This window comes from Variovorax paradoxus EPS (assembly GCF_000184745.1).
Taxonomy (GTDB): Bacteria; Pseudomonadota; Gammaproteobacteria; order Burkholderiales; family Burkholderiaceae_C; genus Variovorax; species Variovorax paradoxus_C.
In genome coordinates, this window is sequence record NC_014931.1 from 3,492,336 (window position 1) to 3,548,603 (window position 56,268).

General features: G+C 65.3%; 57 protein-coding genes (2 of these 57 running past the window's edge). 30 read left to right on the top strand and 27 right to left on the bottom strand.

Translation table 11 applies throughout. The features are described from left to right. Positions 1-44, bottom strand: partial view of an NrsF family protein gene (locus VARPA_RS16155; RefSeq protein WP_013541655.1) — the 5' portion only. 598 nt of this gene lie to the left of the window's left edge; 44 of the gene's 642 nt are visible here — the first part of the coding sequence; it begins with the start codon at positions 42-44; the stop codon falls past the left edge of the window. Further along, a complete protein-coding gene (locus VARPA_RS16160; RefSeq protein ID WP_013541656.1) occupies positions 41-598 on the bottom strand; it encodes a sigma-70 family RNA polymerase sigma factor in 558 nt (185 codons plus the stop codon). Before VARPA_RS16160 ends, VARPA_RS16155 begins: the two co-directional genes overlap by 4 nt. 145 nt (positions 599-743) lie before the next feature. Between VARPA_RS16160 and VARPA_RS16165 the strand changes: the two genes are divergently transcribed. The 12 genes from VARPA_RS16165 (at position 744) to VARPA_RS16220 (ending at position 12,081) form a co-directional block, all read left to right on the top strand. After that, positions 744-1,163, top strand: a complete 420-nt coding sequence (locus VARPA_RS16165; RefSeq protein ID WP_013541657.1) for a hypothetical protein — start codon at positions 744-746, stop codon at positions 1,161-1,163. Positions 1,164-1,199: 36 nt separating this feature from the next. After that, positions 1,200-1,667 (top strand): DUF6152 family protein, encoded by a 468-nt coding sequence (locus VARPA_RS16170; protein WP_013541658.1) that lies wholly within the window; start codon positions 1,200-1,202, stop codon positions 1,665-1,667. 80 nt (positions 1,668-1,747) lie between these two features. Then, positions 1,748-3,097: a GTP cyclohydrolase II gene (locus VARPA_RS16175; RefSeq protein WP_013541659.1), complete on the top strand. Its 1,350-nt coding sequence runs from the start codon at positions 1,748-1,750 to the stop codon at positions 3,095-3,097. Positions 3,098-3,129: 32 nt separating this feature from the next. Next, complete coding sequence (locus VARPA_RS16180; RefSeq protein ID WP_234974756.1) at positions 3,130-4,509, top strand: URC4/urg3 family protein; 1,380 nt, start codon at positions 3,130-3,132, stop codon at positions 4,507-4,509. Between the two features lie 41 nt (positions 4,510-4,550). Beyond that, positions 4,551-5,180: a uracil phosphoribosyltransferase gene (gene upp, locus VARPA_RS16185; protein WP_013541661.1), complete on the top strand. Its 630-nt coding sequence runs from the start codon at positions 4,551-4,553 to the stop codon at positions 5,178-5,180. A 190-nt stretch (positions 5,181-5,370) separates the two neighbouring features. Next, positions 5,371-6,372: a BMP family protein gene (locus VARPA_RS16190; RefSeq protein WP_013541662.1), complete on the top strand. Its 1,002-nt coding sequence runs from the start codon at positions 5,371-5,373 to the stop codon at positions 6,370-6,372. Positions 6,373-6,380: 8 nt separating this feature from the next. Next, positions 6,381-7,331 (top strand): 5'-methylthioadenosine/S-adenosylhomocysteine nucleosidase, encoded by a 951-nt coding sequence (locus VARPA_RS16195; protein WP_013541663.1) that lies wholly within the window; start codon positions 6,381-6,383, stop codon positions 7,329-7,331. 2 nt (positions 7,332-7,333) lie between these two features. Beyond that, the gene (locus VARPA_RS16200) at positions 7,334-8,053 is read left to right on the top strand and encodes an alpha/beta fold hydrolase (RefSeq protein ID WP_234974757.1); all 720 of its coding nucleotides are present in this window, start codon (positions 7,334-7,336) and stop codon (positions 8,051-8,053) included. Then, the gene (locus VARPA_RS16205; protein WP_013541665.1) at positions 8,050-9,633 is read left to right on the top strand and encodes an ABC transporter ATP-binding protein; all 1,584 of its coding nucleotides are present in this window, start codon (positions 8,050-8,052) and stop codon (positions 9,631-9,633) included. The genes VARPA_RS16200 and VARPA_RS16205 overlap by 4 nt, the downstream gene beginning before the upstream one ends. Beyond that, on the top strand, positions 9,633-10,697 hold the full coding sequence (locus VARPA_RS16210) for an ABC transporter permease (protein WP_200861483.1): 1,065 nt from the start codon (positions 9,633-9,635) through the stop codon (positions 10,695-10,697). The genes VARPA_RS16205 and VARPA_RS16210 overlap by 1 nt, the downstream gene beginning before the upstream one ends. Continuing rightward, positions 10,698-11,621 (top strand): ABC transporter permease, encoded by a 924-nt coding sequence (locus VARPA_RS16215; RefSeq protein ID WP_013541667.1) that lies wholly within the window; start codon positions 10,698-10,700, stop codon positions 11,619-11,621. A 1-nt stretch (position 11,622) separates the two neighbouring features. Beyond that, complete coding sequence (locus VARPA_RS16220) at positions 11,623-12,081, top strand: hypothetical protein (protein ID WP_013541668.1); 459 nt, start codon at positions 11,623-11,625, stop codon at positions 12,079-12,081. 31 nt (positions 12,082-12,112) lie between these two features. Here the strand turns inward: VARPA_RS16220 and VARPA_RS16225 are convergent, their stop codons facing one another. Continuing rightward, a complete protein-coding gene (locus VARPA_RS16225; RefSeq protein WP_013541669.1) occupies positions 12,113-13,003 on the bottom strand; it encodes a hypothetical protein in 891 nt (296 codons plus the stop codon). After that, positions 13,000-13,581, bottom strand: a complete 582-nt coding sequence (cysC, locus tag VARPA_RS16230) for an adenylyl-sulfate kinase (protein ID WP_013541670.1) — start codon at positions 13,579-13,581, stop codon at positions 13,000-13,002. The genes VARPA_RS16225 and cysC overlap by 4 nt, the downstream gene beginning before the upstream one ends. Before the next feature lie 138 nt (positions 13,582-13,719). Between cysC and VARPA_RS16235 the strand changes: the two genes are divergently transcribed. After that, positions 13,720-15,000, top strand: a complete 1,281-nt coding sequence (locus VARPA_RS16235) for an amidohydrolase family protein (protein WP_013541671.1) — start codon at positions 13,720-13,722, stop codon at positions 14,998-15,000. A 56-nt stretch (positions 15,001-15,056) separates the two neighbouring features. Continuing rightward, entirely contained in the window at positions 15,057-15,461 is a 405-nt protein-coding gene (locus VARPA_RS16240) for a GFA family protein (protein ID WP_013541672.1), read from the top strand. A 3-nt stretch (positions 15,462-15,464) separates the two neighbouring features. Here the strand turns inward: VARPA_RS16240 and VARPA_RS16245 are convergent, their stop codons facing one another. The 20 genes from VARPA_RS16245 to icd form a co-directional block, all read right to left on the bottom strand. Beyond that, positions 15,465-16,004, bottom strand: a complete 540-nt coding sequence (locus VARPA_RS16245; RefSeq protein WP_013541673.1) for a GNAT family N-acetyltransferase — start codon at positions 16,002-16,004, stop codon at positions 15,465-15,467. A 10-nt stretch (positions 16,005-16,014) separates the two neighbouring features. Beyond that, positions 16,015-16,455 (bottom strand): DUF3574 domain-containing protein, encoded by a 441-nt coding sequence (locus VARPA_RS16250; RefSeq protein WP_013541674.1) that lies wholly within the window; start codon positions 16,453-16,455, stop codon positions 16,015-16,017. A gap of 4 nt (positions 16,456-16,459) precedes the next feature. Further along, the gene (gene sbcB / locus VARPA_RS16255) at positions 16,460-17,899 is read right to left on the bottom strand and encodes an exodeoxyribonuclease I (protein WP_013541675.1); all 1,440 of its coding nucleotides are present in this window, start codon (positions 17,897-17,899) and stop codon (positions 16,460-16,462) included. Continuing rightward, on the bottom strand, positions 17,900-19,345 hold the full coding sequence (gene cls / locus VARPA_RS16260; protein ID WP_013541676.1) for a cardiolipin synthase: 1,446 nt from the start codon (positions 19,343-19,345) through the stop codon (positions 17,900-17,902). Between the two features lie 115 nt (positions 19,346-19,460). Beyond that, the gene (gene clpA / locus VARPA_RS16265) at positions 19,461-21,782 is read right to left on the bottom strand and encodes an ATP-dependent Clp protease ATP-binding subunit ClpA (RefSeq protein WP_013541677.1); all 2,322 of its coding nucleotides are present in this window, start codon (positions 21,780-21,782) and stop codon (positions 19,461-19,463) included. 67 nt (positions 21,783-21,849) lie between these two features. Next, positions 21,850-22,209, bottom strand: a complete 360-nt coding sequence (gene clpS, locus VARPA_RS16270) for an ATP-dependent Clp protease adapter ClpS (RefSeq protein ID WP_013541678.1) — start codon at positions 22,207-22,209, stop codon at positions 21,850-21,852. Between the two features lie 134 nt (positions 22,210-22,343). Continuing rightward, complete coding sequence (locus VARPA_RS16275; protein ID WP_041942930.1) at positions 22,344-22,946, bottom strand: hypothetical protein; 603 nt, start codon at positions 22,944-22,946, stop codon at positions 22,344-22,346. Between the two features lie 11 nt (positions 22,947-22,957). After that, the gene (locus VARPA_RS16280) at positions 22,958-23,944 is read right to left on the bottom strand and encodes an ImpA family type VI secretion system protein (RefSeq protein ID WP_013541679.1); all 987 of its coding nucleotides are present in this window, start codon (positions 23,942-23,944) and stop codon (positions 22,958-22,960) included. A 19-nt stretch (positions 23,945-23,963) separates the two neighbouring features. Next, positions 23,964-25,085 carry a type VI secretion system baseplate subunit TssG gene (gene tssG / locus VARPA_RS16285; protein ID WP_144299001.1) on the bottom strand — a complete coding sequence of 374 codons (1,122 nt, stop codon included), beginning with the start codon at positions 25,083-25,085 and terminating at the stop codon, positions 23,964-23,966. Between the two features lie 32 nt (positions 25,086-25,117). Then, positions 25,118-26,092 carry a TagK domain-containing protein gene (locus VARPA_RS16290; RefSeq protein ID WP_167330543.1) on the bottom strand — a complete coding sequence of 325 codons (975 nt, stop codon included), beginning with the start codon at positions 26,090-26,092 and terminating at the stop codon, positions 25,118-25,120. A 119-nt stretch (positions 26,093-26,211) separates the two neighbouring features. Next, entirely contained in the window at positions 26,212-26,928 is a 717-nt protein-coding gene (locus tag VARPA_RS16295) for a TagF domain-containing protein (RefSeq protein WP_013541682.1), read from the bottom strand. Between the two features lie 12 nt (positions 26,929-26,940). Then, positions 26,941-30,876: a type VI secretion system membrane subunit TssM gene (gene tssM / locus VARPA_RS16300; RefSeq protein ID WP_234974759.1), complete on the bottom strand. Its 3,936-nt coding sequence runs from the start codon at positions 30,874-30,876 to the stop codon at positions 26,941-26,943. 83 nt (positions 30,877-30,959) lie between these two features. Next, entirely contained in the window at positions 30,960-32,312 is a 1,353-nt protein-coding gene (gene tssL, locus VARPA_RS16305; protein WP_167330544.1) for a type VI secretion system protein TssL, long form, read from the bottom strand. 20 nt (positions 32,313-32,332) lie between these two features. After that, complete coding sequence (tssK, locus tag VARPA_RS16310) at positions 32,333-33,688, bottom strand: type VI secretion system baseplate subunit TssK (RefSeq protein ID WP_013541685.1); 1,356 nt, start codon at positions 33,686-33,688, stop codon at positions 32,333-32,335. Between the two features lie 32 nt (positions 33,689-33,720). Beyond that, the gene (tssJ, locus tag VARPA_RS16315) at positions 33,721-34,320 is read right to left on the bottom strand and encodes a type VI secretion system lipoprotein TssJ (RefSeq protein ID WP_234974761.1); all 600 of its coding nucleotides are present in this window, start codon (positions 34,318-34,320) and stop codon (positions 33,721-33,723) included. Between the two features lie 79 nt (positions 34,321-34,399). Continuing rightward, positions 34,400-34,885 carry an Hcp family type VI secretion system effector gene (locus tag VARPA_RS16320; protein ID WP_013541687.1) on the bottom strand — a complete coding sequence of 162 codons (486 nt, stop codon included), beginning with the start codon at positions 34,883-34,885 and terminating at the stop codon, positions 34,400-34,402. A 135-nt stretch (positions 34,886-35,020) separates the two neighbouring features. Then, positions 35,021-36,523, bottom strand: coding sequence for a type VI secretion system contractile sheath large subunit (gene tssC, locus VARPA_RS16325; protein ID WP_013541688.1), 1,503 nt, complete (start codon positions 36,521-36,523; stop codon positions 35,021-35,023). 21 nt (positions 36,524-36,544) lie between these two features. Further along, positions 36,545-37,090: a type VI secretion system contractile sheath small subunit gene (gene tssB, locus VARPA_RS16330; RefSeq protein WP_013541689.1), complete on the bottom strand. Its 546-nt coding sequence runs from the start codon at positions 37,088-37,090 to the stop codon at positions 36,545-36,547. Positions 37,091-37,148: 58 nt separating this feature from the next. After that, on the bottom strand, positions 37,149-39,854 hold the full coding sequence (gene tssH / locus VARPA_RS16335) for a type VI secretion system ATPase TssH (RefSeq protein ID WP_013541690.1): 2,706 nt from the start codon (positions 39,852-39,854) through the stop codon (positions 37,149-37,151). Between the two features lie 365 nt (positions 39,855-40,219). After that, positions 40,220-41,479 carry an NADP-dependent isocitrate dehydrogenase gene (icd, locus tag VARPA_RS16340; RefSeq protein ID WP_013541691.1) on the bottom strand — a complete coding sequence of 420 codons (1,260 nt, stop codon included), beginning with the start codon at positions 41,477-41,479 and terminating at the stop codon, positions 40,220-40,222. Between the two features lie 218 nt (positions 41,480-41,697). Between icd and VARPA_RS16345 the strand changes: the two genes are divergently transcribed. The 3 genes from VARPA_RS16345 to VARPA_RS16355 all read left to right on the top strand — a co-directional run bounded on the left by VARPA_RS16345 (position 41,698) and on the right by VARPA_RS16355 (position 42,917). After that, positions 41,698-42,021 carry a hypothetical protein gene (locus VARPA_RS16345; protein WP_013541692.1) on the top strand — a complete coding sequence of 108 codons (324 nt, stop codon included), beginning with the start codon at positions 41,698-41,700 and terminating at the stop codon, positions 42,019-42,021. A 147-nt stretch (positions 42,022-42,168) separates the two neighbouring features. Beyond that, positions 42,169-42,357 (top strand): hypothetical protein, encoded by a 189-nt coding sequence (locus VARPA_RS16350; protein ID WP_041942932.1) that lies wholly within the window; start codon positions 42,169-42,171, stop codon positions 42,355-42,357. Positions 42,358-42,449: 92 nt separating this feature from the next. Further along, the gene (locus tag VARPA_RS16355) at positions 42,450-42,917 is read left to right on the top strand and encodes a DUF192 domain-containing protein (protein ID WP_013541694.1); all 468 of its coding nucleotides are present in this window, start codon (positions 42,450-42,452) and stop codon (positions 42,915-42,917) included. A 68-nt stretch (positions 42,918-42,985) separates the two neighbouring features. Here the strand turns inward: VARPA_RS16355 and VARPA_RS31650 are convergent, their stop codons facing one another. Continuing rightward, positions 42,986-43,567 carry a superoxide dismutase gene (locus VARPA_RS31650; protein ID WP_013541695.1) on the bottom strand — a complete coding sequence of 194 codons (582 nt, stop codon included), beginning with the start codon at positions 43,565-43,567 and terminating at the stop codon, positions 42,986-42,988. A 39-nt stretch (positions 43,568-43,606) separates the two neighbouring features. Further along, on the bottom strand, positions 43,607-44,935 hold the full coding sequence (gene xseA / locus VARPA_RS16365) for an exodeoxyribonuclease VII large subunit (RefSeq protein ID WP_049794522.1): 1,329 nt from the start codon (positions 44,933-44,935) through the stop codon (positions 43,607-43,609). A gap of 313 nt (positions 44,936-45,248) precedes the next feature. On the opposite strand from xseA, the gene VARPA_RS16370 reads away from it, so the two are divergent. The 6 genes from VARPA_RS16370 (at position 45,249) to adk (ending at position 49,076) form a co-directional block, all read left to right on the top strand. Continuing rightward, positions 45,249-45,881, top strand: a complete 633-nt coding sequence (locus VARPA_RS16370) for a MotA/TolQ/ExbB proton channel family protein (RefSeq protein ID WP_013541697.1) — start codon at positions 45,249-45,251, stop codon at positions 45,879-45,881. Between the two features lie 11 nt (positions 45,882-45,892). Further along, positions 45,893-46,318, top strand: coding sequence for an ExbD/TolR family protein (locus tag VARPA_RS16375; protein WP_041943708.1), 426 nt, complete (start codon positions 45,893-45,895; stop codon positions 46,316-46,318). Then, complete coding sequence (gene lpxK, locus VARPA_RS16380) at positions 46,319-47,350, top strand: tetraacyldisaccharide 4'-kinase (RefSeq protein WP_041942933.1); 1,032 nt, start codon at positions 46,319-46,321, stop codon at positions 47,348-47,350. Beyond that, the gene (locus tag VARPA_RS16385; RefSeq protein ID WP_013541700.1) at positions 47,331-47,513 is read left to right on the top strand and encodes a Trm112 family protein; all 183 of its coding nucleotides are present in this window, start codon (positions 47,331-47,333) and stop codon (positions 47,511-47,513) included. The genes lpxK and VARPA_RS16385 overlap by 20 nt, the downstream gene beginning before the upstream one ends. A gap of 8 nt (positions 47,514-47,521) precedes the next feature. Next, on the top strand, positions 47,522-48,295 hold the full coding sequence (kdsB, locus tag VARPA_RS16390) for a 3-deoxy-manno-octulosonate cytidylyltransferase (protein ID WP_041943710.1): 774 nt from the start codon (positions 47,522-47,524) through the stop codon (positions 48,293-48,295). 124 nt (positions 48,296-48,419) lie between these two features. Beyond that, entirely contained in the window at positions 48,420-49,076 is a 657-nt protein-coding gene (gene adk / locus VARPA_RS16395; RefSeq protein WP_013541702.1) for an adenylate kinase, read from the top strand. 29 nt (positions 49,077-49,105) lie between these two features. Here adk and VARPA_RS16400 read toward each other — a convergent pair whose 3' ends face one another. Then, the gene (locus tag VARPA_RS16400; RefSeq protein WP_013541703.1) at positions 49,106-50,068 is read right to left on the bottom strand and encodes an asparaginase; all 963 of its coding nucleotides are present in this window, start codon (positions 50,066-50,068) and stop codon (positions 49,106-49,108) included. 73 nt (positions 50,069-50,141) lie between these two features. Between VARPA_RS16400 and lexA the strand changes: the two genes are divergently transcribed. From lexA to VARPA_RS16435, 7 genes are all read left to right on the top strand, one after another. After that, positions 50,142-50,825 (top strand): transcriptional repressor LexA, encoded by a 684-nt coding sequence (lexA, locus tag VARPA_RS16405; protein WP_013541704.1) that lies wholly within the window; start codon positions 50,142-50,144, stop codon positions 50,823-50,825. 137 nt (positions 50,826-50,962) lie between these two features. Then, positions 50,963-51,319: a hypothetical protein gene (locus VARPA_RS16410; RefSeq protein WP_013541705.1), complete on the top strand. Its 357-nt coding sequence runs from the start codon at positions 50,963-50,965 to the stop codon at positions 51,317-51,319. Between the two features lie 99 nt (positions 51,320-51,418). Beyond that, entirely contained in the window at positions 51,419-52,426 is a 1,008-nt protein-coding gene (locus tag VARPA_RS16415) for a D-2-hydroxyacid dehydrogenase family protein (protein ID WP_013541706.1), read from the top strand. Between the two features lie 60 nt (positions 52,427-52,486). Next, positions 52,487-53,644: an MFS transporter gene (locus VARPA_RS16420; protein WP_013541707.1), complete on the top strand. Its 1,158-nt coding sequence runs from the start codon at positions 52,487-52,489 to the stop codon at positions 53,642-53,644. Positions 53,645-53,789: 145 nt separating this feature from the next. After that, positions 53,790-55,310 carry a 3-hydroxyacyl-CoA dehydrogenase gene (locus VARPA_RS16425; protein WP_013541708.1) on the top strand — a complete coding sequence of 507 codons (1,521 nt, stop codon included), beginning with the start codon at positions 53,790-53,792 and terminating at the stop codon, positions 55,308-55,310. A gap of 38 nt (positions 55,311-55,348) precedes the next feature. After that, positions 55,349-56,128, top strand: a complete 780-nt coding sequence (locus VARPA_RS16430) for an oxepin-CoA hydrolase, alternative type (protein WP_013541709.1) — start codon at positions 55,349-55,351, stop codon at positions 56,126-56,128. A 60-nt stretch (positions 56,129-56,188) separates the two neighbouring features. Beyond that, on the top strand, positions 56,189-56,268 hold the 5' end (the start) of the coding sequence (locus tag VARPA_RS16435; RefSeq protein WP_013541710.1) for a Crp/Fnr family transcriptional regulator. Its footprint extends 640 nt past the window's final position; 80 of the gene's 720 nt are visible here — the first part of the coding sequence; the start codon lies at positions 56,189-56,191; its stop codon lies off the right edge, out of view.

Genomic DNA, 56,268 nt, shown 5'->3' on the forward strand with positions numbered 1-56,268 from the left:
ACGGGACCGTTCGCGAGCATCGCGACCAGGTCGTCGGTCTTCATGCGGCAGCGCTCCACTCATGGCCGAAGCGCGCGGCCAGCGCCTTGAGTCCGCGGTGGATGCCGACCTTCACCGCCGACTCCGACATGCCCGTGAGGCTCGCGGTCTCGGCGACCGAGAGGCCCTCGATCTTCACGTGCACGATCGGCAGGCGCTGGCGCTCGGGCAGCGTCTGGAGCAGGCCGCCGAGGTCGCGCCTCGCATCGCTGGCCTCGGTGGCCGACTCGGCGAACACGGCGAGGTCGTCGTCCAGCGGGTCATGGAGGTCTTCGCGGACCGACTTCGCGCGCAAGAGGTCGATCATCTTGTAGCGCGCAATGGCATGCACCCAGGCCGTCAGCGGCTGGTCGCTCTGGTAGGTGTGGCGCTGGTTGTGCATGGCGAGCAGGCATTCCTGGACAAGGTCTTCCACTTCATCGGGCCAGCCAAAGAGGCGCTTGCCCAGAAAGGCGCGCAGGTGCGCGCTGAGTTTCTGCAGGAATTCGCGGTAGGCGTTCGCGTCGCCATCGAGGCCCCGAAGGAACAGGCTCCGCAGCGCCGCTTCCGCGTCGCCCATCTGCATCCTGCTGCTTATAGGGGTTCGTGCCATCGGGCTGGCTGGTTACAGCCGGGTCGAAAAATAGTGCATTGGATTGTGCCGCGACACGCAAAGTGCCGGCGCCCGCAGGCCCTTCGCGCGCACCTTGGGCTAAGCTGCGCCGATGTTCCGCGGACTCGTCTCGCACCCCTGGGCCTACCCGGCGCTGGAGGTGGTGCACATCGTCGGCATCGCGCTGCTGTTCGGCGGGCTGCTGGTGTTCGAGTTGCGCGCGCTCGGCATGGGCCGCGAGCTGCCCGCACCGCTGCTGGCACGGCTCACGCTGCGCCCCGCGCTCGTCGGGTTCGGGCTGTGCGCGGCCACCGGCCTCACCATGTTCTCGGGCCAGCCGGACGAACTGCTCGCGAACAACGCCTTTCGCATCAAGATGCTCCTGATCGCCCTGGCCGGCGCCAATGCCGCGCTCTTTCATTTCCGCAGCGGCGTCGCGGCCATCGACCGCTTCGGCAAGGTGCAATGCCTTCTGTCCTTGGGGTTTTGGCTCGCTGTCATCATCTGCGGGCGCTGGATCGCCTACCTCTGAACCCTCTCTGAACCGACTGAACCGAAGGAGACCGAGATGATGCAAAGACGCCTCTTCACTGCCGCCTCGTTGGGCCTTGCCCTGCCCGCCTGGGCGCACCACGGATGGAGCAGCTTCGACCAGGAGCGGCCCCTCTACCTGGAGGGCCGCGCAACCAAGGTCCTGTGGCGCAACCCGCATGGCGAGCTGGAGCTCGAACTGCCCGACAACCCGGCGCTGCCCGCAGACCTGAAGCAACGCGCCTTGCCCAAGCAGACGACGTCCGTCGACGGCCCCGCGCTCCTGGCCAAGGCGCAATTGCCGACGCGGCGCGACCGCAAATGGCAGGTCGAGCTGGCGCCCCTCACGCGCCTGCAGGCCTGGGGCGTCGAAGAGATCAAGCCCGGCACCCAGGTGGGCGTGCTCGGCTTCACTTTCACCGGAGAGAAAGGCGATGCGGTGCTGCGCGCCGAATACCTGTTCGTCGGCGGCAAGGCCTACGGACTTCGCTCCTCGCCGGCCTGAACGTCGCCGCCGGGGCATGGTCCGCCCCGGCTTGCCAGCCGCACAACTGATCGGTACATTGCATTTTTTGAGGGCCTGCAATGTCCGTAGATAGCACCCAGATCCCTTCCGCACTCCCGGCCGGCACCACGCCCCTTTCGCCGCTCTCGCCGCTTTCTCCCGTCCCGCCGCTCGTACCGCTGCACCCCTCCTCGTCGACCGGCCACATCCGCCTGACCTCGCATGCCGGGGGCTTTGGCGCACTGCCCATCCAATGGGGCGCGGCCACCGCCACCGAGCGCGGCCCCGTCGTCGGCACGACCACCAAGCGCGCGCACCGCAACGTCATCGGCACGCACAGCGGCTCCTACAGCGTGTACCGCGCGCTCGCGGTGGCGTCGGGTGCCTTGAAGCGCGAGCACAAGGCCGACCTCACGAACACCGCTCCCACCGACGTGATCGGCCCTTACCCGCAATGGGGCGAGCCCGGCCGAATCGTCTCGCTCGACCCCTGGGGCGCGCTGGTGGCCGATGTGTTCTCCACCGAGCTGGCCGCGGGCTACGACATTCGCCCGACCATCGCGATCACCAAGGCACACGTGATCCTGCCCGAGGTGATCGAGGCGCTGCAGAGCGGCCGCTTGAAGGCCGACGGCCACTTCCTCACTTCCGGCGGTGCCGCGATGGTGACCAAGGCGGCCATCGAGCCGGTGTGGTATCTCCCCGAGGTGGCGCGCCGCTTCGGCTGCTCCGAGACCGACCTGCGCCGCACGCTCTTCGAGGAAACCGGCGGCATGTACCCCGAGCTCGTCACGCGCTCCGACCTGGAGGTGTTCCTGCCGCCCATCGGCGGGCAGACCATCTACATCTTCGGCAACCCGCGCGACCTGGCCAACCCGGAAGTGGAACTCACCGCGCGCATCCACGACGAGTGCAACGGCTCGGACGTGTTCGGCTCCGACATCTGCACCTGCCGCCCCTACCTCACGCACGCGATCGAGGAATGCATCCAGGGCGCGCAGCGCGGCGGCGTGGGGCTCATCGCCTATTCGCGCAAGGAAGGCCGCGCGCTCGGCGAAGTGACCAAGTTCCTGGTCTACAACGCCCGCAAACGCCAAGTGGGCGGCGACACGGCCGACCAGTATTTCGCGCGCACCGAGTGCGTGGCCGGCGTGCAGGACATGCGCTTCCAGGAGCTGATGCCCGACGTCTTCCACTGGCTCGGCATCAAGAAAATCCATCGGCTCGTGTCGATGAGCAACATGAAGTTCGACGCGATCACCGGCTCGGGCATCGAGATCGGCGAGCGCGTGAACATTCCCGATGAACTGATCCCGGCGGACGCCCGCGTCGAGATGGACGCCAAGATGGCCGCCGGCTACTTCACGCCCGGCCCGGTGCCGGACGCCGAGGAACTCAAGAAGGCCAAGGGCCGGGGATTGAGCGAATGAGCAGCAGCAACAGCAACGACAGATTTACGAACATGCCTGCTGATGGTTCGGGCAGCCTCGCGCCCGGCGGTGAGGGCACGGTCGATCCGTCCATCGAATTCGCCGTGGACACGTCCCACCCGGCCGGCGCAGCCTCGCTGCTGCGCACCACGGCCGCCATCCGGGAGCGTGCGGCTGCGCTGCTGGCACGCGCGCGGCGCGGCGAATCGCAGTGGTTCCGCATCGGCAGCGACGACGCGCTCGAAGACGCGGCGCGCACCGTCGCCGAGGTCACGCGCGAGCGCTATCCTTGGGACACCATCCCGTATCACAGCCGCTGGCGCCACTTCGAGGCTGGCGGCATCGACCGGCTGAAGCAGCTGGACGAGCTGCTGGGCAAAGGCATCGACGCCCGGCAGCGCGCCCGCGCCCACATCGACCTCGTGCTGGTGAGCGTGCTGCTCGATGCCGGCGCCGGCGCCGACTGGCACTACACCGAGCCCGCCACCGGCGAGCGCTACACCCGCTCCGAAGGACTGGGCGTGGCGAGCTTCCACGCGTTCACGAGCGGGCTTTTCTCGTCCGACCCCGACCATCCGCTGCAGGCCGACGCGGCCGGCCTCAAGGGCCTCGTGACCGACCGGCTGGGCGACGCCTTCCAGGTGAGCGACGTCAATCCGCTGGTGGGCCTCGCGGGCCGTGCGATTCTCTTGCGCCGGCTCGGCGAGGCGATGAGCGAACAGCCCGAGACCTTCGGCGAAGACGGCCGGCCTGCCGGCATGTTCGATGCGCTGGTCGCGCCTTTCGGCGCCGCCTCGCCGCCCACGGCCGAGATCACCGCGCACCAGATCCTGTCGCTGCTGCTCGAATCGCTCTCGCGCATCTGGCCCTCGGCCAATGCGGTGGACAGCATCGCCATCGACGGCAGCGACAACACCGGCGGCATCCCCTCGGGCGACCCGGCGCTGGCGCTCGGCGACTGCTGGCGCCACAGCGCGGTGCGAGGCCCAGGCCTCACCAACGGCTGGATGCCGTTTCACAAGCTCTCGCAGTGGCTCACCTATTCGCTGCTCGAGCCTTTCGAATGGGCGGGCGTGAAGGTGCGCCAGCTCGATGCGCTCACCGCCCTGCCCGAGTACCGCAATGGCGGCCTCTTGATCGACAGCGGCGTGATCGTGCCGAAGGACCCGGCCTTCCTCACCCGCCGCTGGAAAGCGGGCGACGAATTCATCGTCGAATGGCGTGCTCTCACCGTGGCGCTGCTCGACGAGGTCGCGCCCCGCGTGCGCAAGGTGCTCGACCGCACCGAGGAAGAGCTGCCGCTCGCCTGCGTGCTCGAGGGCGGCACCTGGGCGGCGGGCCGTTCACTGGCACAGCGCTTGCGAGACGGAGCGCCACCGCTCCTGATCGAGAGCGACGGCACCGTCTTTTAGACTCGCGGGTTCACTTCAGCAGCAACGGCATAAAAAATCCAATGAGCAACGTCCACCTCGTCGACCACCCCCTCGTCCAGCACAAGCTCACGCTGATGCGCCGCAAGGACGCGTCCACCAACAGCTTCCGCCGGCTCCTCAATGAAATCAGCATGCTCATGGCCTACGAGGTCACGCGCGACATGCCGATGCAGGACATCGAGGTCGAGACCCCGCTGGAGACCATGCAGGCCAAGGTCATCGACGGCAAGAAGCTGGTGCTGGTGTCGATCCTGCGTGCCGGCACCGGCATCCTGGACGGCATGCTGACGGTGGTGCCCGGCGCGCGCGTCGGCCATATCGGCCTGTACCGCGACCCGAAGACGCTCACCGCCGTCGAGTACTACTTCAAGATGCCCGGCGAAATGGAGAACCGCGACGTGATCGTGGTCGACCCGATGCTGGCCACCGGCAACTCGGCGGTGGCTGCGGTCGAGCGGCTGAAGGAACTGAACCCGAAGTCGATCAAGTTCGTGTGCCTGCTGACCTGCCCCGAAGGCGTGGCGACGATGCAGAAGGCGCACCCGGATGTGCCGATCTACACGGCGGCGATCGACCGCGAACTCAACAGCCACGGCTACATCCTGCCCGGCCTCGGCGACGCGGGCGACCGCATCTTCGGTACGAAATAAAGCTCGCCCCCAGAAAAATAGGGCTCGCCCCCAGGCTGCGCGGCACTTCGTGTCCGCTTCTCCTTCCCCCTACCGGGGGCAACACCAGCGGCCCGGCAAAGCCGGTTCCGCGGTGTTTCGCGAAGGACCCGGCGGCCGGGTGGGCACGGAGGTTGCAGCACTTGAATTTTTTACGACCGAGGAGAAGACCGTGACAGCACGCCGTCAGTTGATCATTCGTTCCGTCGCCATCGCCGCGGCACTCGCGGCCGGTGCGCCGGGCATCGCGCTTGCGCAGGCCAAGCTCAAGGTGGCGGCGGTGTACACCGTGCCGTTCGAGCAGCAATGGGTGGGCCGCATCCACAAGGCGCTCAAGGCCGCCGAGGCACGCGGGGAGATCGAATACAAGGCCACCGAGAACGTGAGCAACGCCGACTACGAGCGCGTGATGCGCGAGTACGCGACCGGCGGCAACCAGCTGATTTTGGGCGAGGTGTTCGGCGTGGAAGCGGCGGCGCGCAAGGTCGCGAAGGACTTTCCCAAGGTCGCCTTTCTGATGGGCTCGTCGCTCAAGCCGCAGGCGCCTAACTTCAGCGTGTTCGACAACTACATCCAGGAGCCGGCGTACCTGAGCGGCATGGTGGCTGGCGGCATGACCAAGAGCAACCGCATCGGCATGGTCGGGGGCTTTCCGATTCCCGAAGTCAATCGCCTGATGAACGCCTTCATGGCGGGCGCCAAGGAAACGAACCCGAAGGTGGAGTTCAGCGTGAGCTTCATCAACAGCTGGTTCGACCCGCCCAAGGCCAAGGAAGCGGCCTTCGCGATGATCGACAAGGGGGCGGACGTGATGTACGCCGAGCGCTTCGGCGTCTCGGATGCCGCCAAGGAAAAAGGCAAGCTCGCCATCGGCAACGTGATCGACACGCAGAGCCAGTACCCCGACACGGTGGTCGCCTCGGCCCTGTGGAACTTCGAGCCCTCGGCCGACCGCGCAATCAAGCTCGTGAAGGAAGGCAAGTTCGCGGCAGAAGACTACGGCGTCTATTCGCAGATGAAGCACAAGGGCTCCGAGCTTGCGCCGCTCGGCACCTTCGAGAAGAAGGTGCCGGCCGACATCGTCGCGAAGGTGAAGGCCAGGCAGGCCGACATCCTCTCGGGCAAGTTCACTGTGAAGGTGGATGACGGCCAACCCAAGTCGACGGCAAAGTGAGCAAACGAATGACGACGATGCGCTGGCGCACCCTTCTCGCGGCCGGCGCGCTGGCCCTCGGGCTCTCGGGCTGCGTCGGTGTCTACAAGGGCACCGGCGTCAGCATCAACAGCAGCACCCGGCTGGACGACACGCCGCGCATCGCGGTGATCTCGGCCTTCGAACCCGAGCTCAAGCTGCTGCTCGCGCGCGTGCAGGGGCCTGCGAAGCACAGCGTGAACGGCGTCGAGTTCACCACCGGCACGCTCGAGGGCAAGCCGGTCGTGCTGTTCCTCTCGGGCATCAGCATGACGAACGCGACGATGAACACGCAACTCGTGCTCAACCGCTTTCGCGTGACGAGCATCGTGTTCAGCGGCATCGCGGGCGGGGTGAATCCGTCGCTGCATGTCGGCGACGTGACGGTGCCCGCGCAATGGGGGCAGTACCTCGAGGTGCTGATGGCACGCGAAACCGCGCCCGGCAAGTACACCGCGCCGCCCTTCATCAAGGACGCCACCTTCCCCAACTTCGGCATGGTGCATCCGCGCCCGGTCGAGGTCCGCTCGGCGGCCAAGCCGGAGATCGAGCGCAAGTTCTGGTTCGAGGTCGACCCGAAGATGCTCGAGGTGGCCCGCAGCATCCGCACCGTCGACCTGGCGAACTGCAGCGCCGGCAAGTGCCTCGCGCGAAAGCCGCAGCTGGTGATCGGCGGCAACGGCGTCTCGGGACAGGCCTTCATGGACAACAAGGCCTTCCGCGAATACACCTTCAAGACGTTCCAGGCCAACGTGCTCGACATGGAAACCGCCGCCGTAGGCATGGTGGCCTACAGCAACGGCGTGCCCTACATCGCCTTCCGCTCGCTCAGCGACCTCGCGGGCGGCGGCAGCGGCGAGAACGAGATGGGCACCTTCATGGGCATTGCGGCCGACAACTCGGCCAAGGTGATGCTGGCGTTCCTGGCTGCCTGGAAGTGACGGTGGCGCCCGTGCGCCTTGTGCTGCTGCCGGGCATGGATGGAACGGGCGATCTCTTCGGGCCACTGAAAGAGGCCATGGGACCGCAGGCTGTCATCGACATCGTGCGCTACCCCGGCCGGGAGCCGCTGGGCTACGGCGAGTTGGAGCCGCTGGTTCGCGCACAACTGCCGACGCAGACGCCCGTCGTGCTGCTCGGCGAATCCTTTTCCGGACCGCTGGCCATCTCGATCGCGGCGTCGCGCCCGCCCGGCCTTCTGGGACTGATCTTGTGCTGCAGCTTCGCGCGCCGGCCCGGACCCGGCCTTGCGCTGATGCGGGCAGGCCTGCTCGACCTGTCGATGCATCTGCTGCATTCGAAGTTGATGCGCGCGCCGATGCGGCACCTCCTGCTCGGGCGCTCCGCATCGCCGCACCTGTCGGACATGCTTGAAGACTCGCTCAGGAAGGTATCGGTCGCCGTCATGACCCGGCGCATGAAAGAGGTGCAGCGCGTGGATGTGCGCGACAAGCTGTCATTGGTGCGTGTGCCTGCGATGTATCTCCAGGCCCTGCAGGACCGCGTCGTGCCCGGGCGGGCGGCCACGGTCATCCAGCAACGGCTCTCGATGCTGCATATCGTGAAGATCGAAGGACCCCATGGGCTGCTGCAGGCTTCGCCCACCGCATCCGCCCGTGCCATCGAGAATTTCTGCCGCGACCTGCCATCCATTTCTCCATGACGCCCTCCACCGTCCTCCGCCTCCAAGGCATCACCAAGCGCTTCGGCAACCTCGTCGCGAACGACGCCATCTCGCTCGACCTGCAGGCCGGCGAAGTGCTCGCGCTCCTCGGCGAGAACGGCGCGGGCAAGTCGACGCTGATGTCCATCCTGTTCGGCCACTACGTCGCCGATGAAGGCGGCATCGAGGTGTTCGGCGCGCCGCTGCCGCCGGGCAACCCCAAGGCCGCGCTCGCCGCGGGCGTGGGCATGGTGCACCAGCACTTCACGCTGGCCGACAACCTGAGCGTGCTCGACAACGTGATGATGGGGACAGAGCCGCTGTGGCGCCCGGTCTCGCGCCGCGCCGCAGCGCGTGCCCGGCTGCTCGACGTGGCCCAGCGCTTCGGCCTGCCGGTGCAGCCCGACGCGAAGATCGGCAGCCTCTCGGTCGGCGAGCGGCAGCGGGTGGAAATCCTCAAGGCGCTGTATCGCGGCGCGCGCATCCTGATCCTGGACGAGCCGACCGCCGTGCTCACGCCGCACGAGAGCGAGGCGCTCTTCGCCACGCTCGCGCAGATGGTGGCGCAGGGCCTGTCGGTGATCTTCATCAGCCACAAGCTGGGCGAAGTGCTGCGCGTGTCGCACCGCATCGCGGTGCTGCGCGGCGGCAAGCTCGTGGCCGAGGCGCGCACCGCCGACACCACGCAAGCGCAGCTTGCGCTCTGGATGGTCGGCCATGCGGTCGAGGCGCCGCAGCGGCGTCCCGCGAAGTCAGTAGGCGATGCGGTCTGCGTGCTCGATCACGTGAGCACCGCATCGGCCAAGGACGGCGGGCAGGACCGGCTGCGCGAGGTGTCGCTGACGCTGCGCGCCGGTGAGATCACCGCCATCGCAGGCGTCTCGGGCAACGGGCAGGTCGCGCTGGCCGAACTACTGTGCGGCACGCGCCGCGCCGTCTCGGGCACGGCGCAGCTGATGGGCCGTGCGCTGCCGCCCTCGCCCGCCCGGCTGGTCCAGCGCGGCGTGGCTCGCATTCCCGAAGACCGGCATGCGGTCGGCGTGGTGGGCGATCTGCCGGTATGGGAGAACGCGGTCTCCGAGCGGTTGCGCAGCCCGGTGTTCTCGCGCTGGTCGGTGTTCGTGCGGCGTGCGGCTGCGCAGTTGCATGCGCGGCGCATCGAAAAGGCATTCGACGTGCGCGGCGCGGGCTTGATGGCGCCGGCGCGCTCGCTCTCCGGCGGGAACATGCAGAAGCTGATCCTGGGGCGCGCGCTGCTCGCGCCCGAACAGGTGGAAGACATCGACAACAAGAAATACCCGAACCGCGCCCCACGCCTGATCGTCGCGCACCAGCCGACCTGGGGCCTGGACATCGGCGCGGTCGCCTATGTGCAGCAGCAGCTCATCGCCGCGCGCGATGCCGGCGCGGCGGTGCTGGTGATTTCGGATGACCTCGACGAAGTGCTCACGCTCGGCGACCGCGTCGCGGTGATGCATGGCGGCCACCTCGGCGAAGCGCGGCCGGCCGCCGCGTGGACGCGCGAAGCCATCGGCCTCGCGATGGCCGGCGCCACCGGCGTCACGAAGGGCGCGCCATGATGCGGCTCGAACGACGCCACGAGACCTCGCGCGCCGCGCTGGTACTGGCACCCATCGGCGCGATCGTTTTCACCATGGTGGTGAGCGCACTGCTCGTGCTGTGGGCCGGCGCACCGGTCGGCCGCACCTACGCGCTGCTGCTGCAGGGCGGCTTCGGCTCGGTGTTCGCGTGGAGCGAGACGCTCACGCGCGCGATCCCGCTGATCCTCACCGGCCTGGCCGCGACGGTCGCCTTCAAGGCGCGGCTCTTCAACATCGGCGCGGAGGGGCAGCTCTTCGCAGGTGCCCTCGCCGCCGTGGCCGTGGGCGGCATGCACGGCGGCACGGGCTTCGAACTCTCGCCGTGGGTGCTTTTCCCGCTGATGATGCTTGCCGCCGCCGTGGCGGGCGCCCTGCTGCTGCTCGGCCCGGCGCTCATGAAGAACAAGCTCGGCGTCGACGAGGTGGTGACCACGCTCTTGATCAACTTCATCGTGCTGCTCGGCGTTTCCGCGCTGCTCGACGGGCCGATGAAAGACCCGACCGCCATGGGCTGGCCGCAAAGCGTGTCGCTGCAGTCCGACCTCGAACTGGGCAAGCTCATCGCCCAGACGCGCGTGCACACCGGGCTGCTCTGGGCCGTGTCGCTCGCAGTGATCGTGTGGGCGATCTTCAAGTACACGGTGCTGGGTTTCGACATCCGCGCGGTGGGCGCGAATGCGCGCGCCGCCGCGTTTGCCGGCGTGCCGGTCACGCGCACCGTGGTGATGGTCGCGCTGCTCTCCGGCGCTCTGGCCGGGCTGGCCGGCGCCATCGAGGTGGCGGGCCGCACGAGCTACGTCACGCTCGACATGTCGCCGGGCTACGGCTACACGGGCATCGTGATCGCGATGCTCGCGGGCCTGCACCCGCTGGGCGTGATCGCCGCGGGTGTGTTCGTGGCCGGCGTGCTGGTCGGCGCCGACACCATGAGCCGCGCGGTGGGCGTGCCGACCTACATTGCCGACGTGATCGTCGCGGCCTCGCTGATCGCGGTGCTGGTGGCGACGCTGCTGACGCAATACCGCGTGCGGATGACGAAATAAATGACCGACCTCCTAGACATCCTCGCCAACCCCGCCTTCTGGGTCGCGGTGCTGCGCATCGCCACGCCGCTGATCCTCGGCACGCTGGGCGTGCTGCTGTGCGAACGCGCGGGCGTGCTCAACCTGGGCATCGAAGGGATCATGGTCGCGGGCGCCTTCACCGGATGGCTTGCGGTGTATGCCGGTGCGCCGCTGTGGGTCGGCGTCGGCGTGGCGGCGCTCACGGGCATGGTGTTCGGTTTGCTTCATGCCTTTCTTACCGTGGGCCTTGCGCTCTCGCAGCACGTCTCGGGCCTCGGTATCACGCTGCTCGCGACCGCGCTGAGCTACTTCGGCTACCGCGTAAGCTTTCCGAAAGTGAACACGCCACCGACCATCACGCCCTTCGCGCCGATGGACTGGCTGCCCGTGCCGATCCTCAACGCGCAGACCGCGCTGACGCTGTTCGCGCTGCTGCTGGTCCCGGCGGTCGGCTGGGTGCTGTACCGCACGCCGCTCGGCCTCGCGCTGCGCATGGTCGGCGAGAACCCGCAGGCGGCCGAGAGCCAGGGCGTGTCGGTCGCGGCCACGCGCACCGGCGCCATCGTCGCGGGCTCGGCGCTGATGGGCATGGCGGGCTCGTTCCTCACGCTCTCGGCCTTCAACGCTTTCTTCTTCAACATGGTGAACGGCCGCGGCTGGATCTGCGTGGCACTGGTGGTGTTCGCCTCGTGGCGGCCCGGCAAGGCCCTGCTGGGTGCGCTGCTGTTCGCCTTCTTCGACGCGCTGCAACTGCGGCTGCAACAATCGGGCGACGCCGTGCTGCCCTACCAGCTCTACCTGATGCTGCCGTACCTGCTGTCGATCCTCGCGCTGGTGCTGGTGGCGCGCAAGGCGAGCTATCCGCAGGCGCTGATGAAGCCGTACCGCAAAGGGGAACGTTGAGATGATGAAGACGACCGCTGCAACCTTGCTAGCCGCACTGCTTGCGCTCGGCAGCACGGGGGCGCAGGCACTCGGCAGCGACTACAGCTACGACACCTTCAAGACGCCCAATGCGGTCAGTTGGGTGCAGCTGTGCGGCACCTGGGGGAAGGGCAAGACCCCCCAGGGCACCTACCGCGTGGTCCACGCGGACCAGTACGCGCAGTCGTTCCTCTATGTGCAGTGGATGGCGCGCGATGCCAACGGCGGTCTGCACGCCGAGCACACGGTGGCGATCGCCGAACTGGACAACGACCACGCCGAGATCGCACTCACCGACCTCACCTGCCGCGCCACGCCCCGCGGCATCGTGGTGACGGCGAAGGCGGCTTCCGGGCATGACGACAAGCTGCGGCGGGTGACGATCGAGGTCGGGCCTGCGGCGGGCCAGTACCGCTACAGGGCGCAGCGCACGCGTTGAAGTCGCGGCCCGCTGCCGCGGTTCCGATCGCCTATGGAACAGAAGGCGTCACCTCTCGCCGCAACCTTTGCATCAGCCGGGTGATTCCGCGCAGCGGCGCCGTGATGCGCCATGAACGCGATGCCTGCATCGCGGCGAGGTGTTCCTCGAGTTGCGCGTTGCGTATCGCCGTCTTGTCGAGTGCCCGTTTCAATGCGGTCCTGTCGAGGATTGCGTGGCTCGGGAACGCAATGCCAGTGGGCCTTGGGCCGGCATCGGCCCCATGCTCCGCTGCGCCATCGACCGCCAGTTCCTTGCCGATGCGCACCTTCGACGGCACGGCCGTGTGCACGTGTGCCCGCAAGGCCGCCTTGCGATCGAGCTTGCAGCCGAGGGTCGGGCGCAAGGCCTCGTAGAGATAGTCCGGATCTTCGATGAAGCGCGGAAAGTCGAGCAGCACGACCGGAATGTTCCGCTTCACGAGCGCATGCAGGAGTTCGTGAAAGCCGAGCGCGAGAAGCCTTGCCTGGTCGATCGGATTCAGCGAATAGACGATGCCGCCCTGCGTCGACGCCCAGGTCTCCCACTGCTTGCAGTCGTCGGGCAGGGCCGTGTTGCCGTGGCGCGCGCGCAGCTCGTTGACCGTGCGGCTGGTCGCGGCTTCGACGATGCTTCGCATGGGAATGACGACCGCGTCCACCACGATCCCCGGGTCGGCCAGCAGGCGCTCCACGAACTCGTACAGCCAGGGCGACTTGACCACGTAAGGCGCATCGGCATTGCCCACGAGCAGGTCTTCCAGGCCCGCGTTGGCGTCTTCGTCATAGCCGGGCCGCTGCTGGTGGGCGAGCTGCGTGTCCAGGCCGCATTCGGCCAGGTACTGCACCAGGAATGTGGTGCCGGCGCGGCCCGTCCCCGCAATGAGCAGATGATGACTCTTCATCGGCTCCCGTCGCGCAGGCTCCACGCGTCGAATGCGGACATCAGGCGGCTTGCAGCCTGAGCGACTTCGCAGCTCGAGGTGTCGATGACCAGGTCAGGCTGCAGCGGTGGCTCGTAGATGTCCGAGATACCGGTGAACTTGGCGACCTCGCCGCGGCGCGCACGCGCATACAGGCCCTTGACGTCGCGCTGCTCGCATGTCGCCAGGGAGGCGTGCACATGGACTTCGCGAAAGGCCGTGCCGACGATCTTGCGCGCCATTGCACGCTGCTCCCGCATCGGAGACACGGCCGCAACGATGACCGCGAGCCCCTGGTCGCTCAGCAGGCGGGCGACTTCGGCCATTCGCCGGATGTTCTCGCGGCGGTCCGCGTGGCCGAACCCGAGGCCCTGGCTCAAGCCGCGCCGAACGTCGTCACCGTCGAGGATGGCCACTGGCATGCCCTGCGCCATCGCGCGCTCGCGCAGGCTGTTGGCGATGGTGGACTTTCCGGCGCCCGACAGGCCCGTCAACCAGATGACGCATGATCCGGAACCCCGCGGTGTGTGCAGCGCTACCGAATTGGCGTCAATCCGCATGAAGTGATAAACAAGGGGTATCAAAACGTCCGAGGATAGGTAGCATCTTCTTGTGTTTTGTCTCCAGGGCGTAAAGATTTCTAAGTTGAAAATTAGGACGCCCCCGCTCTCCGAATACACCCCCACGCAGATCCTCCGATGCTGAATCTTCTGGTCACCAACGCCACCCTCCCCGACGGCCGCACCGGCATGTCGATCGCCGTACAGGACGGCCGCATCGCCGAGGTCACCGAAGGCCTGGATGCTCCAGCGCACGAGAAGCTCGATGCGCAAGGCCTGCTCCTCGCGCCCCACTTCGTCGACCCGCACTTCCACATGGACGCCACGCTGAGCTACGGCCTGCCGCGCGTCAACGAAAGCGGCACGCTGCTCGAAGGCATCGCGCTGTGGGGCGAGCTCAAGCCGCTGCTCACCGCAGATGCGCTGATCGAACGCGCACTGGCGTACTGCGACTGGGCCGTGGCCAAGGGTCTGCTGGCCATCCGCACGCATGTGGACACCAGCGATGCGAGCCTGCTCGCCGTCGATGCGCTGCTGGAGGTCAAGCGACAGGTCGCGCCCTACATCGACCTGCAGCTTGTCGCCTTTCCGCAGGACGGCGTGCTGCGCTCACGAGGCGGTGTCGAGAACCTCACGCGCGCGCTCGACAAGGGCGTGGACGTGGTCGGTGGCATTCCGCATTTCGAACGCACCATGGCCGACGGCGCCGCGAGCGTGAAGCTGCTGTGCGAGCTTGCCGCCGAGCGCGGCAAGTTGGTCGACATGCACTGCGACGAATCGGACGACCCGCTCTCGCGCCACATCGAGACGCTGGCCTTCGAGGCGCAGCGCCTGGGCCTGCAGGGCCGCGTGACCGGCTCGCACTGCACCTCGATGCATTCAATGGACAACTACTACGTGAGCAAACTGCTGCCGCTCATCGCACAAAGCGGCGTGGCGGTCATCGCCAATCCGCTCATCAACATCACGCTGCAAGGCCGCCACGATACATACCCCAAGCGCCGCGGCATGACGCGCGTGCCCGAGCTGATGGCCGCCGGCGTGAACGTCGCGTTCGGCCACGACTGCGTGATGGACCCCTGGTACGGCATGGGCTCGGGCGACATGCTCGAAGTGGCGCACATGGGCCTGCACGTCGGGCAGATGACGAGCCAGGCCGGCATCCGCCAGTGCTTCGAGGCGGTGACGACGAACGCCGCGCGCGTGATGCACCTGGAGGGCTACGGCATCGAAGCGGGCTGCGATGCGAGCTTCGTGCTGCTGCAGGCGCGCGATGCGGTCGAGGCGATCCGGCTGCGCGCGACGCGGCTCAAGGTGTTCCGCAAGGGCAAGCTGCTGGCGGAAACGCCGGCGGCCACGGCCACGCTGCATCTGCCGGGCCGGGCACAGGCCAGCAGCTGGATGATTTCCAAGGCATAGGACACGCGGGCCTGCGTGCGTCGGTTGGTAGAAAAGCCATCTCCGGAGAGAACGACATGAAAGTCCACGGCGCCTGCCATTGCGGCCGGATCACCTACGAGGCCGAAGTCGATCCCGACAAGGTCAGCCTGTGCAACTGCGCCGATTGCCAGGTGCTTTCGGGCACCGCCTACCGCGTCTCGGCGCCCGTGCCGGCCGAGAGCTTCCACCTGCTGACCGGCCAGCCGAAGGTCTACGTCAAGACCGCCGAAAGCGGCGCACGCCGCCGGCAGAGCTTCTGCGAGAACTGCGGAACGCCCATTGCATCGAGCCCGGACGTCGATCCGCCCGTCAGTTACTCGCTGCGCATCGGCAGCATGGCGGAGCGGGACCAGCTGCCACCGCGCAGGCAGCAGTGGTGCAGGTCGGCGCTCGGCTGGTCGCAGGACATCAGCGGCCTGCCGGCCAAGCCGACCCAGTAAGGCTCACCCTCGGCCAGCGCCTTCGAGGTCGCACCACATGTGCACCTTCGCGAGGAAGGCCCCGTCGAAGGCCATGGCCAACGGCTCGACGCCGAAGACCTGGAAACCGCAGCGCTCGTACAGCGTCTGTGCAGCCGCGTTGCCCTCGGTCACCGTGAGCTGCACCAAGCGCAGCCCGCCGTGTGCACGCGCATGATCGAGCACGGCCTGCACCAGCCGGCGGCCGAAGCCAGCGCGGCGCGCCGAGGCCATCACCGACATGCCGAACAGCGTGGCCTTGTGGCGCGCACGCTCACGGTCTTCGACACTCAGCCCGGCGGCGCCGACCAGCGTACCCTCGTCGTCGAACACGCCGTAGACCACGCTCGTCGCATCCGCCTCCGCGCCCAGGCGCTTCTCCCACCAGCCGAGCGGCAGGCCCTCGCGCTCGCCGACGGTGGAAGTGAAGGCGCTGGGATGCGTGGCATAGGCATCGAGCATCACGGCGCGGTAAGCCACAGCGTCCGCGGCGGTCAACCGGCGAACGACGTTGCGGTCTTTCACGGTGTTTTCTTCAGAAGCGGACACAGACGGATTGCCTTTCCTGCAGCACCGCCTCCTGGCCGAAGTTCTTGCGGTACGTGTCGATGATGCCGGCGATGGCCGCGTCATCCTTCGCACTGCGCGGATGCAGCAGCACCACCAGTTTCGAAGGTTCGCGCACCACGCCACCCGAGGCACCACGCCATTGGCCGACGGCGTCGAGCACGGTCAGGCCCTGCGGAAACGCGGGAGTCACGGCGGTGTCGAGAAAGCCGGCCCATTGCGCATCCGAGACCTGGCCGCCGGCAGGTATCGCCCGGCCGAAGAAGAGCGTGTCGCGCTCGAAGGCGTTGAAGCCGGTGTCGCAGGTCTTGCTGGCCCTCGACGCGGAAGGCAAAGCGCTGCAGCCCGCGAGCGCGGTCACCATGAGCGCGATCAGCGTCAGGCGGACACGGAAAGCAGCTCGTGCCATGAGTTCAGGCCTCAGGGGCGATCGCCTCGGCATATTCGTAGAGCGCGCCGAGGATCTCTTCGCCGCGTTCGTCCGCCGTTTCTGACAGCGCATCCACTTCGCTGAACAACTGCTCGATGGTGCGCGCCCCGCCCTCGCCGTGGAACAGGCGCGCCACGCGCAGCGCCTCCCAGCGTTCGGTCTCCTCAGGGGCCAGCGATTCGGGCCAGTTGCGAGCGCGGTAGCGGAACACGATCTCTTCGAGGCGGCCGTCGTCGAAACCGGTGCGGTCCTTGGCCAGCTCGCCGGCGGAAAGACCACGCAACTGATTCAGGCGCCGACGGTCGGCGTTGCCGACGAAGCCGCCGTAGAGGTCTTCATCGACATCTGGCGTGGCCTCCTTCGGCCGCGCGTACACCTGCGACCAGATCGCGCTCATGTCGGGCAGGTCGCGTGCGATGGCTGCGTGGCGCATGGCAGTGTCGAGGTCGATGCCCCAGCGCTCGGCCATCGGTGGTGCGAGCGTGCGCAGGTTGCCGACCACCATCGGCGACTTGTTGAGATGGATGCCCTTCACAGGCAGGCGCAGCACGCCTTCGGGCAGGTCGGCAGTGCGGGTGAAGAGCCGCAGGCGCAGCGTTTCGACATCGAGGTCGCGCAGCTCGCTCGGATCGTGGGCGAGGTCCCAGGCAAGCAATTCGTTCTTGTTGGTGGGGTGGCTCGCGAGCGGCCACATCACGGCGATACAGCCGCGCTCCACTGAGAACATGCCTGAGACATGCAGGAAGGGCTTCGCGGTTTCACGCATCGCGGGCAAGCCGAGTTCGCTCGCCACGCGATCCTTCTTGTGCAGGCCGAAAGCGAAATCGAACAGCTTGGGCTGCTTGTCGCGAATCAGCCGGGCCAGTGCGATGGTCGCGCGCACGTCGGAAAGCGCATCGTGCGCCGACTCGTGCAGCAGGCCGTTGGCGCGCGCGAGGTCTTCGAGCTTGAAGCTGGGCTTGCCGTCTTCCTTCTTCGGCCACTGGATGCCTTCGGGACGCAGCGCGTACGTGAGGCGCACCACATCGAGCAGGTCCCAGCGGCCGCAGTCGTTCTGCCACTCGCGCGCGTACGGATCGATCAGGTTGCGCCAGAAGAGAAAGCGCGTCACCTCGTCGTCGAAGCGGATCGTGTTGTAGCCCACGCCGATGGTGCCGGGCTGCGAGAACGCACGCTCGATCTGCGCGGCGAAATCGTGCTCGGGAATGCCGCGCTCCAGGCACACCTGGGGCGTGATGCCGGTGATGAGGCAGGCTTCGGGGCTGGGCAGGTAGTCCGGCGCGGGCTTGCAATAGATCATCAGCGGCTCGCCGATTTCGTTCAGCTCGGCATCGGTGCGGATGGCGGCGAACTGAGAGGGACGGTCACGACGCGGCACGGCGCCGAAGGTTTCGTAGTCGTGCCAGAGAAAGGTGTGGTTCATTCAGAGCAAGGGTGAAAACAAGCGCGCGATGGAATCGCCGAGGCGACGCCAGAAATTCTGTGGCCGGTTGGCGCGCACCGCGCCGGAACTGTGCAGATCGGTCTCGAACTGCGCCGCAAGCGGCTTGGTCAGTGCGGGGCCATAGACCACCGCGCTGACCTCGAAATTGAGCCGGAAGCTGCGGTTGTCGAAATTGGCGGTGCCGATCATCGCGCAATGGTCATCGACCACCAAGGTCTTGGAGTGCAGCATGCGCGCCTTGTACTCCCAGACCTTCACGCCCGCAGCGATCAGCTCGTCGAAGTACGAGCGTGCGGCGGCGCTCACGATGGCCGAGTCGCTGCGGCGCGGCACGAGCAGGCGCACGTCGACACCGCGCAACGCAGCGCTCGTGAGCGCCATCATCGCTGGCTCGCCGGGCACGAAGTAAGGCGTGGTGAGCCAGGCACGGTGCGTGGCCGAATGAATCGCCTCGACGTGCATGCGGTGGATGGGCTCGAGCATGTTGTCGGGGCCACTGGTCACGATCTGCACCGGGATGTCGCCGGCATCCAGTTGCGGCAGCATCGCCGCCATCGCGTCGTCCATGCCGCGCGGGTCTTCGCCGGTGGCATAGGTCCAGTCTTCGAGAAAGGTGGTCTGCAGCCAGCGCACCGCGCTACCCTCGATGCGCAGGTGCACGTCGTGGTACGCGTCGGGGTTGGTGCGCTTGTCTTCCTCGTCGGTGATGTTCACGCCGCCTGTGAAACCCACGCGGCCGTCGCACACCACGATCTTGCGGTGAGTGCGGTAGTTGGTCACCGGGCGCAGGCGCCGGCCGATCTTGGTGTCGTGGAACAGCGCGACCTTCACGCCCGCCTCGTGCAGCGGCGCCATGAACTGGCGGCCGATGCGCTTGGAGCCCAATGCATCGAGCAAGAGGCGGACGACGACGCCCTCTTTCGCGCGCTCGACAAGGAGGTCTCGCAGCGCGGTGCCGATCTTGTCGGGCTCGAAGATGTAGTACTCGAGGTGGATGTGGTTCTTCGCTGCGCGCACGGCCTCGAAGATCGCGTCGAAGGTGCGCGCACCGCCTGAGAGCAATTCAACATCGGACGCGCTCGACACCGGCAGCCCGCAGGCCGCGGTGCCCAGCCGCGCCATCTGCTGCAGCGCCGGCGGTGCGTTCTCCGCCGCATCGCGCAACCGGGCGAGATCAGCCTGCGCGGACGCTCCGGCACGACTGCGCAACCGCTTGATGCGTTGCTTGCGCAAGCGCTGCGGCCCGAGGAAGTAATAGATGACGAAGCCCGCGAACGGCAGCAGCGCGAGCGACAGGATCCAGCTCATCGTGGACACCGGCGCGCGCTTCTGCATCACGATCCAGATCGACAGCACGGCGATGTAGCCGCTCCACGCGAGGGAGAGGCCGGTTTTCCATTCGGGGCTGAGGACGGGAAGGATCAAGGTGACGAAGACGGGTGGATGGATTTCGGCCGCCCAAAGAAAAAGGCCGGCAGCGCGATGCTACCGGCCTTTGCGGGCGGTTCCGCGGCCTCATAGGCCGCGGAACGCCGGGTTCTCAGCCCGTGGCGGCCTCTTCGGCTTCAGGCTTGGACTTGCCTTCCTTCTTCGGCAGCGGCTGGATGTCCAGCAGCACTTCGTCCTTGTCGTCGAGGTCGACTTCGAGGCGACCACCGTCGGTCAGGCGACCGAACAGCAGCTCGTCGGCCAGTGCACGACGGATCGTGTCCTGGATCAGACGCTGCATCGGACGCGCGCCCATCAGCGGATCGAAGCCCTTCTTCGCCAGGTGCTTGCGCAGCTTGTCGCTGAAGGTGACTTCCACCTTCTTCTCGGCCAGTTGCGTTTCGAGCTGCAGCAGGAACTTGTCGACCACGCGCAGGATGATGTTCTCGTCCAGCGCCTTGAAGTTGACGATGGCGTCCAGCCGGTTGCGGAACTCGGGCGAGAACAGGCGCTTGATGTCGCCCATTTCGTCGCCCGCCTGACGCGGGTTGGTGAAGCCGATGGTCGCCTTGTTCATGGTCTCGGCACCCGCATTCGTCGTCATGATGATGATGACGTTGCGGAAGTCGGCCTTGCGTCCGTTGTTGTCCGTCAGCGTGCCATGGTCCATCACCTGCAGCAGCACGTTGAAGATGTCCGGATGCGCCTTCTCGATTTCGTCGAGCAGCAGCACCGAATGCGGCTTCTTCGTGACAGCCTCGGTCAACAGACCGCCTTGGTCGAAACCGACGTAGCCCGGAGGCGCGCCGATCAGGCGGCTCACCGCGTGACGCTCCATGTACTCCGACATGTCGAAGCGGATCAGCTCGATGCCCATGATGTAGGCAAGCTGCTTGGCCGCTTCGGTCTTGCCGACGCCCGTGGGACCGGAGAACAGGAACGAGCCGATCGGCTTGTCGCCCTTGCCCAGGCCCGAACGCGCCATCTTGACCGCGGAGGCAAGCACTTCGAGTGCCTTGTCCTGGCCGAACACCACGCTCTTCAGGTCGCGCTCGATCGTCTGCAGCTTGCTGCGGTCGTCGTTGCTGACGTTGGCCGGGGGAATGCGCGCGATCTTCGCGACGATTTCCTCGACCTCGGTCTTGCTGATGGTCTTCTTGCGCTTGCTCGGCGGCAGGATGCGCTGGGCGGCGCCGGCTTCGTCGATGACGTCGATCGCCTTGTCGGGCAGGTGACGGTCATTGATGTACTTGGCGCTGAGCTCGGCCGCAGCCTGCAGGGCCGCCACCGCGTACTTCACGCCATGGTGTTCCTCGAAGCGCGACTTCAGGCCCTTGAGGATGTCGACGGTTTCCTGCACCGACGGCTCGACCACGTCGACCTTCTGGAAACGGCGCGACAGGGCCGCATCCTTCTCGAAGATGCCGCGGTATTCGGTGAACGTGGTCGCACCGATGCACTTGAGCTGGCCGCTCGAGAGCGCCGGCTTCAGCAGGTTCGATGCATCGAGCGTGCCGCCCGAGGCAGCGCCCGCACCGATCAGCGTGTGGATTTCGTCGATGAAGAGCACGGCGTTCGGCTTGTCCTTCAGCGACTTGAGCACACCCTTCAGGCGCTGCTCGAAATCGCCGCGGTACTTGGTGCCGGCCAGCAATGCGCCCATGTCGAGCGAGTAGACCTGCGCCTCGGCAAGGATCTCGGGCACGTCACCCTGGGTGATGCGCCATGCCAGGCCTTCCGCAATCGCGGTCTTGCCGACACCGGCCTCGCCCACGAGCAGCGGGTTGTTCTTGCGCCGGCGGCACAGGATCTGGATGACGCGCTCGACCTCGTATTCGCGGCCGATCAGCGGATCGATCTTGCCGTCCTTGGCGAGCTGGTTGAGGTTTTGGGTGAACTGCTCGAGCGGCGATGCCTTCTCGTTGCGTTCGCCGCCGCCCTCTTCGCCTTCGCCCTGGGGGGCTTCGCCGCTGCCCTTGACGGCTTCCGGCGGATCGCTCTTCTTGATGCCGTGGGCAATGAAGTTCACCACGTCGAGGCGGGTCACGCCCTGCTGGTGCAGGTAGTAGACGGCATGCGAGTCCTTCTCACCGAAGATCGCGACCAGCACGTTGGCGCCGGTGACTTCCTTCTTGCCGTTGCCGGTGGACTGCACATGCATGATGGCGCGCTGGATCACGCGCTGGAAACCCAGCGTGGGCTGGGTGTCTACATCGTCGGTACCCGCCACTTGCGGCGTGTTGTCCTTGATGAAGTTGGTGAGCGACGCCCGAAGGTCGTCGACGTTCGCCGAGCAGGCGCGCAGAACCTCTGCGGCGCTCGGGTTGTCCAGCAAAGCGAGCAGCAGATGCTCCACGGTGATGAACTCGTGGCGCTGCTGCCGGGCCTCGACGAAGGCCATGTGCAAGCTGACTTCCAGTTCCTGGGCAATCATGTGATTTCCTTTTGCCTTGCTGTAAATAAGTTCTCAGATGGGTTGGAGCTTGCGCAATTCAACAGGTTCACGCAACTGGCTCACTGACACATTGCAGCGGGTGCCCAGCCTGCTGCGCGGCCTCCATGACCTGATTCACTTTAGTGGCTGCCATGTCGCGGGAATAGACCCCACAGACACCGCGGCCATCGAGGTGGATCTTCAACATGATCTGCGTCGCGGTTTCGCGGTCCTTGCTGAAGTACTCCTGCAGCACCACGATCACGAACTCCATGGGGGTGTAGTCATCGTTCAGCATGACCACCTGGTACATCTGGGGCGGCGCAGTTTTCTGCGGCCGGCGCTCCAGAACGACCGAATCTCCGTCATCCCCGGCCGGTTTTTGGGCCGGAGGGGTTGGGGGAGTCTTGGGAATTCTCGTTGCCATGAAAAAGATTCTATAGAGCGTGCAAGCACCGTGCCGACGCGAGAAGACTTGGTGGCGCGTACTCGACAAATCAAGGGCCTTGCGCCGCGCACGACAGCACGGGCACGAAATAAACCGGCGAATTGCCGGCCTGCTCAGATATTGCGCAGGATTGGCTTATTTGGCGCTGACATTTTTCTGCCTCGCGACCGGACCGGAGGCGGCAAATCGGGCGGCAATGCGTCGATTTCCTCGTCGGTGAGCTCTCTTTCGAGCTCCTCTGCCACGGCGACAGGCACCGGCTGCGGCCGGCGGACGCTCGTAGCTTCATGCACATCTGCAGGAGTCGGGGGTGGCACAGATGCAGATTTTTTTCCCGGCTCGCGATCCGATGGCTGTCCCGTGTTCGGCTTGGGAGGCCTGGGAGTAACGGGCTCAAGCAGCAACGCGCGCCATTCGGCCTGCCTCTGGTCTTCCTGGTCCGCCTGCCAGCGCTTCTGTTCGCGCAGCAGCTCCCTGTGGCGCTCCGTGTGCTGCCGCCCCAAAAGCTCCAGTTCGACCCGAGCTGCCTTCTGGACCCACTGCGGCACGCACAGCAAGGCCTGCTGCAAGTCCCGCTGGACTTGCTCGCTGGCGAGTTCGAAAGCCCGTCGTTGTGCCTTCAACTGCGCGCGAGCCGTCTGCGAAAAGACCCAGGCGCCCAGACCCGCGCCGAGCGCTCCCAGGACGATGCAAGTCAACAGGAAGCAGATCTGCATCTCAAGTTCTATCAAACACGTTCCCCCTCTGAATCCCATTTCTGCAACAGATCGAGCGGAATGGCATTGGCCACCAGCGCGAAACGCTGGCCGACCATGCGCTCGGCCTGCTTGAGCAACACCGCCACCGGGCTGCTGGGTTCGTGGTTTTCGAACCACTGGCGTGCGCTGCGAATCGCCTGAAGCGCGTCGTCGCGCGAAGCAAGACCGGAAACGCTCGGGCGCAGGACGCCTTCGCGAGGCGAGACGGGCTCGGTACGCCGGACCACGTCGATTTCGTCGAACGGTTTCAGGAGGTCGATCAGCGCCTGGAGCGAAGGCGCGTCCCCACCCAGTTGGCGTACCGCCCATTCAGCGATCTGCCGGGTTGCCCGCAGTGCCTCCGACAACAGGTTCACCGGCGCATCGGCATCTCCATTCGCAGCCAGACGCAGTTGGGCGAGCTGCTGGGCGACCGACTCAGGACTCGGCGCGTCGACCAGGCGAGGTACCGACCTGGCACGCTCGATTTCGCGCACCGTCAAATGCCTCGCGGCATTGGCTGCGACGACGATCTCCCGCACATCACCCAGCAATCCATCGGGATCCGCCAGCGCCGCCAAGGCATTGGCGCGGACCGCGGGATCACGCTCCCCCTCTACAACAAGCTGCGGATGCACCGCGTCGGGCCAGCGCTCCAGCACCTCGGACAGCACGGCCAACGACTGCGCTAGCCCCGCTGCCTGCGCCACCCTTGTACGTGCCCGGCACAGCCAGACGAAGAGGTTGATGTCCCGGGTCCGCAGCAGCAGGCGGCGGCAATCGCGCTCGATCTCGGCCCAGTTCGGCGCTTCCGGCGTTCCGACGAACTGCCCGTATTGCGCGTCACCGCGCGGTGACATGCGCGAGAGCAGCACGGCGTACTCCGCGTCGTATTCGAGGCTGGGACCGCAAGGATCGCTGGCGTTCAAGGGCTGGAGCTCGACGGCTGGCACGAGGGGGCTGTCAACGTAGGTCATGGATGGCGGGAGAAAAGAGTCAATGAACGGCCTGGGTGGCCTGGGTGGCCTGGGTGACCTGGGTGGCTTGGGTATCGCTGCGATGGCGCGAGCCGATGTATTGCTCGGGCTCGAACACCATTCCCACGGTGAAGCCGACAACTTGTGCGGCTTGGCCCTTCGAGCCGCCCAGCCACGTAGACCATCCGAGCTTTTCCGAATCGTCGAGCCGGGCGGGCGGCGTGCTGTCGTTGCGCAGGCGCAGCTCGACCTCCCAGACAAACTCGTAGCCGATGAAACCCCGCACCCATTCGACGAGCAACGGGAGGTCTCGCCCGTGAGGGGTAAAGCGCAGGTACTGGTCGAGCGTCAATGGACCGATCACCAGCCGGAACTTGTTCTGCCGATCGGCCACGACCTCTCCCGCAATCGCCCCCATCGCCATGACGCTGGAAGCGCGTGCCTGCCCCAGATGGCACTGGTCTTCGTCGTCGATCCGAATCCAATGCAGCACGAACTCCTGGAGCTGCACGGGTACGGCAAAGAAGCGGGCGAGCGTCGCAGCCAATCCGTCGGGGTTGCGTGCCTCCCGGGTCAGGTGCGTGGAGGCGGCGAGACGGGCATGCGTTGGCAATGCCGAGTCGCGGATCTCCAGCGGGTCATGCCCCGTGAGGCGAGCTACGTAGCGACTGAAGGCCTCGTCCTCGGCACGGTCCAGTCCCGCCGCCGCCTGGCTCTGCGCCCATGCGCGGTACATGTGCGTCAGGTAGCGATGGTGGAAAAGGTCCAGGAAGTCCGCCAATGTGCTGTCGTTGTAGTTCTCGACACGGTCGCGGATCAACTCCGTGTAGTGCAGCGGAAGCGGTCCGTTGGGACCCAGGAGACCCAGGCCGTACACGCGCACCGTGGGTAAGTCCGGATTGTTTCCCGGGCGCGGCAGCGCCGCGCCTGGGAAGGCCGGTTGCAGCTCGCCCGGCAGCGCCGCACCGGCGATTTCGCGCGGCGCGAATATCAATGCCGCCACCTGTCCCAATCGAAAGGACTCTTGCTGCGGACGGCTGGCGAGCCCGATCGGGGGGTGCGGCGAACAAGCCGCACCGATGCGCCTCAATACGGCAAAGAAGCCGAACTTCCAGGGCGCATCGCGCAATCGCGTGAACATTTCCTGCAACGCGGGCTTCGCGGGAGATTGCCTCACAGAACGCCTTCGCGATCGCTGTCGTCATGGCGAGCGCCTGTTCCGGCCGAACCGATCCGGACATGGCTGTCCGGCGAGAGCTCGTGGTGCTCGCGTCGCGTCAAGCTGGGCAACGGGACCTTGGCCACGCGGGCAAGCTCCGGCGCGAACATGCCCAGTAGATCCTGCGAGGGCTCCGCATCGAGGAGCCCCGACCTCGCGAGCGGTTCGAACGCCTCGATGACCTGGTCGATGCCTTCGCGCGGCAGCAGGATGTCGCGCAGCAAGGGATACGTCTCGGCCTGCCTGCTCAACTCTTCCAACGTGGGGGCTGCCTCCGTACCGAAAGCCACGAAGCCCTCCCAGGGCGTGCGGCCGGCAAGCTGGCCGGGATCCTGGACCACGCGCACGAACTCCTCGTGCAACTCATCCAGCAGAACACCTGCAGGTCCGGCATCGAGCGATGGTCCGGCGGAAGGCGCGGTCCGCGCTTCGAATCGCGGTCTTTCGTCAAGCAGTGCAGCCAAGGTGTCCGCAGCGGGTCGAGACCTTGCACCCGCGATGTCGAGCACGCCGAAAGGGTCTGTCAGAGGATCGGTTCGCCGGCCGTTGTCGCTGCCCGGGCTATTGAGGTCGCGCAGATCGAAGGTTTGTGACGGCGCGGTCCCGATGGTCCGGTCTTCAGGCACGGCCGACTGGATCGCTTGTGTTTCGAGGGCCGCAGGCATTGGTTCAGGCGCTTGTCGAGCCTCTTGCGTCCCCTGCTCAAGCACGAAGCGCAGCAGCCCCAGTTCGAGCGTATCGCCTACCGCGACAGGCACCACCGCGCCTGCCCGGACTCGCTTGCCGTTGCGCGCGCACATCAGCGTGTAGCTGCCATTGCTCAATTGCCATCCCTCCGCTTCCCCGCACCAGGCAATGCGGCACAGATTGGCGACGGCTCCTGCACCAACGCCGTGGTGCTCGGCACACGGCTGGAGGATGTCGGCCATGCCCGCGCCGGCCGGCGGAATCGACATGGTTTCATCTCGCGACTCTCCACCGCTGTGGGTGAGGCGAAGAACCAAAGGAGCCACGTGAGTAGTGTTCCCCGCACCAGGACTGCCAACTTTCACGGCGAGGCGCTCCACAGTCTTTTCAGCTTGTGGGCCGCACCGATGAAACGGCCGTTGGCGTCCTGTTGCCAGAACGCACTTTCGGCACGAGCGCCTTGCAAACGGTGCGGCCAATCGGCCCACGGAAGATGGCGGACGCCATGCAGTTCGGCCGCGGGATCGTTGCGAGGGGCCGGGCCCGTTCGCTGATTGAGCAAAGCTTGCATCCAGCGAACGCGCTGTACGGAGAAGTCCTTTTCCAACTCGCGGCTCTCTGCGCGCAGCGCATGCAACGTGGTCTCCAGGGCATGAATATCGGCAAGTCCCATGCATGCCTGGCGAGCGACGGCGCGCGCAAGCCAGAACTGCCAATCGAGCGGCTGACAAAGCTGTGCCTCGAAATGCCGGATGGCCCGGCGCGGCAACTCCTGCTGATAGATCACCAGGGGATGAGACCGCCCTTCCCTGTCGACGGACAGCGCAATCACGCCAAGCACAAACCGTTGCCGCGCGAACGGCAAGCTGCCGGGTGGCAGCGCGAAAGCAACCGGCACCGACATGGCCCTCGCGCTGGCCTCGACGTCCGCGTCAAGGCCGTGCGTCGCGAGCCATTGCGTCCACGCCTCCGCTTCACCCTGCCGCACGCCGCTGCATACGAGGTCCGTGTGGCCCCGCAACCTGCCCCAGATAGCCGGTGGAGATGTGCGCCAGGGAGCGATCAATCTTGCGAGCATGGAATCAGGACTTCATGCCGCTCGACCCGGGCAGCGGAAGCCCTTGAGCACATCGCTGTTGAGCGGGTTGGGCTGGCTGCCCGAGTTGATGTCGATCAACGCCTTGCGACCGTCGAACGAATATTCGACGCTCAGCCGCCCCGGCGTCGCCGTGTTCACGATGCGACCCTTTTCAAGCAATCGGAACAACGCCCATGGACCACTGGCCAGAAGGGTCGAGGTAGGTCCCGAGATGCGCGGATTGGCCGTGATCTCCGCCATTGCACCGCCACGCGGCCCAGGCCAATGAACGGTAAACGCCTGCACCGGGCCATGGATGTAGCGCTGGCCCTGCCCGTCGATGTCGATGATCAGATCGGTGATGCTGGGCTCCAGTTCGAGCACCCGCAGGTCCATCTTCCAAGCGAGTTTCTTGCCGCCCGCATCGCGGAAGAAAAGGTCGCGGATCTGCTGGGCGCGATAGAAGGCATCGAGGTTCGGCCCGCTTTGCGCCAACAGCTTGAGCAGTTCGCCAAGCAATGTCGGCCCTGGGGTCGCGGGAGCCGGTGCCACTCCGCCGGCAACACCCTCGGCACCGGCAACGGCCTGGGCCACATTCGGATCCTTGTAGCGCCATGGACGCACGCTGGTATCGACGTAGGAAGCCAGGTACTTATTGAAGAACTCGTCCGCGGCGCCGCTCGCGGCGAAGACCAGCGTGAAGTCTTCTATCGATGCGTCCTGCGCCACCGCGGCCAGCGGATAGCGCCCTTCCACGCCACGCTTGCACGGTTCACTGACCTGCATCGCCATCAGGCCCATGATGCGATCGAGCTGCTGCTGGGCCTGGTTGCGCAGGATGCCTGTGGAACCGAGCGCCACCTTGTCGCCGCCGCTCGTGGCCAATGCGGTCAGCACCTCGCGAAACGGCGCCGGGAGCTTTCCGGCCTCCAGCTTCAGCCGCGAACCGACTTCGGAGCCTCCGGGTGGAAGGCTTCCTGCAGTCAGCGCCGTATCGGCCACGACAAGCAGCGTGTAGAACTCGTTGACGAGGCCCGAGATTGTTTCGAGCCCCGGCTTGGCGCCGGTGGCTCCAGCGCTTGCAGCACCGATATCCGGCTGGCCCGTCACCACTTCGCGCAACGCGGCAAAGCGGTTGTCGACGATTTCCTTTTCGAGTCGTTCCTCCGCGCGAATGCCGAGGTTCCTGCCGATCGCGCTGGTCTGCTTGTTCAGTTCATCGGAAGCCTTGTCGAGGAACCCCTTTTCCTCCTGGGCACGCACGACCAGCGGACGCGACAGCGTGGTCTCGCGTGCCGCCGCGCGCGCCAGCCGCGCCAGCGGCGAGTCGGGCGCGGCGAACTGCCGCAACACGCTCAGGTCGAACCCCAGGCTGGTGCCGGTGGTGTCGCTGCCCCCGACCGTGCGAATCGATTCGAGAAAGGATTCCCAGTGCTGGGCATATTCGCTCAGGTACTGGCGACGGATGTCGTCGAGGAACGGATCGTTCTGCAATTTTCGGGCAGCAGCATCGAGCACCGCTGAAGCATTGCGCCCCATCACCCATGCGTCGTCGTCAATGGCCTGCCCGACGAATTCCGGCAACCGCTTGCTGAAGACGTCGTGGTATCCGTCGTAGGTGAAAAGGCCCGGCACGCCTTTCTCGAGAGGCAGGCCGCCGGCACGGGAGAACACGGTGCCGGCTTGCGGCCCGACCGCCCGGACCAATGTGAACTCCTGGGGGGCTTCGCGCAGCATCGCCGCCTTGGCGCGTTCGTAGACGCGTTGCGTCGAGGTGTTGCTGTTCAGGAAGTCCTGCACCGCACGCACGAGCGCCTCGTTGGGCAGCGATGCCGACTGCACCGGACGCTCGCCGGAAAAGAGTGCCGTGGCATGGCCTGCCATCGAAGCGCGCCCGCCAAAGGCGGCGGCACTGTCGGCATGCTCCCAGTCCTTGAGAACCCAGTTGCTGACGTCCCGAGCGCCTCCTTTCATGTACCGGTCCTTGTCGTGCAGGAGCTTGTAGACGCGCAGGGTTTCATAGGCGGCCTTCGCATCGCCGTCCTTCATGCTCTGCGTCAGCACGGCCTCCATGCGCTGCAGGATGGTCGGGAGCAAGGTGTGGTCCTGCAGCTGGGCGTAGGTGTCGGCAGTCACAGCCAGCACTGGCGGCACGCTGTACAGGCCATAGCGAAAGCTGCCCGGCGGGCTGTCGATGTCCAGCCCCGCATAGCCGGGCAACTCGCGCGCGCCGTTCAGCACATCCGGTACGCCAGATGGCTTGAAGCTGCCGAACAGCGCGCTCACTTGACCCGCGAGTACATCGGTACGCTGGCTGACAGTGTCCAGGTATCGACGGTTATTGCCGAAGCTCACGGCCAGCGCACCGGCCAGCCAGATGAAGATCACGAGCGCCAGGGCGTGCCCCATCAGGCGCAGCAGCCGGAACCGAAATTCCCAGCGCAGATTGGGCCTCACCAGATGGGCTTCCGGGATGATGACCTTGGTCAGCAACTCCTGGAGAAAGAATCCTTGCTGCCCCTGTTCGGGCGACGTGCCCGCGGCTTGCAGACCCGAAGATGACGACGGGCCGAGGCTGCTCTGCAGTCGCTGGACCAGCGTCTGGTGGTCGGCGGGCACCTCCGCATGAGCTTGCGCACCGCTCGTGAAGTACACGCCGCGCAGCGTGTCGTGCAACTGGGTCCTGTCGAAGCGCGAGACGAGAAAGATCTGGTCCAGCATCGGCACCAGCGGCACAGCCAAGGCGGCCAGTTCCTTGGGCAGTGCAAACAAGCGCTTGCGGCGCTCGACGTCGAACTCCTCATTCAGCCTCGCACGGAGCCCCTCGGCCAACCGGTCGTTGAGCAATGCGAGCTCCTTATCCATCTGCGTGCGCAGGCTGTCTCGGGCCTGCGTTCCGGCCCGCGTGTTCTTTATGCCGTGGAATGGCAGCGCGAAGCCCCAGGCCTGCATGCGCCCTTCGCTGGTGAGCGATTGAAAGTATTCGCTGAATCCCCGCAACAGATCCATCTTCGTGACGACCACATACACGGGAAAGCGGATGCCCAATTCCTGGCGCAGATCGGTCAGGCGGTCGTGCACCAGGCTCGCATGCTCGGCACGCTCCATCTCGGTCATGGTCAGCATCTCGCCTGCATCGAGCGCGACGATCACGCCATTGAGCGGCGCACGCGTGCGGTGCTTGCGAAGCAGGCCGAGGAAAGCGCGCCACTCGACCGGATCGGTTGCAGGATTGCGCTCCTGCGTGGTGTAGCGGCCTGCTGTGTCGATGAACACGGCCTCGTTGGCAAACCACCAGTCGCAATGCAGCGTGCCCCCTTCAGACTTGAACACCACGCGCTTCGACGCATTGCCCATCTGGCGCGCCAGGGGAAACTGCAGCCCGGCGTTGAGCAGCGCCGTGGTTTTCCCCGCGCCGGCGCTGCCGATGACCATGTACCAGGGCAGTTCGTACAGATAGCGATTGCCTTCGAACAGGCGACGCAATCCACCGCGCCCGCGCAGGCCCTTGAGTTGCGCCAAGGCGCGATGGACGGCGGCGGTGACCGTCTTGATCTCTTCCTTGGCCGTCTCGTCCTTGCCCGCGTCCTTCCCGAAGCTCAGGACCTTCGCGAGCAGGTCCTCGTTGTTGCGCAAGGCCTGCCAGAAGCGATAGAGCCAGGACAACGCGTACAGCAGCAGGATCGCGCCAATGATCGCCACGCGCACCCCGACCGATGCGAGCGGCTTTACAGCACCAATATCTAGCAAGGGCCCCGCGTGCCAGAGCAACAGGCACAGCGCTGCCACCCCGACCAGGCTGTACGGCCCCGAAACGAGCCAGAGGATGCCAAGCACCAGCAGCAGCACGATGAAGGCCACGCGCACGCCGACCGAAGCCAGCGGACGCAGTCCATCCACGGCAAGCAAGGGACCGACGAACCAGATCGCCAGCGCCAGCAGCACCATGGCGACGAAAGCCAGCATCTGCCGGGAAAAAAGAAATGCCAGGAACTGTTTGAGGTATTGCATGAGTGACTCTCGGCCTGCCTCTAGCGCGCCGCCGGCTTTGCGGCGGGCGACGCGGCGCTACCGCCGTCGCCCTGAATGACGACGATGTCGACACGGCGATTCCTGGCGCGCCCAGCCGCCGTTGCGCTGTCGGCCACCGGCATCGTGTCGCCGCGCCCTTCGGTACGGATGCGCGACGCCACCACGCCCTTGCCCAGCAGCACGGCAGTCACTGCGTCGGCCCGCTTCTCGCTCAAGACCTGGTTGTTGGGGAACTCGCGGGTCTTGATCGGGCGGTTGTCGGAGTGGCCGGTGACCTGGACGGAGCCCGAAACCTGGTTGATCTCGTCCGCCACCTTGTCCAGGACCGGAAGAATCTTTGCGTTCAGACGCGCCTGGCCGGGGACGAACATGTCGTCACCCCTGAACGAGACCGCGCTTCGGTGCTCGTCTTCATCCACGCTCACGGTCCCGCGTGCAATCTCGGACGCCAGCAGCTCTTTCAGGCGCAGCGGTTTGACCGCAGGCGCTGGCGGTGCGGGTGGCGGACGCATCCGGCCGATGGCGGCGATGCGTTGCTCCACGTCGGCGCTGGTCTGCAACAGCTGGTACTTGTACCAGGCGAACAGGCCGCACAAGACCAATGTCAGCAGCGACACCGTCAGCCACACCGGAATGCTGCGCAACAGGCGGAACGTGCCCGCACCCACACCCTTCCAGTGCGGGGAAAGATCGCGCGGGACTTCGCCGCGCGCCGTACCAAGCAGCGTGAAGAGCCGATGGCGAACCGTCTCCAACTGCCGGCGCCCGTTGGTCGCAGTGCCAAAGCGTCCCTCGAAGCCCAGCCCAAGGACCTGGTACATCAGCTCGAGCAGATCGATGTGCTCCTGCGGACTGGCGGCCAGCCGGCCGACCAGCAGGAAGAACTTGTCGCCGCCCTTCGTGTCACCGTGGAATTTCGCAGCCAGTTGCTGTCCGGCCCAGATGCCGGCTTCGCCATTCTTGCCGCCGCCCCACTCCGTGCTGTTGGCCGCCTCGTCGAGTGCGGTGCACAGCGAATAGCTGGCCGCGACCGCATGTTCGTGCCTGATCTGCGCGCTGCCGCAGAGCGATTGAAAGCTCGCGACCTCGCGCTCCAGCAGCTGATGCAGGATCGTGACGCCCTCATTGCCGAGCGTCGCCGGCATGTCGGCGAGTGCGCGCAGCAGCGGCTGCGCGGCTTCGAGCAGGGGATTCCTGGCGGCAGTGACCGCGAGCAGACGCACTTGCATCGATGGCTCGGGGGCAAGATGCACACCCTTATCCGGATCGCCCGCCCAGGAGTCGTTGGATGAAGGGTCGGCAGACGGATCGAGCCCTCTCGAGTCGTCTTGGGGCTCTTCCTGGTTGTGCATGGGATCTTCGACAAAGGGTTTCATTTCTCTCGGATGCCCCAGAGCTCAAGACGCAAACCAGGGAACTCACCCGCCACATGCAACGCCAGTCCACCGTGCTTGACCATGTGCTCCCACAACGGCCCGCGCGAGTCGATCTGAAAGTAGACAAAGCCCGCGTTGAAAGGGATCTGGCGCGGCGGCACCGGCAGCGTTTGCAGCGGAATGCCGGGCAGATGCGAGCGGATGAGTTCGCCGAGCCGATCGCTCGGCCCGACCTTGCAGCGCGCCGGAAACTCGCTGGCCAGCTGATCGGGCGGTGTATGAGCCGCCACGGCGAACACGAGGCTCGAGAAGCCTTGCAGCTCCGAGGGCTCGACGCTTGCCACGCGCACGCCGTTGGCGCGATTGGCGAGGGGAATACTTTGCGCACTGCGAACCAGTACATCGTTGAGCAAGGCCTGTACATCGGCTATCAGCCCCCTGAAAGACAAACACGGATCGATGTGCCGATAGGCCGGGTGCTCGGTGGGGCGACGCGTGCTCGCCCGCACGAACGTCGCAAGCTCTCCGCTGAGAGAGCACAAGGCGGTGTACAGCACCTCCGGCGAGGTCTCTCGCACACGCAGCCAGTGCTCGAACAAGGGCTCGTAGCGATTGAGTATCTGCAGCAGCAGGAAATCGGACACTTCGGCCGATTCGCTCGACTTGCCGTCATTGCCGCTGAGCCGTGCCGCGAGCGTTTGCGCGCGGAGACGGCACAGGCCGTGCAGATTCGTCATCCAGTCGGCCAGCAGCGGGCTCGCACCGTAGCCGGCGACGGGCGGGATCAGATACGGATCGGTGGCGATGCTCCCATCGGAACGCAGCACCGTCACCTTGGCGAGCGGAAGACCGATCCAGGCATCGGTCAGCTCCCGTTGCGGAAGCAGACGCAAGCGAAGGCGCGAAAGCTGCACCGTCTTCGGGCCCTGCCCGATGGAATTCGCGTCGCGCAACTCGGTGTCGAAGACCGAGAAGCGTGCGAGCGACGCAGCAGCAGCCATCGCGTCGTCGAAAGTCGTTTCCTCGCCATTGGGCGTGCGAATGGGCACGGCCAGATGGATGACCTGCTCCAGATGCTCCGGCTGGATGGTGAGCGGCGCGGGCGGCAGCGTCTGGCCGGGGGCGTCGAAGGGGGTGCCGTCCGAAAAAATGCCTGCGGCACTGGCAAGCACCAGCTTGCCAAGGGACAGGGACTCCGCATCGATGCTGTAGTGATTGAAGCCCCAGTAGAACGGACTGAGCGAGGCCGTGCGCTTGTGCGCGAGGTGTTCGAGATAGCGCTCCTGCTGCTGGAACAGCTGCGGGCGCAGGAAGAGTCCTTCGCTCCAGGCGACTTTGTTGTACCAACTCATGGGATCGATCGTTGTGCGTTCAAGTCGCAGGCCTATTTGAGGGGGGTGAGCTGGATGCCCTTGGCTTGAAGGTCGATCTGCAACTTGAGCTTGTTCGCCGGCAGGACCGAGCGATACCAGGCGACTTCCGGTGCGGGATCGATCTTTTGCACCGCTCGCCAATCGGCTTGCGCGAGATCGCGGTAGCCGGCGACGACACCGATGGCCGCAAGGTCGGGGTGCGATTTGCGGCGGATGGTCTTGACATCGCCGGGCCGCAGGATGAATTCGTCTCGAACGAGCAGCTCGCTGCCGATCAGGGCCTTGTCATTGCTGGAGAGCGAAAAGTAGTCGGCGGCTTCGAAGACGCCTTCCGACTTGAGTTCGTAGATGCGCACCAGGATGGGCGCCGCCCGGCCCTTGTCGTCGGGATTGACGCCGGCCTCCGCCGTGATCGTGATATCGAGCTTTGTCTGCTCTCGCGGGTAGGAGAACTGGGCATGCGAGGGCTGCGCCGTGGCCAGTGCGAGCGCCAGAACGAGCAACGAGAGCACCACGAAAAGCCATTGCCGTGAGGCGGTTCGCCGGGGACAAGGCACATTGAATGACATGCTGAAAAGGACGTGATGCGGTCCGGAGACGGGAATGGCCATATGCAGCGCAACGCACCTTCGTGCGCCACGCCGCTTGAGGCCGTAAGGCTCTGAGCCGGCTCAGGCTCTGCCGGCGTTGTCAGGACTCCTTGTTGCCCTTGATGTCGTAGCCGGCCGTCACCGCGCCACCGCTGCCGCCTTGGGCGTTCTGCACCGAATACTCCTGCTTGATCTTCGAGAAGGACAGGCGCACGCGTTCCCTGATGCGCAACTCATCGGAGTTCGAACCGAAAGGCTGGACGGCCGTGATGATCACGTCGGAGAACGTGAGCTTGAGGTACTCGAGCGGATTGCCGCCGGCCTTGCGGACGGTGAGCTTCGCCTCCTGGACGTGCTTGCCTGTGAGGCAATACTTCATCAGGTTGGGACTCGATCGATCGACGTAGTGCTCGAACTCCAGATCCTCGACGGTGGCTTTGCCGGCGCCGCCGCCCGAGCCCGCATGCATGGTGGATTCCTGGAAGGCTTTCCAGTTGAAGGCCAGCACCTCGATCTCGTTCTTGTGGTCGGAATCCTGGGACTCGCCTTCGATCCCGTTGATTTTCAGAAAAATGTCTTGCGTCATAAAAACTCCCTGAACTTTGTTTTTTCAATATCTGACTGATGCGCTCCAGCACCCTTCGGCGCTTCGAGCGACTTCGCGGGGTGGCGTCTTTGCGCCACTTCATCGAACAACTCGGAATGGATGGAGGCAGGCCTGTCAGGCCGCCTCTTTGAGAGACGGCAACTTTGCGACGAGGCGCAATGAAACGGTCAAGCCTTCGAGCTGGAAATGCGGGCGCAGGAAGAACTTCGCGCTGTAGTAGCCGGGGTTGCCCTCGATGTCTTCCACAACGACTTCAGCCGCCGCGAGCGGCCTGCGCGCCTTGGTTTCCTGCGACGAGTTGGCGGGATCGGCATCGACGTAATGCATGATCCATTCGTTGAGCCAGCGCTGCATGTCCTCGCGCTCCTTGAAGGAACCGATCTTGTCGCGAACGATGCACTTGAGGTAGTGTGCGAAACGGGTGCTCGCGAACAGGTACGGCAGGCGGGCCGACAGATTGGCATTGGCCGTCGCATCCGGATCCATGTACTCCTGCGGCTTCTGCATCGATTGCGCACCGATGAAGGCAGCGTGATCGGTGTTCTTCCGATGCACCAGCGGAATCAGGCCTGCCTTGGCGAGCTCGGCTTCGCGGCGGTCCGAGATGGCGATCTCGGTCGGGCACTTCATATCGAAGCCGCCGTCGTCGGTCGGGAAGGTGTGGCATGGCAGGTTTTCCACCGTGCCGCCCGACTCCACGCCGCGGATCATCGTGCACCAGCCGTAAAGCTTGAAACTGCGGTTGATGTTGACGGCCATGGCATAGGCCGCGTTGCTCCAGACGTAGTTCCGATGATCGGCGCCTTCGGTTTCCTCTTCGAAATCAAACTCGTCGACCGGGTTGATCTTTGCGCCATAGGGCAAGCGCGCGAGAAAACGCGGCATGGCGAGACCGACGTAGCGCGAGTCTTCGGTGTTGCGCAACGAATTCCAGGGGGCATGCTCGAGATTCGAGGTGATCTTCGCGAGGTCACGGGGATTCGCAAGTTCTTGCCACGACTCCATGCCGAGCAACGAAGGTGCCGATCCCGCGATGAACGGCGCATGCGATGCGGCCGAAATCTTGGCAATGGCGCCGAGCAGTTCGACATCGGGCGGCGTGTGGTCGAAGTAGTAATCCGCCACGAGGCAACCATAGGGCTCGCCACCGAGTTGTCCGTACTCTTCCTCGTAGATGCGCTTGAAGATCGGACTCTGGTCCCAGGCAATGCCCTTGTGGCGACGAAGCGTGCGGCGCACCTCATCCTTCGACACGTCCATGAAACGGATCTTGAGCTTCTCGTCCGTTTCGGTGTTGTAGACCAGGTGGTGCATGCCGCGCCAGGCCGACTCGACCTTCTGGAAGTCGTCCTTGTGCAGCACGAGATTGATCTGCTCCGAAAGCTTTCGATCGATCTCCGCAATGATGGCCTCGATGCTGCTGTAGGCATCGTCGGTCATCGTCGCGGCATTGACGAGCGCCTGCTCGGCCAAGGTCCGAACGGCTGCCTCGACGGCGTCGCGAGCCTCATCGGTCTTGGGCTTGAACTCCTTGTCCAGCAGGGACGCAAAGTCGGAAGGGTTGGCGTATTGCGCCGTGACCGGCGCGTCGAGCACGGCATCGCTTGTGGTGTTCATGTGAAGTTCCTAGGTTCGGATTCACGCCGCCGAGTCGGCAGTCGGTGCGTCGTTGTGATCTGTTGCCGCGCGGGGCTTGGGAGCCTGCGCCAACGACTTCATGAGCGCGGGGTCTTGCAGCAGCTTGTTGAGCAGGCCTTCGGCACCGGCCTTGCCGTCCATGTAGGTCTGGAGATTGGCAAGTTGGGTGCGCGCCTCGAGCAGCCGGCTCAATGGCTCGACCTTGCGGGCCACGGCGGCCGGCGAGAAGTCATCGATGCTCTCGAAGGTGATGTCGACCATGAGCTGGCCTTGGCCCGACAGCGTGTTGGGCACGGCGAAGGCCACGCGCGGCTGGATCGCCTTCATGCGCTCGTCGAAGTTGTCGATGTCGATGTCGAGGAACTTGCGGTCGGCCACCGGCGGCAACGCCTGGGTGGGTTTGCCGGAAAGATCGGCCAGCACACCCATGACGAAAGGCAGTTCGATCTTTTTCTCCGAGCCGTAGATTTCCACGTCGTATTCGATCTGCACGCGTGGGGCCCTGTTGCGGGCGATGAATTTCTGACTGCTGTTGTTGTTTGTCACGAAAACTCCCTGATGAAAACTAAGAAATAGAGTCCTGGAAACACTGCGCTTTGAAGCGTCAGACGTACTCGGTATGGCAGGTGACGACATCTCCTTCCTGCGAACGCGGCCCTGTTTTCCCGAGTGGCCTTGCGTCGACAGATATCCGGACGATCGTTCGCTTTTCCTGCAAGGCGTTGAGCCACTGCCGCGACAAGACCGGGAGCAGGTTCTGCTCGATGAAGCCCGTCAGTCGGCGTGCCCCGGTTTCATGCGTGCCGCATCGATCGACGATTTCGGCCACCAAGCCGGGGCCGTATTGCAATTCGATGCCATGCTGCTTTTTCATCCGATGCACCACATGGTCCAGATGCAGCGAGACGATGCGACCCAGGGCCTGCGCACCCAATGGCAGATAAGGCACGACGGACAGGCGCCCCAGGAATGCGGCCGGGAAAACCTGGCGAAGAACAGGCTGGAGCGCTTCGCGCAGGGTTTCGACTTCGGGCGACGATGCGGGGTCTTCGCACAGGCTCTCGATGAGTTCCGCACCTGCGTTGCTCGTCAACAGGATGGTGGTGTTTCTGAAGTCGATGCGGCGGCCTTCACCGTCTTCCATCCAGCCTTTGTCGAACACCTGGTAGAAGATTTCGTGGACGTCCGGATGCGCCTTTTCCACCTCGTCGAGCAGGATCACGCTGTAGGGCTTCCGGCGCACGGCCTCCGTCAGAACACCGCCTTCTCCGTAGCCCACGTAGCCCGGCGGCGAGCCCTTCAGTGTCGAGACGGTGTGCGGCTCCAGGAACTCGCTCATGTTGATGGTGATGAGGTTCTGCTCGCCGCCATACATGGCGTCCGCAAGTGCCAACGCGGTTTCGGTCTTTCCGACGCCTGATGGACCGGCCAGCAGGAAGACGCCGACCGGCTTGTTCGGATCGGTCAGCCGCGCCCGCGACACACGGATGCGCTCCGCAATCGCGGCAAGCGCGCGGTCCTGGCCGACGACGCGTTCGCCGAGAGTGGCTTCGAGCCTGAAGACCGCGGCAACTTCGTCTTGCACCATTCGGCCCACGGGTATCCCAGTCCAATCCGCAACGATGGCCGCGATCACCGACTCGTCGACCTGAGAAAGAACCAATGGCGAGTCCTGTTGGCGCAACAGGAGCTCTTCTTCCAGAGCATGCAGTCGCGCCGAGGGCCACTCGCCCTCGGCGCCACTCTCCCTCCCCCCCTTCTCCTCCCTCTTCTTTGTTCTCAGCGATTGAATCTGCTGAACCATCGCAAGCTCTTCTTGCCACCGGGCCTCGTAGGTCGACAGTTCGTGTTCGGTGGCATCGAGTCGGGCGTTTGCCGCTTCGAAGCGCTTTGATCGGGCATCACTTCCCCGCGAGATCGCGCTTTCCTGAGCCAGCAAGGCGAGTTCCACGTCCAGGGCTGCGATTCGCTGGCGCAGTTGATCGACCACGGCGGGTGGCGTGTGCAGCGACATGGCGACACGTGCACAGGCCGTGTCGAGCAGGCTGATGGCCTTGTCCGGCAACTGGCGCGACGGAATGTAGCGATGGGACAGGGACACCGCCGCCCGCACCGCCTCGTCCAGCACCGTGACACCGTGATGTTCGGCAAAGACGGCGACCAGCCCGCGCACCATTTCGACGGCCGAGGCCTCCTCCGGCTCGGCGACCTGCAGCGTCTGAAAACGACGGGTCAACGCAGGGTCCTTCTCGATATGGCGCTTGTATTCGCTCCACGTGGTCGCGCCGATGGTGCGCAAGGTGCCGCGTGCGAGAGCAGGCTTGAGCAGATTGGCTGCATCTCCGGTACCAGCCTGTCCGCCGGCACCGATCAGGGTGTGCACCTCGTCGATGAAAAGAACGACCGGCTGACTCGACTTGCTCGCTTCTTCGAGCAGAGACTTCAGACGGGACTCGAACTCCCCCCGCATGCTGGCACCAGCGAGCAACGCACCTACATCGAGACTGAGCAGGCGAGCATCGCGCAGCGAGGGCGGAACCTCGCCGTTGGCGATTGCCAGCGCGAGTCCTTCGACCACGGCTGTCTTGCCCACCCCGGCCTCTCCGGTGAGCAGAGGGTTGTTCTGCCGCCGGCGCAGCAGGATGTCGACCATCGTGCGGATCTCGTGTTCGCGGCCGATCACCGGATCGATTTCGCCGCCGCGCGCGCTGTCGGTCAGGTCTCGGCAATACCGCGCCAGGGCGGATTTGCCGTCCGGCGAATCGGCGATCGCGCCGCTCGCTTCTCCTGGCATTGCGGCCGGGAGGCCCAAGCCATCGTGCGACCCTTCGTTGTCTTCCGGGGAGCCTGCGATGAGGGAAATGACGTCATCCATCAACTGCTCGACCGGGAGCTTTCGGAAGGCGGGCGATACGCCAAGGAGCAGCCGCCGCAGATCTGGCGTTTGCACCAACGCCGCAAGCAGCCACGCACTGCGCACACGACGATCGCCGAATTCGAGGCTGGAGAGAATCCAGGCGCGCTCGATGGCCGTTTCGACGTGATGGGAAAAATCGCTCAGCGATGTCGCGCCCGAGGGCAATTCCGACAATCTGGAAATCAGATCTTTTTCGACAACCTGAAAATCAATTTGGTAATGGCGGCAGATGCGATGCAAATCGCTGTCATTGATTTGCCAGATTTGATGAATCCAGTGCGTCAATTCGACATATGGATTTCCTCTCAGCTTGGCAAATGCTGTTGCGGCTTCAATGCCGCGAAACAGGGTGAGATTGAGCTTGCCGAACAACGCCCGTCGGGAGATCGCCATTGCAACCTATCGGTTCGCAGGTGACGTCAATTGCGCAATGAAATCACGCGGCTTTCCAATCGGCAAAGCACTGACGCCTGCTGTTTTTCTGCCCATTTCTCGCTCCCTATGCTTTTTCGAATAGGCGCGATTCTGCGTGCTTGTGCAGACCTGTGGCGGAGCACAGTTTCTACCAATAGTTAAACGCCGAAAGCAGGCAATTGATCTGTGAAATTTCTCCGGGAGCAGACGATCCAGAAATTCGCAAGTAGTAATTTCTATTGAATGAAGCGGATATTTGGCAACAAAAAAGCCCTTGAATTCCTTTCGGAAGTTCAAGGGCTCATTGCCTGACGTCGCAAGACGTCGAAGCGGCGCAGTGTGGATTACATGTGCTCGATCATTACCTGCCCGAAGCCCGAGCAGCTCACCTGCGTCGCACCTTCCATCAGGCGCGCGAAGTCATAGGTCACCCGCTTGCTGGCAATCGACTTCTTCATCGCGCTGATGATCAGGTCGGCCGCTTCGATCCAGCCCATGTGGCGCAACATCATTTCGGCCGAGAGGATTTCGGAGCCGGGGTTCACGTAGTCCTTGCCGGCGTACTTGGGCGCGGTGCCGTGCGTGGCCTCGAACATTGCGACGGTGTCGCTCAGGTTCGCGCCCGGAGCGATGCCGATGCCGCCGACCTGTGCGGCCAGCGCGTCGGACACATAGTCGCCGTTGAGGTTCAGCGTGGCGATCACGCTGTACTCGGCGGGGCGCAGCAGGATCTGCTGCAGGAACGCATCGGCAATGCTGTCCTTGACGGTGATTTCCTTGCCCGTCTTCGGGTTCTTGAACTTCATCCACGGGCCGCCGTCGATCAGCTCGGCGCCGAACTCCTTGGCGGCCAGGTTGTAGGCCCAGTCACGGAAGCCTCCTTCGGTGAACTTCATGATGTTGCCCTTGTGCACGATGGTCACGCTGGGCTTGTCGTTGTCGATGGCGTACTGGAATGCCTTGCGCACGAGGCGCTCGGTGCCTTCGATCGACACGGGCTTCACGCCGATGCCGGATGTGTTGGGGAAGCGGATCTTCTTGACGCCGAGCTCGTCCTGCAGGAACTTGATGAGCTTCTTGGCCTTGTCGCTTTCGGCTTCGAATTCGATGCCGGCATAGATGTCTTCCGAGTTCTCACGGAAGATGACCATGTTGGTCTTGTGCGGCTCGCGCACTGGACTGGGGACGCCTTCGAAATACTGGATGGGGCGCAGGCACACGTAGAGGTCGAGTTCCTGGCGCAGCGCGACGTTCAGCGAGCGAATGCCGCCGCCGACGGGCGTGGTGAGCGGGCCTTTGATGGAGACGACGTAGTCGCGCACGGCGTGCAGGGTTTCCTCGGGGAGCCAGACGTCGGGGCCATACACCTTGGTCGACTTCTCGCCGGCATAGACCTCCATCCAGTGGATCTTCTTCTTGCCACCGTAGGCCTTGGCCACTGCGGCGTCCACCACCTTGAGCATCACCGGCGTGATGTCCAGCCCAGTACCGTCACCTTCGATGAAGGGGATGATCGGTTGATCGGGCACATTCAGCGAGTTGTCCGCGTTGACCGTGATCTTCTGGCCTTCGGCCGGGACTTTGATGTGCTGATAGCTGGGCATGAGGTCGAAGGCTCCGGGAGTGATGTAATTTTGAGGAGTGTCAGCGAATTCAGACAGCGAGGGGCTTCCGCTGTACAACCGGCTAACAAATCGCTGTACATTTTAGACGCTGCCCATCAGCTGGCGTTTGTCAACCATGGGGCCATTGGGCTCGTTACTGGCTGACCTTCTGCTCGCCGGGAGGCGTTTCCAACCAATTCTCGATAGAGGAATCTTCAATGAGCAAAATTCTCGCAGTCATGATCGCTGGTCTGTTCGCAGCTGGCGCCTATGCCCAAAACCCGGCCGGCACCACGCCCGAACAAGGGAACGCAACCAACAGCAAGCCGCAAGCACGCGCCGAAGCCAAGAAGGATGCCAAGCCTGCTGGTCAAGTGGCCGCTCCCGCTGGCGACATCGCCAAGACGCCCGAAGGCGGCAACCTCGGCGGCGACAAGGCTGCAGCCTCTGGCGAAAAGCGCGCTGAAACGCGCGACCAACGTCGTCGCAACAAGGACGGCAGCGTCAAGCGCAAGTCGACCCAAGGTCCTACGCCCAAGTAATTCGGCGTCCCCTGAAAAAAGCGCTCCTCGGAGCGCTTTTTTTCGTCCGCCTCGACCAAAGTGCTGTCAACCGCGTGCGATGGGCTCCGTTGAATGTGGACCTTCCACAGGGAGGTGATCCAAATCAACGATATCAAAGGATTTCTCATGAACAAGCTGCTCGCAGCCCTGGTCGCCGGTCTCTTCGCTGCCGGTGCTTTTGCTCAAACCCCCGCACCCGCGGCCGCCGCTCCGGCCGCACCTGCTGCTCACAAGGCCAAGGCCAAGCACGCAGTCAAGAAGCACAAGGTTCGCCACGTGGCCAAGGCCCACACGGCTGCCGCCAAGAAGGTGTAAGCTTTCAAGCCCACCCGGCAATGCCCGCATCAGCGGGCATTTTTATTGGTTACGGGCCGGCCTTCCACGACCCGCCCTGAAAGAGTTGTCCGATGTTTCAGCGTTTAGCCGCCCTGCTCCTGCTGTCCGCCTCGTTCGTGATGCCGACGCATGCCCAACAACAGCAGCAACAACCCCAGACCGATCTTGCGCGCACGCAGTTGTCGGTCGGCCTGTACAAGATCGATACCCAGATTGCCCAGACGCCGCAGCAGCGTGAAATCGGGCTGATGTTCCGCAAGAACATGCCGCAGGCGGAGGGCATGATCTTCGTTTTCGAGCAGCCCGCCACGCAGTGCTTCTGGATGCGCAACACCCTGCTGCCGCTGACCGCCGCCTTCGTGGCGGATGATGGCCGCATCGTCAACCTGGTCGATATGCAGCCGCTGACCGAGAACTCGCATTGCTCCGAAGAGCCCGTGCGCTATGTGCTCGAGATGAACCAGGGCTGGTTTGCCAAGAAGAACATCAAGAAGGGTGCCAAGCTCGGCGGCGAACTGTTCTCGGCCGCCAAGCGCTGAGTTTCTGCCGCCTTCAGCCCTCAAAAAAGCCGACCCGAGGGTCGGCTTTTTTAATGCGCGAATGTGGCTCAGCCGAAGTTCTTGGCCGCGAAGTCCCAGTTCACCAGCTTGGCCAGGAAGGTCTCGACAAACTTCGGGCGCAGGTTGCGGTAGTCGATGTAGTAGGCGTGCTCCCAGACGTCCACGGTCAGCAGCGCCGTGTCAGCGGTCGTCAGCGGCGTGCCGGCGGCACCGGTGTTCACGATGTCCACCGAACCGTCGGCCTTCTTCACGAGCCACGTCCAGCCCGAACCGAAGTTGCCGACTGCCGACTTCACGAAGGCTTCCTTGAAGGCGTCGTAGCTGCCCCACTTCGCATCGATGGCCTTGGCCAGCGCGCCGGTGGGGGCACCGCCGCCTTGGGGCTTCATGCAGTTCCAGAAGAAGGTGTGGTTCCAGATTTGCGCAGCGTTGTTGTAGATGCCGCCGCTGGCCTTCTTGATGATTTCTTCCAGCGTGAGGGCTTCGAATTCGGTGCCCTTCTGCAGGTTGTTGAGGTTCACCACGTAGGCGTTGTGGTGCTTGCCGTAGTGGTACTCGAGGGTCTCCTTCGAATACTCGGGTGCCAGCGCGTCGAGGGCGTACGGCAGGGGTGGGAGCACATGTTCCATGGTTTTTTCTCGTGGGTTGGTTGTGGGGAATAAAGGATTCTAGGAACTAATTTTCGAGAGCGCGTCGGACGTGTTCCCGTTGTTGCTCCCTCCATGCGTCACGGTCAGGTCAACCTCGCCATCCGCGAGCCTTGCGACGACCGCATCGCCTGCATGCAGCTTTTTCGCGCTGACGACCGCCCGGCCATCCGCATCGGTGAGCCAGGCGTAGCCGCGCTGCAGTACGAGTGCCGGATCGAGCAGACGCAGGCGCAGAGCCACGCGCTCCAGGCGTTCGCGCCGCTGCACAAGTGCGCGGTCGAACTTCGCTGGAAGATCGGCCGCGATCGACCGCGGCACCTGCGCCAAGCGCTCTTGTCTCGACAGCACCGCAAAGTGCAGGCGCTGCGCATGGTGCGCCAAGCGAAGTTGCTGGCGAGCCACCAGATTCGATGGGCGGCCGAGGCGGCCCGCGGCCTGATCGAGCCGCTGCCCGAGCACGTCGAGGCGCGTGCCCAGCGCATCGCCGAGCCGCTCGTTGAGCAAATCGAGCGCCCCGAGCCACTGGTCGCGCGGCGCGCTGACGAGTTCGGCCGCGGCGGTGGGGGTGGGCGCACGCAGGTCCGCGCAGAAGTCGGCGATGGTGAAGTCGGTTTCGTGCCCGACACCGCTCACCACCGGCACGGGGCTCTGCACGATGGTCCGCGCCAGCGTCTCGTCGTTGAAGGCCCACAGGTCTTCGATCGAACCACCGCCTCGCACCAGCAGGATCACATCGACGGCGGGCTCCAATGTGTAGAGCGACTGCAGCGCGCGCACCAGCTCGGCGGGCGCATTAGCGCCCTGCACTGCTGCCGGAGCCAAAACCACGGGAATGTGCGGCACGCGCCGTCGCAGCGCGGTCACGACGTCGTGCAGCGCAGCCGCGCCGAGCGAAGTGACGACACCGACCGCGCGCGGCATGGTGGGCAACGCGCGCTTGCGCGCCGGATCGAACAGCCCCTCGGCTTCGAGGCGCGCCTTGCGCTGCAGGAACTGCTCGAAGAGCGCGCCCTGCCCGGCACGCCTCAGGCTTTCGACGACCAGTTGGAGGTCGCCGCGCGGCTCGTACACGGCAAGACGTCCTCGCACCTCCACCTGGTCACCGTCGCGAGGCGAAAAATCGAGCAATCCGGCGGCGCGACGGAACATCGCGCAGCGCAACTGGCCGGACTCGTCCTTGAGCGAGAAGTAACAATGTCCACTTGAGGCGCGCGAAAAACCCGATATCTCGCCGCGCACGCTGACCGGATTGAAGCGAGCGTCCAGCGTGTCGGCCACGGCCCGGCACAGCGCGCCGACAGCCCAGATGCGCGGCCCGGGCGCCGAATTCGTTTCACGCAAGTTCACAAAGCGCACGAATGGCCGAAAGCCACTCTTCCACAACAGGCCTGACTTCCCCAGCCCCAAGTCCCCCGTGCGGGGCAGGTGCACGGTTTCTCGTGCAAGTGGTTGATTTCATTCAAAAAAGTACTGCTCAAAATTCAATCGATCTAGCGGAAAGGCCCATCCATGCGGGTTCGGACGAGTTGCGAAGCAGGTTAATCACAAAGTTATCCACAGAATCTGTGCGTCCTTGCTGACACGCAAACAAGCCGCATGCCGATGGTGGGCTCGGTGGATAATCGCCGCGCATTTGCAGTCTACGGGCCGGAGGATTTTCTTGTTTTCCATCATTGTTGCCGCGGGTTGGCCTATTTGGCCGCTGCTCGCTTGTTCGGTTATTGCGCTCGCGCTGGTTATAGAACGTTTCACGAGTCTGAAGACCGTGAAGGTGCTTCCGCCAAAATTGCTCGACGAAACCATCACTGTCTCGCGCGGAGCCATTCCCGGCCCCGACGTCGTCACCAAACTCGAACGCAACTCGATGCTCGGGCAGGTGCTGGCTGCGGGTCTTCGGGCGCTCAACGCCAATCCGCGCTGCACCGAAGACGATCTTCGCGCTGCCATGGAAGCGTCGGGCCGCACCATTGCGCACAAGCTGGAGCGCTACCTGCCGGCGTTGGCCACCATCGCCTCCGCTGCGCCGCTGCTCGGCCTGCTGGGTACGGTGATCGGCATGATCGAGATCTTCGGTTCGCAGTCGCCCGTCAACGGCGCGGTTGGCTCGGGCAACCCGGCTCAACTGGCGCACGGCATCTCGATCGCGCTCTACAACACAGCGTTCGGTCTGATCGTGGCGATTCCCACGCTGATCTTCTGGCGCTACTTCCGCAGCCGCGTCGACGAATACCTGCTGAACCTCGAACTCTCGGGTGAGCGCTTTGCACGCCACCTGAACGCGCTGCGCAAATGACCCGCGCCCGCATGCAGTTTCGCCACGGCGCGCGCGACGAGCCGGAGATCAACCTGATCCCGTTCATCGACGTGCTGCTGGTCATCCTGATCTTCCTGATGCTGTCGACCACCTACAGCAAGTTCACCGAGATGCAGTTGCGGCTGCCGACGGCGGACGTGGACGCGCAACGCGACTATCCAAAGGAAGTGATCGTGACGGTCTCCGCCGACGGCCGCTATACGGTCAACAAGGCCGCCGTTGCAGACCGCAACGTGAGCACCGTGGCTGCAGCACTCGGCGCCGCGGCCACCGGCGGCAAGGAAAGCGTAGTGATCATCAGCGCCGACGCAAGCAGCCCGCACCAGGCCGTGGTCACGGTGATGGAAGCCGCGCGCCGCGCCGGCCTGATGCAGATCACCTTCGCCGCACAGTCGACGGCGCAAGCCGGGCACTGAGTGCCGTTGCAGGGCCGCAGTAGCACGGGCGCGTCCGGCGCATCGGCCTCGCGGCTGCAGGACGCCTGGCTGCACCGCGGCCTGCTGGCCTGCCTGCTGTGGCCGCTGTCGCTGCTCTACGGCGCGATCTTTGCGCTGCGCGGCTGGCTCTATCGGATCGGATGGCTGCGGGTAGAACGCGTGCCCGTTCCTGTCATCGTCGTTGGCAACGTGATTGCAGGCGGTGCGGGCAAGACGCCTGTCGTGATGGCTGTCGTCCGGCATCTGCAGGCTCGTGGGCTTCAGGTCGGCGTGGTGTCGCGCGGGTACGGCCGACGCACCGACGATTGCCGCGAAGTGCTCGAAGGAAGCGATCCCCACGATGTCGGCGACGAACCGGCGCTGATTCGCCACGCTACGGGTGCCCCGGTTTTCGTTGCGCGACGACGCGTCGAAGCCGCGCGCGCCCTGCTGGAGCGGCATCCGGCCACACAAGTGATCGTGAGCGACGACGGGCTGCAGCACCTGGCACTCGCTCGCGATGTCGAAATCTGCGTGTTCGACGACCGCGGCATCGGCAACGGCTGGCTGCTGCCTGCGGGCCTGTTACGCGAACCTTGGCCACGTCGCTGCGACTTGGTACTCCATAGCGGCGAGCGGCCTGCCTTTGCCGGCGGCTACACCGCCACGCGCAATCTTGCGCAGGATGCTGTTGCAAGCGACGGCAAGCGTGTTCCTCTCGCGACCCTCGCGGGCAAGCCGCTGATCGCGCTGGCAGCCATCGCGCGGCCCGAAGGGTTCTTCGACATGCTGCGCGCGCGCGGTCTCACGCTTACCGAGACCATCGCACTGCCCGATCACCATGACTTCGACGCGTGGCAGCGCCCGCCCGGCAGCGAATACACCCTGCTGTGCACCGAGAAAGATGCGGTCAAGCTGTGGCGCAAAGCGCCCGATGCGCTGGCCGTGCCGCTGCACTTCGAACCCGCCCCGGAATTCTTCGCCGCGCTCGACGCAAAGCTATCATCGCCCGATGGATACCAAGCTGCTTGAACTGCTCGTCTGCCCCGTGACCAAGGGCCCCCTGACCTGGAACGCCGAGAAGCAGGAGCTGTGCTCGCGCAGCGCCCGCCTCGCCTACCCGGTGCGCGACGGCATCCCGGTGCTGCTCGAGAACGAGGCGCGCACGCTGTCCGACGAAGAGCTGGGTCTGTGACCGGCTCCGTGCGCTTCACCGTCTTGGTGCCGGCACGCCTCGCCTCCACGCGGCTGCCCAACAAACCACTGGCCGATATCGCGGGTCTGCCGATGGTGGTGCGTGTCGCGCAACGCGCGAGCCAGTCCGGCGCATCGCGCGTTGTTGTGGCCGGAGACGATGCGTCCATCGTTTCGGCCTGCAAGGCGCACGGCGTCGAAGCCATCCTCACTCGCCAGGACCATCCGAGCGGCACCGACCGGCTGGCTGAAGCGTGCGAGCAACTGGGCCTCGATGGCGACGAGATCGTCGTCAACGTACAAGGCGACGAGCCGCTCATCGACCCCGAGCTGATCGATGCCGTGGCGGCGGCGCTGGCCCTTCATCCCGAGGCCGCGATGAGTACCGCGGCCCACGAGATCGACTCGATCAGCGACTTCATGAACCCGAACGTGGTGAAAGCGGTGCTTGACGCCCAAGGCAACGCGCTTTACTTCAGCCGCGCGCCGATTCCCTGGTGGCGCGACGGTTCTGCCGGCGGGGCTGCCCCGACCGCGCTGCCTTTGCCTGCGCCGCTGCGCCACATCGGCATCTATGGCTATCGCGCCGGCTTCGTGCGGAAATTTCCGTCGCTGCCGCCAGCGCCGGTCGAAGCCACCGAAGCACTCGAGCAATTGCGCGCTCTCTGGCATGGGCATCGCATCGCGGTGCATGTGAGCCATGTCGCGCCCGGGCCGGGCATCGACACCCCTGAGGATCTGGCGCGCGTGCGTGCCGTCTTTGCTGCCGGGTCCGCCTCCTAAGACGTGCGCCGCGGAGGGAATTCCCTATGGGGACGCATGCTATCCTCGACGTGAAATCCGCCTCGCCCAGCCCTCGGGCCGACGCTTGGCGTGACACAAAATCTAAGAACCGTCCGAGGACACCATGAGACTAATTTTGCTGGGCGCGCCCGGGGCGGGCAAAGGCACGCAAGCGGCCTTCATCTGCCAGAAATACGGCATCCCCCAAATCTCGACCGGCGACATGCTGCGCGCCGCCGTCAAGGCCGGCACGCCGCTCGGACTGCAGGCCAAGGCCGTCATGGACGCAGGTGCTCTGGTGAGCGACGACCTGATCATCAACCTCGTGAAAGAGCGCATCGCCCAGCCCGATTGCGCCGAAGGTTTTCTGTTCGACGGTTTCCCGCGCACCATTCCGCAGGCCGACGCCATGAAGGCCGCGGGCGTCAAGCTCGACTACGTGCTTGAGATCGACGTGCCCTTCAGCGACATCATCGAGCGCATGAGCGGCCGCCGCTCGCACCCGGCATCGGGCCGCACCTACCACGTCAAGTTCAATCCGCCCAAGATCGAAGGCAAGGACGACGTGACCGGCGAGGACCTGATCCAGCGCGAGGACGACAAGGAAGAAACCGTGGGCAAGCGGCTCGACGTGTACAGCCAACAGACGCGTCCGCTGGTCGACTACTACTCGGCCTGGGCCCAGACCGATCCGGCCGCTGCGCCGAAGTACCGCGCGATCAAGGGCGTCGGCACAGTCGACGAAATCACGCAACGTGCCCTGGCGGCATTGAGCAGCTGATCCCTGCCGCCCTTCGACAGGGCGGCTATTTAATCCCCCAGCAGTTCCAGCATCAGCGCGATGCGCGCCTTCACGGGTGTGAGCGCGCCTGCGTCACGCAGCCGGTCATCGGTCTTCGGCAGGATGCGGCCATTGGTACAGCGCGTCGCGCGCAGCACCGCAACGCCCGCGTCCTGCGCCTTGAACGCCGCAGCTTCCAACGCGTGATGCACGGTGCCATTGCCGGTGGTGGCTAGGACCAGACCGCGGACAGGTTCGTCCGCGCCCTCCCGAAGAAGCGCATCGATGATTGCGCCGCTTGCACCGGCGTGGCTCATGACGATCTCGACCCGCGGCCAAGGTCCTGATACGCTCAGTGCCTTCGACGCTTGGGATGACGACGACGTCGGCCACTCCCTCACGCGCCGCACTGCACCCTCTTCCACGTAGCCAATCGGCCCTGCATCGCCGGATGCGAAGGCATCGAGGCGGTACGTGTGCACCTTCTGCACTTCCACCCCGCTGTGGACCGTGCCGGCGCATACCGCCGTCACGCCCTGGGCGCCCGCCGTCGCCGCGACGGCGATGGCATCCCGCACGTTCTGCGGACCATCCGGCGAAAGCGCAGTGGCCGGGCGCATCGCGCAAGTCAGCACCACGGGCTTCGCCGGTGCCAACACCGAATGAAGGAAGAAAGCCGTCTCCTCCAGTGTGTCGGTGCCGTGGGTGATCACCACGCCGGCCACGCCAGGTTGCGCCAGCCAATGCATGCACCGCTGCGCAAGCTTCTGCCAGATGTCGATGGCCATGTCCTTGCTGTCGACCTGCGCCACCTGTTCCGCCAGCAGGGTGACGCCCTCAGGCGCGTCGATGCCACCCAGCAAATCCGACACATCGACCTGCCCAGCGGTGTAGCCGATGTTGTCGCCGCTGCTGGAGGCCTTTCCGGCGATGGTCCCCCCGGTGCCCAGAACCACCACGCGACGCACTTCGGGCAACGGCAAATTGGCCATGACTTGTCAACTTCCAAAAACTGGTTAAAAATACAGGTACTGGATATCTAGCCAGTGCCGCAAGGAACCACATATGCAGTTCGCCGTGAAGCTTACCGCCCGCCAGCAGCAGATCCTCGACTTGATCCAGAGCGCCATTGCGCGCACTGGCGCCCCGCCCACACGCGCCGAAATCGCCAATGAGCTGGGGTTCAAGTCGGCCAACGCCGCCGAAGAGCACCTGCAGGCGCTGGCCCGCAAGGGCGTGATCGAACTTGTCAGCGGCACCTCGCGCGGCATTCGACTCAAGGGCGACGCGCTGCGTTCGCTCAACGAAACGCGCCATCGCGAAGGCGGGCAGTTCTCGCTCTCGCTGCCCGGCATGGCGCAGCTGGCGCTGCCGCTCATCGGCCGTGTTGCGGCAGGCTCGCCCATCCTGGCGCAAGAGCATGTCGACCAGACCTACTACGTCGAGAACACGCTGTTCCAGCGCCAGCCCGATTACCTGCTCAAGGTGCGCGGCATGTCGATGCGCGACGCCGGCATCATGGACGGCGACCTGCTCGCCGTTCAGGCCACCAAGGAAGCGCGCAATGGCCAGATCGTGGTCGCGCGCCTGGGCGACGAAGTCACCGTCAAGCGCCTGAAGCGCAACAAGCAGGTGATCGAGTTGCACGCCGAGAACCCCGACTACCCGACCATCATCGTGCAGCCCGGCGAACCTTTCGAAATCGAAGGCCTCGCGGTCGGCCTCATCCGCAACACCATGCTGATGTAGGCCTCGCGGCCTGCTTGCAGCAGCACCCATCCGGCCTCGACAGGTGGCGGGCGTATGGCGCGAAGTCGCCATCACCCTGTCGCGGCCGATTCAAGAAATCCTGCCTGTGTTCAACCTCAGACTTTTTTGGAGTTCACATGGGAATCGCCCTCCTCGCCATCGCTGATTTCTGGATGCCGCTGCAGTCACTTGCAAGCCGCCTTATCCCCGCCCGCCGCCCCCGTCACCGGGACAGCAGCGACACCGCCGCCGGACTGCGCTACGTGGCCGTGCGCCCCGCCTGTACCACGCGCACCGCTGGCACGCCGGCACCGACGGCAACCGCCACCGCGCCTGCACGCCCGCTGCGTGTAGTTCGCGTGATCGACGGAAAAAGCCGGGACCGCAGCCGCATGGTGATCTCGGGCCGCATGGCCGATGTCTGTGCGGAGCTCGACCGACTGGCCGCACTCGAAGCCGCGGAAACCGCGCCTAGTTCCACGCGCCTGCACTGAGGCATTTCCCCCGGCGAGCCGCTCCAGAAGCGCCCCGGGGTGGGTATCCAAACGTTCACCGGCGCGACAGCCCAATGCTGCGAGGCACAATGGCACGCCATGAACATTGTGATCCTCGACGATTACCAGGACGCCGTGCGCAAGCTGCGCTGCGCCGCCAAGCTGGACGCGTACGCGGCCAAGGTCTACACCAACACGGTCAAGGGCATCGGCCAACTGTCGGTTCGCCTGAAAGATGCCGACGTGATCGTGCTGATTCGCGAGCGCACCCAGATCTCGCGCCAGCTCATCGAAAAGCTGCCCAAGCTCAAGCTCATTTCGCAGACCGGCCGCGTCGGCGGCCACATCGACGTCAATGCCTGCACCGAGCGCGGCGTGGCAGTGGCTGAGGGCTCGGGCTCTCCGCAGGCACCGGCCGAACTCACCTGGGCGCTGATCATGGCGGCCATGCGCCGTCTGCCGCAGTACATCAGCAACTTGAAGCACGGGGCGTGGCAGCAGTCGGGTCTCAAGTCGGCTTCGATGCCGCCCAATTTCGGACTCGGCTCGGTGCTCAAGGGCAAGACGCTCTGCATCTGGGGCTATGGCCGCATCGGCCAACTGGTCGCGCGCTACGGGCAGGCCTTCGGTATGCAGGTGGTGATCTGGGGACGCGAGGCGAGCTGCGCCAAGGCGCGCTCCGATGGCTTCCAAGTCGCGCAGAACCGCCACGAATTCTTTGCCGCGGCCGACGTGCTGTCGGTGCACCTGCGGCTCAACGAGGAAACCAACGGCCTCGTCACGCTCGAAGACCTGTCGCGCATGAAGCCGACAGCGCTCTTCGTGAACACCTCCCGCGCCGAACTGGTCGAGGCCGATGCCCTGCTCGCCGCGCTCAATCGCGGACGCCCAGGCCTCGCGGCCATCGACGTGTTCGAGAGCGAACCGCCGCTGCAGGGCCACGCCTTGCTGCGCCTCGAAAACTGCATCTGCACGCCGCACATCGGCTATGTGGAGCAGGACAGCTACGAGAGCTACTTCGGCCAGGCTTTCGACAACGTCGTGAGCTTCATCAAGGGCAATCCCACCAACATCGTGAATCCCGGCGCGCTGCAGGTTCGCCGGTGAGGTCATGAGCCGCCGGGCCGCCTCAAGGCGAATACCGCAGCCGAAGGCGCAGGTCATTCAATGAGCCGGCCTGCGCCCCGCGGCGCGCTCTGGGCGCTGCTCGCCGGCAATTTCGTGATCGGCACCGGCGTGATGGTGGTGCCCGGCACGCTCAACGAGATCAGCACATCGCTTGCTGTCACCGCTGCGACAGCGGGTCAGCTGATCACCGCCGCCGCGATCGTGATGTGCCTCGGCGCGCCGCTCCTGGCGGCCTTGGTCGCGGGTTGGGACCGCCGACAGCTCCTGGCCCTCACGCTGCTCTGGTACGCCGCTGGACACGCCCTCTCCTCGCTCATGCCGAGCTTCGCCGCGCTCTTGCCGGTTCGCATGCTCACGGTGATTGCGCCGGCGATCTTCACGCCCCAGGCCGCGGCCTGCGCCGGCATGCTAGTGCCGCCGGAACACCGCGGCCGCGCCGTCACCTTCGTCTTCCTCGGCTGGTCGATGGCCTCGGTGCTGGGCCTGCCCATCGGCGCGCTGATCGGCGGCCACCTCGGCTGGCGCATGGCCTTCATGGCCATTGCGATGCTCAGCATCGTCAGCGCCGCCTCGATCTGGCTCACGCTGCCCACCGGCATCCGGCCCACTGCGCTCACGGCCGCCGCGTGGTCGCGCGTGCTGCGCAGCCCGGTGTTGATGGGGATCGTCTCGGTCACCGCGCTGCAGGGCTCGGGGCAATTCGTGCTCTTCAGCTATTTCGGGCCGATCCTCAAGCAGAGCTTCGGTGCGGACGCCAACACGCTGAGCCTGATGTGGGCACTGTTCGGTGCCTTCGGGCTGATCGGCAACATGGTGGTCAGCCGCTACATCGACCGCGTGGGCGCGGGCCGCATGGTGCTGCTCACGTCCTCGCTGATCGCGCTGAGCCTGCTGCTCTGGCCATTCGCCAGCACGCTCGCCTGGCTCGCGGTGGTGATCGTGCCCTGGGGCATCGGCTGCTTCGCCACCAACTCGGCGCAGCAGGCGCGGCTCGTAGGGCTGGCGCCCGCGCTCGCGCCCGGCTCCGTGGCGCTCAACAGCTCGGGCATCTACATCGGCCAAGCCGTCGGCGCGGCGCTCGGCGGCTGGCTGCTGGCGAACGACGCGGCGCCATGGATGAGCCGGGTCGGCCTAGCGCTGCTGCTGCTTGCCCTTGGCCTCAGCGTAACCATCGACCGCAGCCGCCGCGCGGCCTGAAAAACACGAGGCCCGCGTAAGACCCGGGACGCATCGCCCGCGCGGGATTGCAAAATCGGAGTCTGCCGACGCTCGCCAGCCGCTTTCCGGCCAGCACCTGCGCGTCAGGCCCTCACACCACTCAACCAGCGAAAATCTCCATCAAATGACAGTGAACTACCAACGGATCGGGCTCATCGGCGCGGGCGCCATGGGTCGCGGCATCGCGCAGATCGCCGCGCAGGCCGGCAGCGAAGTGCTGCTGCTCGACAGCTTTGCAGGCGCCGCCGAACGCGGACGCGAAGCCCTCATCGCCCAATGGAACAAGCTGCATGAAAAGGGCAAGCTCGACGCCGCAGCGCGCGATGCGCAGATCGCACGCGTAAAGGCCGTCGATTCGATCCAGGCGCTGGCTGGCTGCGACCTCGTGATCGAGGCCGTGATCGAAGACCTCGAAGTCAAGCGCAAGCTCTTCCGCGAAATCGAGGCCGTAGTGGCTCCGACGGCCACGCTGGTGACCAACACCTCTTCGCTCTCCGTGACGGCCATCGCGGCCGGGCTCGCGCATCCCGAGCGCTTCGCAGGCTTTCACTTCTTCAACCCCGTGCCGCTGATGAAGGTGGTCGAGGTGGTGGCGGGCTTCAAGACCGCGCCCGAGGTCTGCAAGCAACTGGCCGGCTACGCGGTGCAGATGGGCCACAGCGCGGTGCAGGCACAGGACACGCCCGGCTTCATCGTCAATCACGCGGGCCGCGGCTACGGCACCGAGGCGCTGCGCATCGTCGGCGAAGGCGTGACCGACTTCGTGACCATCGACCGCATCCTGAAGGACCAGGCCGGTTTCCGCCTCGGCCCGTTCGAGCTGCTGGATCTGACGGCGCTTGACGTGTCGCACCCGGTGATGGAATCGATCTACCACCAGTACTTCGAGGAGCCGCGCTTCCGTCCGAGCGTGATCACTGCGCAGCGCCTGGCCGCCGGCGCACTCGGCCGCAAGACCGGCGAAGGCTTCTACCGCTACACCGACGGCGTGATGCAGCAGACGCCCGAGGCCCCGGCACCAGTGATCGAAGGTACGCCTGCGGTCTGGGTCTCGCCCCGCGCCGCGCGCCGTGCCGAACTGCTGCGCCTGATCAACACGCTGGGCGCGCAGATCGACAGCGGCGCCACCGCCGCGCCGCATTCGCTGATCCTCGTGGCCCCGCTGGGCTTCGACGTGACGACGGTCGCGGCCGTCGAGCGCCTGGACGCCACGCGCACCGTCGGCATCGACATGCTGATCGACGACGCCGCTACCAAGCGCCGCGTGCTCGCCACCAACCCAGCCACCCGCCGCGACATCCGCGATGCCGCGCACGCCCTCTTCGCGCGCGACGGCAAGGCGGTGAGCGTGATCCGCGACAGCGGCGGCTTCGTCACGCAGCGCGTGATCGGCACCATCGTCAACATCGCCACCGACATGTGCCAGCAGCGCGTGTGCTCGCCGGCCGACCTGGAGACCGCGGTGCAGCTGGGCCTGGGCTACCCGCGCGGTCCGCTCGCGATAGGCAACCTCTACGGCCCGACCAACATGCTCGAAGTGCTGTTCAACCTGCAGACCGTCTACGGCGACCCGCGCTATCGCCCGAGCCCGTGGCTGCGCCGCCGCGGCGCGCTGGGCCTGAGCCTGCTGCACGAAGAAGAATAAATAGCAAACCACCAACCGACTGGAAACGCGACACAGCGATGACCGCCGAACTCAAGAGCACGAGCGAAGGCAGCACCATGGTGCTGACCATCTCCAACCCGACCCAGCGCAACGCACTGGGCCCCGAGATCTACGCCGCGGGCATCGAGGCGCTCAACGGCGCCGAGAGCAGCAGCGAGATCCGCAGCGTGGTCATCGTGGGCGAAGGCGCATGGTTCTGCGCCGGCGGCTCGTTGCAGCGCCTGTTGGCCAACCGCGAACTCGACCGCTCGGTGCAGGCAGAGAGCATCGAAGGGCTGCACAACTGGATCGATTCGATCCGCACCTTTCCGAAGCCGATCGTAGCGGCCGTCGAAGGCGCCGCGGCCGGCGCGGGCTTCTCGCTCGCCCTGGCCTGCGACTTCGTCGTGGCGGCGCGCGACGCGGTGTTCGCGGCCTCGTACAGCAACGTGGCGCTGTCGCCCGATGGCGGCCTGAGCTGGCACCTGGGGCAACAACTGCCGCGCCAGCTCGCCAGCGAATGGCTCATGAACGGCGAACGCATCGCCGCGCCGCGCCTGCATGCGGCCGGCCTCGTGAACGAACTCACCGAAAGCGGACAGGCGCTCGCGGGCGCCCTGGCGCTCGCGAAAAAGCTCAACGCCCGCGCGCCCAACTCGCTCGCCAGCATCAAGGAGCTGCTGAGCGAAGCACGCGGCGCCACGCTGGCCGCGCAGCTCTCGCAGGAGCGCGATCACTTCGTGCGCAACCTGCACCATGCGAACGCGGGCATCGGCATCGCCGCGTTCCTCGACAAGAAACCACCGCAGTACGAGTAGCGCCTCGCGGCGTCGCTCCCGTGACACCCACCAGCTTTTCAGTCGCCGAGAGGACAACCAATGGACGACCCCATTCTTACCATCGAAGAACGTGAAGCGATCAACAGTGGTCGCTGGTTTTCTTCCCTATCTCCATCGCT

Excerpts from the sequence above, each read along its gene's own strand:
- VARPA_RS16225 (WP_013541669.1), bottom strand. The coding sequence starts at position 13,003 with ATGAAGAGTCATCATCTGCTCATTGCGGGGACGGGCCGCGCCGGCACC.
- VARPA_RS16375 (WP_041943708.1), top strand. The coding sequence starts at position 45,893 with ATGCAGTTTCGCCACGGCGCGCGCGACGAGCCGGAGATCAACCTGATC.
- VARPA_RS16240 (WP_013541672.1), top strand. The coding sequence starts at position 15,057 with ATGAAAGTCCACGGCGCCTGCCATTGCGGCCGGATCACCTACGAGGCC.
- VARPA_RS16215 (WP_013541667.1), top strand. The coding sequence starts at position 10,698 with ATGACCGACCTCCTAGACATCCTCGCCAACCCCGCCTTCTGGGTCGCG.
- VARPA_RS16220 (WP_013541668.1), top strand. The coding sequence starts at position 11,623 with ATGATGAAGACGACCGCTGCAACCTTGCTAGCCGCACTGCTTGCGCTC.
- clpA (WP_013541677.1), bottom strand. The coding sequence starts at position 21,782 with ATGATTGCCCAGGAACTGGAAGTCAGCTTGCACATGGCCTTCGTCGAG.
- VARPA_RS16235 (WP_013541671.1), top strand. The coding sequence starts at position 13,720 with ATGCTGAATCTTCTGGTCACCAACGCCACCCTCCCCGACGGCCGCACC.
- VARPA_RS16180 (WP_234974756.1), top strand. The coding sequence starts at position 3,130 with ATGCCTGCTGATGGTTCGGGCAGCCTCGCGCCCGGCGGTGAGGGCACG.
- icd (WP_013541691.1), bottom strand. The coding sequence starts at position 41,479 with ATGCCCAGCTATCAGCACATCAAAGTCCCGGCCGAAGGCCAGAAGATC.
- tssM (WP_234974759.1), bottom strand. The coding sequence starts at position 30,876 with ATGGTGCTGCTGGCGCTGGCGATCTGGTTCGTCGGTCCCTTGCTTGCC.
- VARPA_RS16175 (WP_013541659.1), top strand. The coding sequence starts at position 1,748 with ATGTCCGTAGATAGCACCCAGATCCCTTCCGCACTCCCGGCCGGCACC.
- VARPA_RS16295 (WP_013541682.1), bottom strand. The coding sequence starts at position 26,928 with ATGCTCGCAAGATTGATCGCTCCCTGGCGCACATCTCCACCGGCTATC.
- tssC (WP_013541688.1), bottom strand. The coding sequence starts at position 36,523 with ATGAACACCACAAGCGATGCCGTGCTCGACGCGCCGGTCACGGCGCAA.
- tssL (WP_167330544.1), bottom strand. The coding sequence starts at position 32,312 with ATGCACAACCAGGAAGAGCCCCAAGACGACTCGAGAGGGCTCGATCCG.
- VARPA_RS16165 (WP_013541657.1), top strand. The coding sequence starts at position 744 with ATGTTCCGCGGACTCGTCTCGCACCCCTGGGCCTACCCGGCGCTGGAG.
- VARPA_RS16275 (WP_041942930.1), bottom strand. The coding sequence starts at position 22,946 with ATGCAGATCTGCTTCCTGTTGACTTGCATCGTCCTGGGAGCGCTCGGC.
- VARPA_RS16205 (WP_013541665.1), top strand. The coding sequence starts at position 8,050 with ATGACGCCCTCCACCGTCCTCCGCCTCCAAGGCATCACCAAGCGCTTC.
- VARPA_RS16195 (WP_013541663.1), top strand. The coding sequence starts at position 6,381 with ATGACGACGATGCGCTGGCGCACCCTTCTCGCGGCCGGCGCGCTGGCC.
- tssG (WP_144299001.1), bottom strand. The coding sequence starts at position 25,085 with ATGTTCACGCGATTGCGCGATGCGCCCTGGAAGTTCGGCTTCTTTGCC.
- VARPA_RS16250 (WP_013541674.1), bottom strand. The coding sequence starts at position 16,455 with ATGGCACGAGCTGCTTTCCGTGTCCGCCTGACGCTGATCGCGCTCATG.
- VARPA_RS16425 (WP_013541708.1), top strand. The coding sequence starts at position 53,790 with ATGACAGTGAACTACCAACGGATCGGGCTCATCGGCGCGGGCGCCATG.
- VARPA_RS16345 (WP_013541692.1), top strand. The coding sequence starts at position 41,698 with ATGAGCAAAATTCTCGCAGTCATGATCGCTGGTCTGTTCGCAGCTGGC.
- VARPA_RS16355 (WP_013541694.1), top strand. The coding sequence starts at position 42,450 with ATGTTTCAGCGTTTAGCCGCCCTGCTCCTGCTGTCCGCCTCGTTCGTG.
- VARPA_RS16420 (WP_013541707.1), top strand. The coding sequence starts at position 52,487 with ATGAGCCGGCCTGCGCCCCGCGGCGCGCTCTGGGCGCTGCTCGCCGGC.
- VARPA_RS16170 (WP_013541658.1), top strand. The coding sequence starts at position 1,200 with ATGATGCAAAGACGCCTCTTCACTGCCGCCTCGTTGGGCCTTGCCCTG.
- VARPA_RS31650 (WP_013541695.1), bottom strand. The coding sequence starts at position 43,567 with ATGGAACATGTGCTCCCACCCCTGCCGTACGCCCTCGACGCGCTGGCA.
- VARPA_RS16410 (WP_013541705.1), top strand. The coding sequence starts at position 50,963 with ATGGGAATCGCCCTCCTCGCCATCGCTGATTTCTGGATGCCGCTGCAG.
- tssH (WP_013541690.1), bottom strand. The coding sequence starts at position 39,854 with ATGGCGATCTCCCGACGGGCGTTGTTCGGCAAGCTCAATCTCACCCTG.
- VARPA_RS16430 (WP_013541709.1), top strand. The coding sequence starts at position 55,349 with ATGACCGCCGAACTCAAGAGCACGAGCGAAGGCAGCACCATGGTGCTG.
- clpS (WP_013541678.1), bottom strand. The coding sequence starts at position 22,209 with ATGGCAACGAGAATTCCCAAGACTCCCCCAACCCCTCCGGCCCAAAAA.
- VARPA_RS16350 (WP_041942932.1), top strand. The coding sequence starts at position 42,169 with ATGAACAAGCTGCTCGCAGCCCTGGTCGCCGGTCTCTTCGCTGCCGGT.
- tssK (WP_013541685.1), bottom strand. The coding sequence starts at position 33,688 with ATGAGTTGGTACAACAAAGTCGCCTGGAGCGAAGGACTCTTCCTGCGC.
- sbcB (WP_013541675.1), bottom strand. The coding sequence starts at position 17,899 with ATGAACCACACCTTTCTCTGGCACGACTACGAAACCTTCGGCGCCGTG.
- VARPA_RS16160 (WP_013541656.1), bottom strand. The coding sequence starts at position 598 with ATGGGCGACGCGGAAGCGGCGCTGCGGAGCCTGTTCCTTCGGGGCCTC.
- VARPA_RS16415 (WP_013541706.1), top strand. The coding sequence starts at position 51,419 with ATGAACATTGTGATCCTCGACGATTACCAGGACGCCGTGCGCAAGCTG.
- adk (WP_013541702.1), top strand. The coding sequence starts at position 48,420 with ATGAGACTAATTTTGCTGGGCGCGCCCGGGGCGGGCAAAGGCACGCAA.
- VARPA_RS16320 (WP_013541687.1), bottom strand. The coding sequence starts at position 34,885 with ATGACGCAAGACATTTTTCTGAAAATCAACGGGATCGAAGGCGAGTCC.
- tssJ (WP_234974761.1), bottom strand. The coding sequence starts at position 34,320 with ATGGCCATTCCCGTCTCCGGACCGCATCACGTCCTTTTCAGCATGTCA.
- VARPA_RS16290 (WP_167330543.1), bottom strand. The coding sequence starts at position 26,092 with ATGGCCGACATCCTCCAGCCGTGTGCCGAGCACCACGGCGTTGGTGCA.
- VARPA_RS16210 (WP_200861483.1), top strand. The coding sequence starts at position 9,633 with ATGCGGCTCGAACGACGCCACGAGACCTCGCGCGCCGCGCTGGTACTG.
- upp (WP_013541661.1), top strand. The coding sequence starts at position 4,551 with ATGAGCAACGTCCACCTCGTCGACCACCCCCTCGTCCAGCACAAGCTC.
- VARPA_RS16280 (WP_013541679.1), bottom strand. The coding sequence starts at position 23,944 with ATGACCTACGTTGACAGCCCCCTCGTGCCAGCCGTCGAGCTCCAGCCC.
- VARPA_RS16385 (WP_013541700.1), top strand. The coding sequence starts at position 47,331 with ATGGATACCAAGCTGCTTGAACTGCTCGTCTGCCCCGTGACCAAGGGC.
- lexA (WP_013541704.1), top strand. The coding sequence starts at position 50,142 with ATGCAGTTCGCCGTGAAGCTTACCGCCCGCCAGCAGCAGATCCTCGAC.
- cysC (WP_013541670.1), bottom strand. The coding sequence starts at position 13,581 with ATGCGGATTGACGCCAATTCGGTAGCGCTGCACACACCGCGGGGTTCC.
- VARPA_RS16400 (WP_013541703.1), bottom strand. The coding sequence starts at position 50,068 with ATGGCCAATTTGCCGTTGCCCGAAGTGCGTCGCGTGGTGGTTCTGGGC.